At 62.9% G+C, this 56,921-nt stretch carries 50 protein-coding genes and 1 pseudogene (2 of these 51 only partly in view); 29 read left to right on the forward strand and 22 right to left on the reverse strand.

Features of this window, described 5'->3' with window-relative positions:
* Both J1N02_RS01970 and J1N02_RS01975 read right to left on the reverse strand, forming a co-directional pair.
* A protein-coding gene (locus J1N02_RS01970) for an SfnB family sulfur acquisition oxidoreductase (protein ID WP_092357640.1) crosses the window boundary here: on the reverse strand, positions 1–698 show its 5' portion. Its footprint begins 499 nt before the window's first position; 698 of the gene's 1,197 nt are visible here — the first part of the coding sequence; the start codon lies at positions 696–698; its stop codon lies off the left edge, out of view.
* Positions 699–852: 154 nt separating this feature from the next.
* Positions 853–1,416 (reverse strand): helix-turn-helix domain-containing protein, encoded by a 564-nt coding sequence (locus tag J1N02_RS01975; RefSeq protein ID WP_027606295.1) that lies wholly within the window; start codon positions 1,414–1,416, stop codon positions 853–855.
* Positions 1,417–1,508: 92 nt separating this feature from the next.
* Between J1N02_RS01975 and J1N02_RS01980 the strand changes: the two genes are divergently transcribed.
* From J1N02_RS01980 to J1N02_RS02010, 7 genes are all read left to right on the forward strand, one after another.
* Positions 1,509–2,438, forward strand: a complete 930-nt coding sequence (locus J1N02_RS01980) for a DMT family transporter (protein WP_027606294.1) — start codon at positions 1,509–1,511, stop codon at positions 2,436–2,438.
* Positions 2,439–2,562: 124 nt separating this feature from the next.
* Entirely contained in the window at positions 2,563–5,484 is a 2,922-nt protein-coding gene (locus tag J1N02_RS01985) for a monovalent cation/H+ antiporter subunit A (RefSeq protein WP_421147100.1), read from the forward strand.
* Positions 5,484–5,828, forward strand: a complete 345-nt coding sequence (locus J1N02_RS01990) for a Na+/H+ antiporter subunit C (protein ID WP_003192163.1) — start codon at positions 5,484–5,486, stop codon at positions 5,826–5,828. Before J1N02_RS01985 ends, J1N02_RS01990 begins: the two co-directional genes overlap by 1 nt.
* Entirely contained in the window at positions 5,825–7,507 is a 1,683-nt protein-coding gene (locus tag J1N02_RS01995; RefSeq protein WP_027606292.1) for a monovalent cation/H+ antiporter subunit D, read from the forward strand. The genes J1N02_RS01990 and J1N02_RS01995 overlap by 4 nt, the downstream gene beginning before the upstream one ends.
* Complete coding sequence (locus J1N02_RS02000; protein ID WP_108572659.1) at positions 7,504–7,992, forward strand: Na+/H+ antiporter subunit E; 489 nt, start codon at positions 7,504–7,506, stop codon at positions 7,990–7,992. The genes J1N02_RS01995 and J1N02_RS02000 overlap by 4 nt, the downstream gene beginning before the upstream one ends.
* Entirely contained in the window at positions 7,989–8,267 is a 279-nt protein-coding gene (locus J1N02_RS02005) for a K+/H+ antiporter subunit F (RefSeq protein ID WP_169898940.1), read from the forward strand. Before J1N02_RS02000 ends, J1N02_RS02005 begins: the two co-directional genes overlap by 4 nt.
* Positions 8,264–8,602 (forward strand): Na+/H+ antiporter subunit G, encoded by a 339-nt coding sequence (locus J1N02_RS02010; RefSeq protein WP_315421211.1) that lies wholly within the window; start codon positions 8,264–8,266, stop codon positions 8,600–8,602. The genes J1N02_RS02005 and J1N02_RS02010 overlap by 4 nt, the downstream gene beginning before the upstream one ends.
* Positions 8,603–8,991: 389 nt before the next feature.
* On the opposite strand, the gene cysS is transcribed toward J1N02_RS02010, so the two are convergent.
* On the reverse strand, positions 8,992–10,380 hold the full coding sequence (gene cysS / locus J1N02_RS02015; RefSeq protein WP_223015075.1) for a cysteine--tRNA ligase: 1,389 nt from the start codon (positions 10,378–10,380) through the stop codon (positions 8,992–8,994).
* 20 nt (positions 10,381–10,400) lie between these two features.
* Entirely contained in the window at positions 10,401–12,101 is a 1,701-nt protein-coding gene (locus tag J1N02_RS02020; RefSeq protein ID WP_027606288.1) for a glutamine--tRNA ligase/YqeY domain fusion protein, read from the reverse strand.
* 249 nt (positions 12,102–12,350) lie between these two features.
* On the opposite strand from J1N02_RS02020, the gene J1N02_RS02025 reads away from it, so the two are divergent.
* Together J1N02_RS02025 and lpxH are read left to right on the forward strand one after the other, a co-directional pair.
* Positions 12,351–12,854 (forward strand): peptidylprolyl isomerase, encoded by a 504-nt coding sequence (locus J1N02_RS02025; RefSeq protein ID WP_027606287.1) that lies wholly within the window; start codon positions 12,351–12,353, stop codon positions 12,852–12,854.
* Positions 12,851–13,600 (forward strand): UDP-2,3-diacylglucosamine diphosphatase, encoded by a 750-nt coding sequence (gene lpxH, locus J1N02_RS02030; protein WP_027606286.1) that lies wholly within the window; start codon positions 12,851–12,853, stop codon positions 13,598–13,600. The genes J1N02_RS02025 and lpxH overlap by 4 nt, the downstream gene beginning before the upstream one ends.
* 154 nt (positions 13,601–13,754) lie before the next feature.
* On the opposite strand, the gene J1N02_RS02035 is transcribed toward lpxH, so the two are convergent.
* The 7 genes and pseudogenes from J1N02_RS02035 to J1N02_RS02065 all read right to left on the reverse strand — a co-directional run bounded on the left by J1N02_RS02035 (position 13,755) and on the right by J1N02_RS02065 (position 24,141).
* Positions 13,755–15,284 (reverse strand): DHA2 family efflux MFS transporter permease subunit, encoded by a 1,530-nt coding sequence (locus J1N02_RS02035; RefSeq protein WP_027606285.1) that lies wholly within the window; start codon positions 15,282–15,284, stop codon positions 13,755–13,757.
* Positions 15,284–16,483: an efflux RND transporter periplasmic adaptor subunit gene (locus J1N02_RS02040; protein ID WP_065927031.1), complete on the reverse strand. Its 1,200-nt coding sequence runs from the start codon at positions 16,481–16,483 to the stop codon at positions 15,284–15,286. Before J1N02_RS02040 ends, J1N02_RS02035 begins: the two co-directional genes overlap by 1 nt.
* Positions 16,484–16,498: 15 nt before the next feature.
* Entirely contained in the window at positions 16,499–17,950 is a 1,452-nt protein-coding gene (locus J1N02_RS02045) for an efflux transporter outer membrane subunit (RefSeq protein WP_027606283.1), read from the reverse strand.
* Complete coding sequence (locus J1N02_RS02050; protein WP_421147118.1) at positions 17,947–18,372, reverse strand: MarR family winged helix-turn-helix transcriptional regulator; 426 nt, start codon at positions 18,370–18,372, stop codon at positions 17,947–17,949. The genes J1N02_RS02045 and J1N02_RS02050 overlap by 4 nt, the downstream gene beginning before the upstream one ends.
* Positions 18,358–21,705: pseudogene (locus J1N02_RS02055) on the reverse strand (translocation/assembly module TamB domain-containing protein); the annotation flags it as partial. The gene J1N02_RS02050 and the pseudogene J1N02_RS02055, both read right to left, overlap by 15 nt.
* On the reverse strand, positions 21,705–23,432 hold the full coding sequence (locus J1N02_RS02060) for an autotransporter assembly complex protein TamA (RefSeq protein WP_027606280.1): 1,728 nt from the start codon (positions 23,430–23,432) through the stop codon (positions 21,705–21,707). The pseudogene J1N02_RS02055 and the gene J1N02_RS02060, both read right to left, overlap by 1 nt.
* Before the next feature lie 64 nt (positions 23,433–23,496).
* The gene (locus tag J1N02_RS02065) at positions 23,497–24,141 is read right to left on the reverse strand and encodes a GNAT family N-acetyltransferase (RefSeq protein WP_421147101.1); all 645 of its coding nucleotides are present in this window, start codon (positions 24,139–24,141) and stop codon (positions 23,497–23,499) included.
* 168 nt (positions 24,142–24,309) lie between these two features.
* Here J1N02_RS02065 and xthA point away from each other — a divergent pair, with 168 nt between their 5' ends.
* Both xthA and J1N02_RS02075 read left to right on the forward strand, forming a co-directional pair.
* Positions 24,310–25,122, forward strand: coding sequence for an exodeoxyribonuclease III (gene xthA / locus J1N02_RS02070; protein WP_027606278.1), 813 nt, complete (start codon positions 24,310–24,312; stop codon positions 25,120–25,122).
* Between the two features lie 149 nt (positions 25,123–25,271).
* Positions 25,272–26,606 (forward strand): substrate-binding domain-containing protein, encoded by a 1,335-nt coding sequence (locus tag J1N02_RS02075; RefSeq protein ID WP_421147102.1) that lies wholly within the window; start codon positions 25,272–25,274, stop codon positions 26,604–26,606.
* Between the two features lie 122 nt (positions 26,607–26,728).
* On the opposite strand, the gene J1N02_RS02080 is transcribed toward J1N02_RS02075, so the two are convergent.
* Positions 26,729–27,958 (reverse strand): acyl-CoA dehydrogenase, encoded by a 1,230-nt coding sequence (locus tag J1N02_RS02080; RefSeq protein WP_421147103.1) that lies wholly within the window; start codon positions 27,956–27,958, stop codon positions 26,729–26,731.
* A 151-nt stretch (positions 27,959–28,109) separates the two neighbouring features.
* Here J1N02_RS02080 and J1N02_RS02085 point away from each other — a divergent pair, with 151 nt between their 5' ends.
* The 3 genes from J1N02_RS02085 (at position 28,110) to J1N02_RS02095 (ending at position 30,468) form a co-directional block, all read left to right on the forward strand.
* Positions 28,110–29,045 (forward strand): LysR family transcriptional regulator, encoded by a 936-nt coding sequence (locus J1N02_RS02085; protein WP_027606275.1) that lies wholly within the window; start codon positions 28,110–28,112, stop codon positions 29,043–29,045.
* 114 nt (positions 29,046–29,159) lie between these two features.
* A complete protein-coding gene (locus J1N02_RS02090) occupies positions 29,160–29,552 on the forward strand; it encodes a MerR family transcriptional regulator (protein WP_027606274.1) in 393 nt (130 codons plus the stop codon).
* Between the two features lie 16 nt (positions 29,553–29,568).
* Entirely contained in the window at positions 29,569–30,468 is a 900-nt protein-coding gene (locus J1N02_RS02095; RefSeq protein WP_027606273.1) for a hydroxymethylglutaryl-CoA lyase, read from the forward strand.
* Positions 30,469–31,010: 542 nt separating this feature from the next.
* On the opposite strand, the gene J1N02_RS02100 is transcribed toward J1N02_RS02095, so the two are convergent.
* Positions 31,011–32,648, reverse strand: coding sequence for an AMP-binding protein (locus J1N02_RS02100; protein WP_108572651.1), 1,638 nt, complete (start codon positions 32,646–32,648; stop codon positions 31,011–31,013).
* Between the two features lie 150 nt (positions 32,649–32,798).
* Between J1N02_RS02100 and J1N02_RS02105 the strand changes: the two genes are divergently transcribed.
* The 4 genes from J1N02_RS02105 to J1N02_RS02120 are packed head-to-tail and all read left to right on the forward strand — an operon-like array spanning position 32,799 to position 38,324.
* Positions 32,799–33,962, forward strand: a complete 1,164-nt coding sequence (locus tag J1N02_RS02105; RefSeq protein ID WP_027606271.1) for an isovaleryl-CoA dehydrogenase — start codon at positions 32,799–32,801, stop codon at positions 33,960–33,962.
* A gap of 11 nt (positions 33,963–33,973) precedes the next feature.
* Positions 33,974–35,581, forward strand: coding sequence for a carboxyl transferase domain-containing protein (locus tag J1N02_RS02110; protein WP_108572649.1), 1,608 nt, complete (start codon positions 33,974–33,976; stop codon positions 35,579–35,581).
* A 14-nt stretch (positions 35,582–35,595) separates the two neighbouring features.
* Positions 35,596–36,402 (forward strand): gamma-carboxygeranoyl-CoA hydratase, encoded by an 807-nt coding sequence (locus J1N02_RS02115; RefSeq protein ID WP_027606269.1) that lies wholly within the window; start codon positions 35,596–35,598, stop codon positions 36,400–36,402.
* Positions 36,399–38,324: an acetyl/propionyl/methylcrotonyl-CoA carboxylase subunit alpha gene (locus J1N02_RS02120; RefSeq protein WP_098479152.1), complete on the forward strand. Its 1,926-nt coding sequence runs from the start codon at positions 36,399–36,401 to the stop codon at positions 38,322–38,324. Before J1N02_RS02115 ends, J1N02_RS02120 begins: the two co-directional genes overlap by 4 nt.
* Here the strand turns inward: J1N02_RS02120 and J1N02_RS02125 are convergent.
* Positions 38,321–38,956, reverse strand: coding sequence for a LexA family protein (locus tag J1N02_RS02125; RefSeq protein WP_027606267.1), 636 nt, complete (start codon positions 38,954–38,956; stop codon positions 38,321–38,323). The two genes, J1N02_RS02120 and J1N02_RS02125, sit on opposite strands and share 4 nt — an antisense overlap.
* A gap of 131 nt (positions 38,957–39,087) precedes the next feature.
* Between J1N02_RS02125 and J1N02_RS02130 the strand changes: the two genes are divergently transcribed.
* Both J1N02_RS02130 and J1N02_RS02135 read left to right on the forward strand, forming a co-directional pair.
* The gene (locus J1N02_RS02130; protein WP_027606266.1) at positions 39,088–39,438 is read left to right on the forward strand and encodes a DUF6124 family protein; all 351 of its coding nucleotides are present in this window, start codon (positions 39,088–39,090) and stop codon (positions 39,436–39,438) included.
* A gap of 464 nt (positions 39,439–39,902) precedes the next feature.
* On the forward strand, positions 39,903–41,054 hold the full coding sequence (locus tag J1N02_RS02135; protein WP_027606265.1) for a M14 family metallopeptidase: 1,152 nt from the start codon (positions 39,903–39,905) through the stop codon (positions 41,052–41,054).
* A gap of 18 nt (positions 41,055–41,072) precedes the next feature.
* On the opposite strand, the gene J1N02_RS02140 is transcribed toward J1N02_RS02135, so the two are convergent.
* Both J1N02_RS02140 and J1N02_RS02145 read right to left on the reverse strand, forming a co-directional pair.
* Complete coding sequence (locus J1N02_RS02140; protein ID WP_421147104.1) at positions 41,073–41,612, reverse strand: cytochrome b; 540 nt, start codon at positions 41,610–41,612, stop codon at positions 41,073–41,075.
* Positions 41,609–42,691: a catalase family peroxidase gene (locus tag J1N02_RS02145; protein WP_421147105.1), complete on the reverse strand. Its 1,083-nt coding sequence runs from the start codon at positions 42,689–42,691 to the stop codon at positions 41,609–41,611. Before J1N02_RS02145 ends, J1N02_RS02140 begins: the two co-directional genes overlap by 4 nt.
* 169 nt (positions 42,692–42,860) lie before the next feature.
* Here J1N02_RS02145 and J1N02_RS02150 point away from each other — a divergent pair, with 169 nt between their 5' ends.
* The 4 genes from J1N02_RS02150 (at position 42,861) to J1N02_RS02165 (ending at position 46,602) form a co-directional block, all read left to right on the forward strand.
* Positions 42,861–43,367: an RNA polymerase sigma factor gene (locus J1N02_RS02150; RefSeq protein ID WP_027606262.1), complete on the forward strand. Its 507-nt coding sequence runs from the start codon at positions 42,861–42,863 to the stop codon at positions 43,365–43,367.
* Positions 43,364–44,101 carry an anti-sigma factor family protein gene (locus J1N02_RS02155; RefSeq protein WP_098479148.1) on the forward strand — a complete coding sequence of 246 codons (738 nt, stop codon included), beginning with the start codon at positions 43,364–43,366 and terminating at the stop codon, positions 44,099–44,101. The genes J1N02_RS02150 and J1N02_RS02155 overlap by 4 nt, the downstream gene beginning before the upstream one ends.
* Positions 44,102–44,163: 62 nt before the next feature.
* The gene (gene zapE, locus J1N02_RS02160; protein WP_092357670.1) at positions 44,164–45,258 is read left to right on the forward strand and encodes a cell division protein ZapE; all 1,095 of its coding nucleotides are present in this window, start codon (positions 44,164–44,166) and stop codon (positions 45,256–45,258) included.
* 39 nt (positions 45,259–45,297) lie between these two features.
* Positions 45,298–46,602 carry a protein kinase gene (locus J1N02_RS02165; RefSeq protein ID WP_421147106.1) on the forward strand — a complete coding sequence of 435 codons (1,305 nt, stop codon included), beginning with the start codon at positions 45,298–45,300 and terminating at the stop codon, positions 46,600–46,602.
* A 76-nt stretch (positions 46,603–46,678) separates the two neighbouring features.
* Here the strand turns inward: J1N02_RS02165 and J1N02_RS02170 are convergent, their stop codons facing one another.
* Entirely contained in the window at positions 46,679–47,386 is a 708-nt protein-coding gene (locus J1N02_RS02170) for a YebC/PmpR family DNA-binding transcriptional regulator (protein WP_027606258.1), read from the reverse strand.
* A 98-nt stretch (positions 47,387–47,484) separates the two neighbouring features.
* Positions 47,485–48,342 (reverse strand): LysR substrate-binding domain-containing protein, encoded by an 858-nt coding sequence (locus tag J1N02_RS02175; protein ID WP_169898963.1) that lies wholly within the window; start codon positions 48,340–48,342, stop codon positions 47,485–47,487.
* A 112-nt stretch (positions 48,343–48,454) separates the two neighbouring features.
* Between J1N02_RS02175 and J1N02_RS02180 the strand changes: the two genes are divergently transcribed.
* The 3 genes from J1N02_RS02180 (at position 48,455) to J1N02_RS02190 (ending at position 51,090) form a co-directional block, all read left to right on the forward strand.
* Positions 48,455–49,564 carry a 2-aminoethylphosphonate--pyruvate transaminase gene (locus J1N02_RS02180; RefSeq protein ID WP_421147107.1) on the forward strand — a complete coding sequence of 370 codons (1,110 nt, stop codon included), beginning with the start codon at positions 48,455–48,457 and terminating at the stop codon, positions 49,562–49,564.
* Positions 49,565–49,591: 27 nt separating this feature from the next.
* Complete coding sequence (gene phnX, locus J1N02_RS02185; protein WP_108572642.1) at positions 49,592–50,419, forward strand: phosphonoacetaldehyde hydrolase; 828 nt, start codon at positions 49,592–49,594, stop codon at positions 50,417–50,419.
* A 113-nt stretch (positions 50,420–50,532) separates the two neighbouring features.
* Positions 50,533–51,090, forward strand: coding sequence for a cytochrome b (locus J1N02_RS02190; RefSeq protein ID WP_092357678.1), 558 nt, complete (start codon positions 50,533–50,535; stop codon positions 51,088–51,090).
* Here J1N02_RS02190 and J1N02_RS02195 read toward each other — a convergent pair.
* Both J1N02_RS02195 and J1N02_RS02200 read right to left on the reverse strand, forming a co-directional pair.
* Positions 51,080–51,970, reverse strand: coding sequence for a 1-aminocyclopropane-1-carboxylate deaminase/D-cysteine desulfhydrase (locus J1N02_RS02195; RefSeq protein ID WP_027606253.1), 891 nt, complete (start codon positions 51,968–51,970; stop codon positions 51,080–51,082). The genes J1N02_RS02190 and J1N02_RS02195 overlap by 11 nt on opposite strands.
* Before the next feature lie 57 nt (positions 51,971–52,027).
* Positions 52,028–54,067: an FAD-dependent oxidoreductase gene (locus tag J1N02_RS02200; RefSeq protein ID WP_421147108.1), complete on the reverse strand. Its 2,040-nt coding sequence runs from the start codon at positions 54,065–54,067 to the stop codon at positions 52,028–52,030.
* Positions 54,068–54,278: 211 nt separating this feature from the next.
* Here J1N02_RS02200 and J1N02_RS02205 point away from each other — a divergent pair, with 211 nt between their 5' ends.
* Both J1N02_RS02205 and J1N02_RS02210 read left to right on the forward strand, forming a co-directional pair.
* Positions 54,279–55,409, forward strand: a complete 1,131-nt coding sequence (locus J1N02_RS02205) for a carbon-nitrogen hydrolase family protein (protein WP_027606251.1) — start codon at positions 54,279–54,281, stop codon at positions 55,407–55,409.
* Positions 55,410–55,413: 4 nt separating this feature from the next.
* Positions 55,414–56,448, forward strand: coding sequence for an AraC family transcriptional regulator (locus J1N02_RS02210; protein WP_027606250.1), 1,035 nt, complete (start codon positions 55,414–55,416; stop codon positions 56,446–56,448).
* Between the two features lie 8 nt (positions 56,449–56,456).
* On the opposite strand, the gene J1N02_RS02215 is transcribed toward J1N02_RS02210, so the two are convergent.
* Entirely contained in the window at positions 56,457–56,714 is a 258-nt protein-coding gene (locus J1N02_RS02215) for a hypothetical protein (protein WP_133822091.1), read from the reverse strand.
* Between the two features lie 76 nt (positions 56,715–56,790).
* Positions 56,791–56,921, reverse strand: partial view of a MarR family winged helix-turn-helix transcriptional regulator gene (locus J1N02_RS02220; RefSeq protein WP_027606249.1) — the end only. 346 nt of this gene lie beyond the right edge of the window; the window shows 131 of its 477 coding nt (coding positions 347–477); its start codon lies beyond the right edge, outside the window; it ends in the stop codon at positions 56,791–56,793.

The following is a 56,921-nucleotide window of genomic DNA, read 5'->3' on the forward strand; positions in this document are numbered from 1 at the left end:
GTGGGCTGGTCAAACGCCAGGTGGGCGGGAATCACCGCGCTCAAGGGCACGCTCACGCCGTCGAGGGTCACGCCGCCGCTGGCGGTGGTGCGCTGGCCGAAACCGTCCCAGTTGTCGATCACGGTCAGGCCTGGCGCATCGCGCTCGACGAGGCCGATGAACGCCTGGCCCTTTTCGTTATTACCCACGGTGGGCACGATATGGGCGAACAGCGCGCCGGTGCAGTAGAACTTCTCGCCGTTGATCTGCGCGGTGTCGCCGTGGAAGCGAATCTGCGTGTCGAAGGTGCCGGCGTTTTTGCTCTTGGCCTCGGAGAAGGCGTTACCAAAGCGATAACCCGCCAGGACTTTGCCAAAGTAGTGGCGTTTTTGTTCCTCGGTGGCGGTTTGCAGCAGGATGTCCACCACGCCCAGGTGGTTCTGCGGGATTTGCCCCAATGACGGGTCGGCGGCGGAGATCAACTTGATCACCTCGGCCACCGTCACATAGGACACCCCGGCGCCGCCATAGGCCTTGGGAACGGTGATGCCCCACAGGCCACTGGCGGAAAACTCGTCCAGTTCGGCCACCGGCAGGCGCCGCTCGCGGTCGCGCGCGCTGGCGTCGACGGCAAAGCGTTCGGCCAGGCGCTTGGCGACCTCGATGGCCTCCGCGTCCGAGCGGATGATATGGGCAGGTTGTTGAGGGTGGGCAGACATGGGCCGACTCCAGGCTCCGAGGGGATACTGGAGTGTTTGCAGGAGTCGTGCCTGAATTTAATCGTCAGTAAAATCAGCCGGTTGCCGCGTAAACAGGCGTACAACCGCAGTTTCAAACCAGCAAAGTGTGCATCCACTGTTGGCTGGCAAACAGTTAGATCACCACATTGCGCACAAAGCGCACGGCGACCTGGCCGTCATTGCGATAGGCATGGGGCTGGTGGCTGGCGAACATGAAGAATTCGCCGGCACCGATGGTATTTTCCTGCTCGCCGACCACCAACGTCAGGCTGCCCTCGAAGACGAACAGTTGCTCGCTCCAGCCCTCCAGGTCGGGGTCCGGACAATAGCGATCACCGGGTTCAAGACGCCACTCCCATAACTCGACCTCGCGCCGCGCCGTGGCCTTGGCCAGCAACACCGCCTTGCTGCCGTCGATTTCCCCCGCCCAGGCCAGTTCGTTGATGCGGCTGTGATCGCGCACATCCGGCGCCTGGATCAGGTCGCTGAACGCCACATCCAACGCTTCGGCCACACGGTCGAGGGTGGACAGGCTGACGTTCTTTTCCCCGGCCTCGATGGCCACCAGCATGCGCCGGCTGACCCCGGACTTTTCCGAGAGCGCAGTCTGGCTCAGGTCGGCGGCGTGGCGCAGGCGACGAACGTTCTGGCTGACATGCTGCAGGACCGAGGCCCGTTGTGGATTTTCTTTGTGCACTATATTGCTCAATGGGTGGGTGTGCGCAGTATACTGCCCAGCGTGCGGCGCATTGTGCGGTCCGTGCCTTTCCCTTGCAAGACCGAGCCGCCATGACCACGCCGAACTCCCCCTCGCGTTTCCACCGTTTCAGCAAAGCCGAGTGCATCCTGGTGTTTATCACCATGATCTGGGGCGGCACGTTTTTGCTGGTGCAGCATGCCATGACTGTCAGCGGGCCGATGTTTTTCGTGGGCCTGCGCTTTGCGGCGGCGGCGATTGTGGTCGGGTTCTTTTCCTTGCGTACCTTGCGCGACCTGACGTTGTTCGAATTGAAGGCGGGCGTGTTCATCGGCGTGGCGATCATGTTCGGCTACGGCCTGCAGACCATTGGCCTGCAGACGATCCTGAGCAGCCAGTCGGCGTTCATTACCGCGCTGTATGTGCCGTTCGTGCCGCTGCTGCAATGGCTGGTGCTGGGCCGGCGCCCGGGGTTGATGCCAAGCATCGGCATCATGCTGGCGTTTGCCGGGTTGATGTTGTTGACCGGTCCCGCCGGGGCTTCGCTGAATTTCAGCCCCGGGGAAATCGCCACCCTGATCGGTGCCGTGGCGATAGCGGCGGAAATCATCCTGATCAGTGCGTTCGCCGGGCAAGTGGACGTACGCCGGGTGACGGTGGTGCAACTGGCGACGGCGTCGCTGCTGTCGTTTTTGATGGTGGTGCCGATGGGCGAGGCACTGCCGGGGTTCTCCTGGCTGCTGCTGTTCAGCGCCGTGGGCCTGGGCCTGACCAGTGCGGTGATCCAGGTCGCCATGAATTGGGCGCAGCAAAGCGTTTCGCCGACACGGGCCACATTGATCTATGCCGGTGAGCCGGTGTGGGCCGGGGTAGTCGGGCGGATCGCCGGCGAGCGATTCCCGCCGATTGCCATGCTGGGGGCGGCGTTGATTGTGGTGGCGGTGATTGTGAGTGAGATCAAGACAAAAGGGCAAAAGGCCATCGAGTTGCAGGATGAGCGGGAACAGGAGCAACAGGGCTAGGGTCCGAAACAATGCCAAACGGGAGTTTTCGACCTACTTTGTAGGATCCTGCCACATGTTGCCGTTTGGTGATCGACAAAGCGGCACGTATGATGCATCCCAAACTCCCGCAGATTAGAAGCCTATGTCCCTGATAGTTCTACTGCTTCTGCCTTTTATCGGCAGCTGTCTGGCGGCCTTGCTGCCGCACAATGCACGTAACACCGAATCCCTGCTGGCTGGCCTTGTGGCCCTGGTCGGAACCGTTCAAGTCGCCCTGCTCTACCCCCAGATCGCCCACGGTGGCGTGATCCGCGAAGAACTCATGTGGTTGCCCAGCCTTGGGCTGAACTTCGTACTGCGCATGGATGGGTTCGCCTGGTTGTTCTCGATGCTGGTACTCGGCATCGGCGCGCTGGTGTCGCTGTATGCGCGCTACTACATGTCGCCGGACGATCCGGTGCCGCGTTTCTTCGCGTTTTTCCTGGCCTTCATGGGCGCCATGCTCGGGCTGGTGATTTCCGGCAACCTGATCCAGATCGTGTTCTTCTGGGAACTGACCAGCCTGTTCTCGTTCCTGTTGATCGGCTACTGGCACCACCGCGCCGATGCGCGTCGTGGTGCGTACATGGCCTTGATGGTCACCGGCGCGGGCGGCTTGTGCCTGCTGGCGGGCGTGATGCTGCTGGGACATATCGTCGGCAGCTATGACCTGGACCAGGTGCTGGCCGCCGGCGAGCAGATCCGCGCGCATTCGCTGTACCCGGTGATGCTCGCGCTGGTGCTGATCGGCGCCCTGAGCAAAAGCGCGCAGTTTCCGTTCCATTTCTGGCTGCCCCACGCCATGGCTGCACCGACCCCGGTGTCTGCCTATCTGCACTCGGCGACGATGGTGAAGGCCGGCGTGTTCCTGCTGGCCCGCCTGTGGCCGTCGCTGTCCGGCAGCGAAGAATGGTTCTGGATCGTCGGCGGTGCCGGCGCCCTGACCCTCCTCCTCGGCGCTTACTGCGCCATGTTCCAGAATGATCTCAAAGGCCTTTTAGCCTATTCCACCATCAGCCACCTCGGGCTGATCACCCTGCTGCTGGGCCTCAACAGCCCGCTGGCCGCCGTCGCCGCGGTGTTCCATATCCTCAACCACGCCACCTTCAAGGCCTCGCTGTTCATGGCGGCGGGCATCATCGACCACGAAAGCGGCACGCGGGACATCCGCAAGCTCAGTGGCCTGGTGCGCCTGATCCCGTTTACCGCGACCCTGGCGATGGTGGCCAGCGCATCCATGGCCGGCGTACCGTTGCTCAACGGTTTCCTGTCCAAAGAGATGTTCTTCGCTGAAACCGTGTTTATCTCATCGACCCAATGGGTGGAAATCGCCCTGCCCCTGATCGCGACCATCGCCGGTACGTTCAGCGTGGCCTACGCCCTGCGCTTTACCGTGGATGTGTTCTTCGGCCCGCCCGCCACCGATCTGCCCCACACGCCTCACGAACCCCCGCGCTGGATGCGTGCCCCGGTTGAGCTGCTGGTATTCACCTGCCTGCTGGTGGGCATCTTCCCGGCCCAGGTGGTCGGTTCGATCCTCGCCGCTGCGGCGCTGCCGGTGGTCGGCGGCGTGCTGCCGGAATACAGCCTGGCGATCTGGCATGGCTGGAATGCTCCGATGATCATGAGCCTGGTGGCCATGTCCGGTGGCGTGGTGCTCTACCTGCTGCTACGCAAACAACTGAAGCGCGGGCGTTTCAAGTACCCGCCGGTCATCAGCTACTTCAACGGCAAGCGCGGCTTCGAGCGCAGCCTGGTGGTGATGATGCGCGGCGTGCGCAGGATCGAGAAACGCATCAGCACCAAGCGCCTGCAGCCCCAATTGTTCCTGTTGGTGATCGTCGCGGTGATCGGCGCCATGATCCCGATGCTCAACAGCGGCCTCAGCTGGGGCGACCGCCCGAAGATCCCGGGCTCCATCGTGTTCGTCACCCTGTGGCTGCTGGCGATTGCCTGTGCCCTGGGCGCCGCCTGGCAAGCCAAGTACCACCGGCTCGCGGCCCTGACCATGGTCAGCGTGTGCGGCCTGATGACCTGCGTCACCTTCGTGTGGTTCTCGGCGCCGGACCTGGCGCTGACCCAGTTGGTGGTGGAAGTGGTCACCACCGTACTGATCCTGCTCGGCCTGCGCTGGCTGCCACGGCGGATCGAAGAAGTCTCGCCACTGCCCAGTTCGCTGCGCAAGGCGCGCATCCGTCGTCTGCGCGACTTCCTGCTCTCCACCGTGGTAGGCGGCGGCATGGCGCTGCTGTCCTATGCGATGCTGACGCGCCAGACGCCCAACGATATTTCCTCGTTCTACTTGAGCCGCGCCCTGCCCGAGGGCGGTGGCAGCAATGTGGTGAACGTGATGCTGGTGGACTTCCGGGGCTTCGATACCCTCGGCGAAATCACCGTGCTCGGCGCCGTGGCGCTGACCGTGTACGCCCTGCTGCGTCGTTTCCGCCCGTCCAAGGAAAGCATGGAGCTGCCGCCACAGCAGCGTCAACTGGCGCCGGACGTGGCCACCGACCTGGTCAACCCGCGCCAGGCCAGCGACACCGCCCTGGGCTTCATGATGGTGCCGGCGGTGCTGGTGCGCCTGCTGCTGCCGATTGCACTGGTGGTGTCGTTCTACCTGTTCATGCGCGGCCACAACCAACCGGGCGGCGGGTTTGTCGCCGGCCTGGTGATGTCGGTGGCGTTTATCCTGCAGTACATGGTTGCCGGTACCCAGTGGGTCGAGGCGCAGATGAGCCTGCGGCCGATGCGCTGGATGGGCTTCGGCCTGTTCTCGGCGACGCTGACCGGGATCGGCGCGTTGTTTGTCGGCTACCCGTTCCTCACCACCCATACCTGGCATTTCAGCCTGCCGCTGCTGGGCGATATTCATGTTGCCAGCGCGTTGTTCTTCGATGTGGGCGTATACGCCATGGTCGTCGGCTCGACGCTGCTGATGCTCACCGCCCTCGGCCACCAGTCGGTGCGTGCGCATAAACCGAGCAACCAGGCCAAAGTAGTCGCCGCCACCGAAGGAGCCGCCTGATGGAAGAAGTCATCGCAATTGCCATTGGGGTCCTGGCGGCCTCCGGCGTCTGGTTGATCCTGCGGCCACGGACGTTCCAGGTGGTGATGGGCCTGTGCCTGTTGTCGTACGGGGTCAACCTGTTCATTTTCAGCATGGGCAGCCTGTTTATCGGCAAGGAGCCGATCATCAAGGACGGCGTGCCCCAGGACTTGCTCAATTACACCGATCCCCTGCCCCAGGCCCTGGTGCTTACGGCGATCGTGATCAGCTTCGCCATGACCGCGTTGTTCCTGGTGGTGCTGCTGGCGTCACGGGGCCTGACCGGCACTGACCATGTGGACGGCCGGGAGCCCAAGGAATGAATTGGGTCAACCAACTGATCGTCGCCCCCATCCTGCTGCCGTTGCTCACCGCCGCGCTGATGCTGATGCTCGGCGAAAAACGCCGCCCGCTGAAGGCCAGGATCAACCTGTTCTCCAGCGTCATTGGCCTGGGCATCGCGATCCTGCTGTTGTACTGGACGCAAAAAGGCGGCCCCGGCTCGATTGGCGTGTACCTGCCGGGCAACTGGCAGGTGCCGTTCGGCATCGTGCTGGTGGTCGACCAGCTCTCGGCGCTGATGCTGGTGCTCACCGGGATCATCGGCGTGAGCGCGCTGCTGTTCGCCATGGCCCGTTGGGACCGTGCCGGTACCAGTTTCCATGCGCTGTTCCAGATCCAGATGATGGGCCTGTACGGCGCGTTCCTCACGGCGGACCTGTTCAACCTGTTCGTGTTCTTCGAGGTGCTGCTGGCGGCGTCCTACGGCTTGATGCTGCACGGCTCGGGCCGGGCGCGGGTGTCGTCGGGGCTGCATTACATCGCGATCAACCTGTTGGCGTCGTCGCTGTTCCTGATCGGCGCGGCGATGATCTACGGCGTGACCGGCACGCTGAATTTCGCCGACCTGGCGCTGAAAATCCCGCTGGTTCCCGAGGCGGATCGCGGCCTGCTGCATGCCGGTGCGGCGATCCTCGCCACCGCATTCCTGGCCAAGGCCGGCATGTGGCCGCTGAACTTCTGGCTGGCCCCCGCCTATTCCTCAGCCAGCGCGCCGGTGGCGGCGATGTTCGCGATCATGACCAAGGTCGGCGTGTACACCGTGCTGCGCCTGTGGACCCTGTTGTTCTCCGGCCAGGCCGGCGCATCGGCGTTGTTTGGCGGCGACTGGCTGGTGTACGGCGGCATGGCCACGATCATCTGCGCGGCGCTGGCGATGGTGGCGGCGCAGCGGCTGGAGCGCATGGCCAGCTTGAGCATCCTGGTCTCGGCCGGGATCCTGCTGTCGGCCGTTGGTTTCGCCCAGCCAAGCCTGACCGCCGGGGCGCTGTTCTATCTGGTCAGCTCCACCCTGGCGTTGAGTGCGCTGTTCCTGCTGGCCGAATTGATCGAGCGTTCGCGCTCGGCCAACGACCTGCCGCTGGATGAAGAGATTGACGCACTGCCCAAGGCCATGGAATCCCTGCATCCGCGTCCTGGCGTGAACCTGGATGACGAGCAGAAAGCCGTGGTCGGCCAGGTGATTCCCTGGACCATGGCGTTCCTGGGCTTGAGCTTTGTCGCCTGCGCCCTGCTGATCATCGGCATGCCGCCGCTGTCCGGGTTTATCGGCAAGCTCAGTTTGTTGAGTGCGCTGGTTAACCCGTTGGGCCTGGGTGTCAGTGTGGATGAACCCATTCGTCCCGCGGCCTGGGGGTTGGTGGCGCTGTTGATCCTCTCGGGCCTTGCCTCGCTGATCGCCTTCGCCCGCCTGGGTATCCAGCGCTTCTGGACCCCGGAAGAGCGCCCGTCGCCCTTGCTGCGCCGCTATGAGTGCGTGCCGATCTTCTTCCTGCTGGGCCTGAGCATCCTGCTGACCTTCAAGGCCGAGCCGCTGATGCGCTACACCCAGGCCACTGCCCAGAGCCTGAACAACCCGGAACACTACGTGATGGCGGTGATGGCCACGCGTCCGGTCCCCAGCCCCGAAGCCAAGACCGCCGCGCTGGAGGTTCAACCATGAAGCGCCTGTTGCCTGCCCCATGGTTGTCCCTCGCGTTGTGGTTGCTGTGGCTGGTGCTGAACCTGTCCGTCAGCCCCGGCAACCTGCTGCTGGGCGCGCTGCTGGGCTTTCTCGCGCCGCTGCTGATGGCGCCGCTGCGCCCGCTGCCGATCCGCATCCGCCGCCCTGGCGTGATCATCCGCCTGTTTTTCCTGGTCGGCCGCGATGTGATCGTCTCCAACCTGCAAGTGGCCTGGGGCGTGCTGATGTGCGGCTCCCGCCCACCGCGTTCGCGCTTCGTCAAAATCCCCCTGGACCTGCGCGACGCCAACGGCCTCGCCGCCCTGTCGATGATCACCACCGTGGTCCCCGGCACCATCTGGTCGGAACTGGCCCTGGACCGCAGCATCCTGCTGCTGCACGTATTCGACCTGGAGGATGAAGCGCCGTTTATCGAGCACTTCAAGACCACCTACGAGCGGCCCCTGATGGAGATCTTCGAATGAGCGCCCTGCTCTCCAATGCGATCCTGTTCAGCCTGTTCCTGTTCTCCCTGGCCATGGTGCTGACCCTGATCCGCCTGTTCATAGGCCCGTCGGCCCAGGACCGGGTCCTGGCGCTGGACTACCTGTACATCCTGGCGATGCTGATGATGCTGGTGCTGGGTATTCGCTATGCCAGTGACACCTACTTTGAAGCGGCACTGCTGATTGCGCTGTTCGGCTTCGTGGGCTCGTTTGCCCTGGCCAAATTCCTGCTGCGTGGGGAGGTGATTGAATGATGCCGTTATGGATGGAAATCGTCGTCGCGGTGCTGCTGGTGTTGAGCAGCGTGTTTGCGTTGATCGGCGCGCTTGGCTTGCTGCGCATGAAAGACTTCTTCCAGCGCATGCACCCGCCGGCGCTGGCCTCGACATTGGGCGCCTGGTGTGTGGCGCTGGCGTCGATTATCTATTTTTCGGTGCTCAAGTCCGGGCCGGTGCTGCACGGGTGGCTGATTCCGATTTTGTTGGCGATCACCGTACCGGTGACCACGCTGCTGCTGGCCCGTACGGCGCTGTTTCGCAAGCGCATGGCCGGTGATGATGTACCGGCCGAGGTCAGCAGCCGCCGCTGAGCGCTGAGGCGAACACGGTTAAAAATGTGGGAGATGTCGAGCTTTAGCGAGGCTTCGATGGCGGCGGCACAGTTGGTAGAGGTGTTGGCTGAAACACCGCTATCGGGAGCAAGCCCCCTCCCACATTTGATTGCGGTTGACAGGTAGAAAGCAGCCCGGCTGTAGATCTCAAGGATACCGCCAATCCCCTGTGGGAGATGTCGAGCTTTAGCGAGGCTTCGAAGGCGGCGGCACTGTTGACAGGTATGTTGGCTGACCCACCGCCATCGGGAGCAAGTCGAATCGTCGCGCCGCCCCTCCCACACGGGATCGGGTGAGCCGCTCACTAAAACAGTGTGCAAAAAAACGCCCCGAACCAGTCGGGGCGTTTTTCATCCAGCGTTTGCCAATCAGGCCTGATCAGCCAACCGCCAGGTAGTCCCGCCCTTGCCGTCTTCCAACACCACACCCATCGCGGTCAGTTGGTCACGGATACGGTCGGACTCCGCCCAGTCCTTGTTGGCACGCGCCGCCAGACGCGCCTGGATCAGCGCATCCACTTCAGCCGCATCCACACGCCCTTCAGCGCCGGCCTGCAGGAAGTCATCGGCTTCCATCTGCAGCACGCCCAGGACGCTCGCCAGCTCTTTCAAGCGCGCCGCCAGACCTGCCGCTGCGTCGAGATCACTCTCACGCAAACGGTTGATCTCGCGCACCATCTCGAACAGCACGGCGCAGGCTTCCGGTGTGCCGAAGTCGTCGTTCATCACTTCGGTGAAGCGTGCCACGAACGCTTCGCCGCCGGCCGGCGCCACGGATGGCAGGCCTTTCAACGCGTGGTAGAACCGCTCCAGGGCGCCCTTGGCGTCCTTGAGGTTGTCTTCCGAATAGTTGATGGCGCTGCGGTAGTGGCTGGACACCAGCAGGTAACGCACCACTTCCGGGTGGTACTTTTCCAGCACGTCGCGGATGGTAAAGAAGTTGTTCAAGGACTTGGACATCTTCTCGCCATTGATGCGGATCATGCCGCAGTGCATCCAGGCGTTGGCGTAGGTCTTGCCGGTGGCGGCTTCGCTCTGGGCGATTTCGTTTTCGTGGTGCGGGAACTCGAGGTCGCTGCCGCCGCCATGAATGTCGAAGGTCTCGCCCAGGCAGCAGGTGGACATCACCGAGCATTCGATGTGCCAGCCCGGACGCCCGGCGCCCCATGGCGATTCCCAGCTCGGCTCGCCGGGCTTGGTGCCTTTCCACAGCACGAAGTCGAGCGGATCCTGCTTGGCTTCGTCGACTTCGATGCGCGCGCCGATGCGCAGGTCTTCGATTTTCTTGCGCGACAGCTTGCCGTAGCCCATGAACTTGGCGACGCGGTAGTACACGTCACCGTTGCCAGGAGCGTAGGCGTAACCCTTGTCGATCAAGGTCTGGATCATGGCGTGCATGCCGGGGATGTGGTCCGTGGCACGCGGTTCCATGTCCGGCTTGAGGATGTTGAGGCGCGCCTCGTCCTCGTGCATGGCGGCGATCATGCGCTCGGTCAGCGCGTCGAACGACTCGCCGTTCTCGTTGGCGCGGTTGATGATCTTGTCGTCGATGTCGGTGATGTTGCGCACATAGGTCAAGTCATAGCCGCTGAAACGCAACCAGCGGGTCACCAGGTCGAAGGCAACCATGCTGCGGCCGTGACCGATGTGGCAGTAGTCGTACACGGTCATCCCGCACACGTACATGCGCACCTTGTTGCCATCCAGCGGCTTGAAGACTTCTTTGGTCTTGCTGAGTGTGTTGTAGATCGTTAGCACGACAGTTCCTTAAGACAGAATCACTGGCCCCACGAATCACGCAAGGTCACGGTACGGTTGAATACCGGCTGACCAGGTTTCGAGTCCTTGATATCCGCGCAGAAGTAGCCTTCGCGCTCGAACTGGAAACGGTCTTCCGGCTGTGCGTCGCCCAAAGAGGGTTCGGCACGACAACCGGTGAGCACTTGCAGGGAGTCAGGGTTGATGTTGTCGAGGAAACTGGCGCTGTCTTCGGCCTTTTCAGGATTCGGCGAACGGAACAGGCGATCGTACAGGCGCACTTCGCACTCGATGCTGGCAGCGGCCGGCACCCAGTGGATCACGCCCTTGACCTTGCGGCCTTCCGGGTTCTTGCCCAGGGTTTCCGGGTCATAGGAGCAACGCAGTTCGACGATGTTGCCCTCGGCGTCCTTGATCGCTTCGTCGGCGCGGATCACGTAGCTGCCGCGCAGGCGCACTTCGCCGTTCGGCTCCAGGCGCTTGTAGCCTTTTGGCGGTTCTTCCATGAAGTCATCGCGGTCGATGTAGATTTCACGGGCGAACGGCAGCTTGCGCACGCCGAGTGCTTCGTTCTGCGGATGACGCGGCAGTTCGAGGTGGTCGACCTTGTCTTGCGGGTAGTTGGTGATCACGACTTTCAACGGACGCAGCACGCACATGGCCCGTGGCGCATTCGCGTCGAGGTCCTGGCGGATGCTGAACTCGAGCATGCCGTAGTCGACCACACCGTCGGAGCGGTTGGTGCCGACCATCTCGCAGAAGTTGCGGATCGACGCCGGGGTGTAGCCACGGCGGCGGAAGCCCGACAGGGTCGACATGCGTGGGTCGTCCCAGCCATTGACGTGCTTTTCATCCACCAGTTGCTTGAGCTTGCGCTTGCTGGTGATGGTGTAGTTGAGGTTCAGGCGGCTGAATTCGTACTGACGCGGGTGCGCCGGGACCGGCAGGCTGTCGAGAAACCATTCGTACAGCGGGCGATGGCTCTCGAACTCCAGGGTGCAGATGGAGTGGGTGATGCCTTCGATGGCGTCCGACTGACCGTGGGTGAAGTCGTAGTTCGGGTAGATGCACCACTTGTCGCCGGTCTGGTGGTGATGGGCGTGGCGGATGCGGTACATGATCGGGTCGCGCAGGTTCATGTTCGGCGAGGCCATGTCGATCTTGGCGCGCAGCACGCGGGCGCCGTCCGGGAACTCACCGGCGCGCATGCGGGCGAACCAGTCGAGGTTCTCTTCTACGGAGCGGTCGCGGAACGGGCTGTTCTTGCCCGGTTCGGTCAGGGTGCCACGGTATTCCTTGGCCTGCTCGGGGGTCAGGTCGTCGACGTAGGCCTTGCCGGCCTTGATCAGCTCGACGGCCCAGTCGAACAGCTGGTCGAAGTATTTGGAGGCATAGCGCACTTCACCGGACCATTCGAAGCCCAGCCACTTGATGTCGCTTTCGATGGCGTCGATGTATTCCTGGTCTTCCTTGGCCGGGTTGGTGTCGTCGAAACGCAGGTGCGTGACGCCACCGAACTCCTGGGCCAGGCCGAAGTTCACACAGATCGACTTGGCGTGACCGATGTGCAGGTAGCCGTTGGGCTCTGGCGGGAAGCGGGTGACGATCTGCGTGTGCTTGCCCGAATCCAGGTCCGCCTGGATGATCGGGCGCAGGAAGTTGACCGGGACGGCAGGTCCGGCCTTGGAATTCGAGGTAGGGTCGACAGTGGGCTTGCTCATAGGATCCTTGAACAGACAGGTTCGTGGCCGGTTGGGGCCAGATAAAACAAAGGCGATATCATAGCTGATGCTGTCAAGACACTGACAGGTCACGACCAAAAACTGCTGCTTTAATTAACCAGGCGGTAAAAAACCACCTCGAAATTCCTGCCGGGCACGCTAAACTGCGCGCCTTGGCCGCCGTTTAGCCAGACAGGTAAGGCGCCCCAGGCGTCCAAACCCACGAATTCCCTGAAAAGAGTAGTGAACATGACTCAAGTCAAACTGACCACCAACCACGGTGACATCGTCATCGAGCTGAACGCCGAGAAAGCGCCGATCACCGTCGCCAACTTCATCGAGTACGTTAAGGCCGGCCACTACGAAAACACGGTGTTCCACCGTGTCATCGGTAACTTCATGGTCCAGGGCGGCGGTTTCGAGCCTGGCATGAAAGAAAAGAAAGACAAGCGCCCAAGCATCCAGAACGAAGCGGACAACGGCCTTTCCAACGACAAGTACACCGTCGCCATGGCCCGTACCATGGAGCCGCATTCGGCCTCCGCGCAGTTCTTCATCAACGTGGCCGACAATACCTTCCTGAACCACAGCGGCAAGAACGTACAGGGCTGGGGCTACGCCGTGTTCGGTAAAGTCACCGAAGGCCAGGACGTTGTCGACAAGATCAAAGGCGTGTCGACCACCTCCAAGGCCGGTCACCAGGACGTTCCGGTCGAAGACGTGATCGTCGAGAAAGCCGAGATCGTTGAGTGATATTACTGATTTCAGATTTGCATCTGGAAGAGGAGCGCCCGGACATTACCCGGGCGTTTCTGGATCTGCTCCACAACCGCGCCCGTGGCGCCCAGGCGTTGTACATTCTGGGGGACTTCTTTGAAGCCTGGATTGGCGACGATGGGATGACGCCCTTCCAGCGTTCGATCTGCGAGGCTCTGCGCGAGCTGAGCGACAGCGGTACCCCGATTTTTATCATGCATGGCAACCGCGACTTCCTGCTCGGCAAGGCGTTCTGCAAAGCGGCAGGCGCCACCTTGCTCAAGGACCCGAGTGTCGTGCAGCTCGCAGGCGAACCCGTGCTGTTGATGCACGGCGACAGCCTCTGCACCCGCGACCTTGGCTACATGAAGCTGCGGCGCATCCTGCGTAATCCCATCGTGCTGTTTATCCTGCGTCACCTGCCGTTGCGCACCCGCCACCGGCTGGCGCGCAAGCTGCGCAGTGAAAGCCGTGCGCAAACGCGCATGAAGGCCAACGACATTGTCGATGTCACGCCCGAGGAAGTGCCGCGGGTGATGCAGCAGTTCGGCGTGCGCACCCTGGTCCACGGCCATACGCATCGCCCGGCGATCCATAAACTGCAGATTGGCGACCAGGCGGCCAAGCGCATTGTGCTGGGGGATTGGGACAAGCAGGGCTGGGCGTTGCAGGCGGACGAGCAAGGCTTTCAGTTGGCGGCGTTTGACTTCGTCAATCCGCAGCTGGCGTTGCCTGGCGCCTGATCCTCGAATCCCCCTGATCCAATGTGAACAGAGATCAAAATGTGGGAGGGGGCTTGCCCCCGATTAGGGCGGGTCAGTAAAAGATGTTCAACTGACACTCCCTCATCGGGGGCAAGCCCCCTCCCACAATTGATTGCATTTCAGTCTTTGCCAATCAGTGGCCGGACGCTTCCGGCCCTGCCTTGGCGCCAAACGGCGGTTTGGCCAGCCACACCAGCAACATCAACCCCATGAACATCCACCCCAGCAACGTGAAGTAATCCACGGTGGACATCATGTACGCCTGGCTGGTGAGGATCTGGTCCAGTTGCGCGTAGGCCTTGTGCCCTGCCCCACCGAGCGCCTGCAGCGCGTCGCGGGTGGCCGAGTCATAGGTGGTCATGTTCTCGCTCATGTACGCATGGTGCTGGTCCGCCCGGCGGATCCAGATCCAGGTGGTCAGCGAGGCCGCAAAGCTGCCGCCCAGGGTCCGCAGAAAGGTCGCAAGACCGGCGCCGTCGGCAATCTGGTGCGGTGGCAGGTCGGACATCAGGATGCTCAAGGTCGGCATGAAGAACAGCGCCACGCCGATGCCCATGAACAACTGCACCAGGGCAATGTGGGTGAAGTCCACCTCATTGGTGAAGCCCGCGCGCATAAAGCAGCTCAAGCCGATCGCCAGGAACGCCAGGCCCGCCAGCAGGCGCAGGTCGAACTTGTGCGCGTACTTGCCCACGAACGGTGACATCAGCACCGGCAGGATGCCGATCGGCGCCACCGCCAGGCCGGCCCAGGTGGCGGTGTAGCCCATCTGGGTTTGCAGCCACTGCGGCAGGATCAGGTTGATGCCGAAGAAGCCCGCGTAGCCGAGGATCAACACAATCGTGCCGATGCGAAAGTTACGGTAGGCAAACAGCCGCAGGTTGACCACCGGGTGCTTGTCGGTCATTTCCCAGATGATGAACACCGCCAGGGCAATCACCGAAATCGCCGCGCCCACAATGATGAAGTTGGATTCGAACCAGTCCAGGTCGTTGCCCTTGTCGAGGATGATCTGCAACGCGCCGACGCCCACGATCAGGCTCAACAGCCCGACGTAATCCATCGGCTGGTAGCTGGTGGTCACCGGGCGCTTCTTCAATTGCGCACGCACCACCATCACCGCAAAGATGCCGATGGGGACGTTGATAAAGAAGATCCACGGCCAGCTGTAGCTGTCAGTGATCCAGCCACCGAGGATCGGCCCTGCAATCGGCGCCACCACCGTGACCATCGCCAGCAACGCCAGGGCCATGCCACGCCTCGCCGGCGGGTAGACCGCGATCAGCAGGGTCTGGGTCATCGGGTACAACGGCCCGGCCACCAGGCCTTGCAGCACCCGAAAGCCGATCAGTTCGGGCATCGAAGTGGAAATACCACAGAGGAACGAGGCCAGCACAAACAGCATGGTGGCCCACAGGAACAGCTTCACTTCGCCAAACCGCCGGCTCAACCAACCGGTCAGCGGCAAGGCGATGGCGTTGCTCACCGCAAACGAGGTGATCACCCAGGTGCCCTGCTCCGAACTCACGCCGAGGTTGCCGGAAATGGTCGGCAAGGCCACGTTGGCGATGGTGGTGTCGAGCACCTGCATAAAGGTCGCCAGCGACAGGCCAATGGTGGCCATCAACAGGCTGGGCGGCGTGAAGGAGGCGTTATTGCTCATCAGCGCTGCACAGCCTTGGGCGCGGCGATGCTGTTGGCATGGATCAACTCGGTGATCATGGCGTCAGCCTCGGCCAATTGGCGGTCGTACACGTTGGTGGTGAAGGTCGCCTTCTGCGGCGCCTGTTGCGCCAGCACCGGGCCGCTCTGGTCATGCAGGTCGACATTGACGACAGTGCTCAGGCCGACCCGCAGCGGGTGCTTGGCCAGTTCTTCGGCATTGATGTGGATGCGTACCGGCACCCGTTGCACGATCTTGATCCAGTTACCGGTGGCGTTCTGCGCCGGCAGCAGGGCAAACGCACTGCCGGTGCCGGCGCCAAGGCTATCCACGGTGCCGCTGAATTTCACGTCGCTGCCGTAGATGTCCGACTCGATGTCCACCGGCTGGCCAATGCGCATGTCGCGCAGTTGGGTTTCCTTGAAGTTGGCGTCGATCCACAGCTGGTTCAGCGGGATCACCGCCATCAACGCCGTACCCGGCTGCACGCGCTGGCCCAGTTGCACGGTGCGCTTGGCCACGTAGCCGGTGACCGGCGCGATCAAGGTGCTGCGCGCATTGGCCAGGTAGGCCTGGCGCAGTTGCGCGGCGGCGGCCTGCACGTCCGGGTGGGACGAGATCACGGTGTCATCCACCAGCGCATTGCTGGTCTTGAGTTGCTGCTCAAGGTTGGTCAGCGCGTTTTTCGCGGCGGTCAGGCTGTCACGGGCGTGGGACAGTTCTTCCTGGGAAATCGCGCCGCCCTGGGCCAGGGTCTTGCGGCGGTTGAAATTGTCCTGGGCGGTTTGCACATCGGCTTTCTGTGCGTTGACCTGGGCTTTCATGCCATCGACGTTGCTGTACAAGCCACGCACCTGGCGCACGGTGCGGGCCAGGTTGGCCTGGGCACTTTGCAGGCCGACAGCGGCGTCGTTGGGGTCGAAGTTGATCAGCACCTGGCCTTCGTGGACCAGGTCGCCATCGTCGGCGCCGATACTGACCACGGTGCCGGTGACCAGCGGGGTGATTTCCACCACGTTACCGTTCACATAGGCGTCGTCGGTGCTCTCGTTGAAGCGCCCGTAGAATTCATACCAGCCCCATACGCCCACGACGCCGAGGATGACGATCAGCGCGAGGCCGATCAGCATGACCTTGCGTTTGCGTGGGTTGTTGTCTTTGGGTTGTTCTGTAGCGTTGGTGTTTTCGGCAGTGGCCATGACAAATACCTCAAATTATTCCGTGCGGGTGGCTGGGGTGGTCGACGCCACGTTGTCGGCGCTGTATCCGCCACCCAGGGCCTGCATCAATTGAATCGACAGATCGATTTGCCCGGCATTCAGGGTCGCCAGCTGACGCTGGGCCTGCAGCAATTGCTGCTCGATGCTGAGCACGTCCAGGTAGTTACCGACCCCTGAGCCGTAGCGCTGGACCACGGTGTCGTAGGACTGCTGGGCAATGTCCGTGGCGTGTTGCTGGGCCTGGATCTGCCGACCGGTTTCGCGCAGTTGCGAAAGGGTGTTGCCGATATCGCCCAAGGCCTGCACCAGGGTCTTGTTGTACTGGGCCACGGCCAGGTCGTAGTCGGCATCGCGCGCATCGAGGTCGGCGCGCAGGCGGCCGCCATCGAAGATCGGCAACGAGATCGTCGGCGCAATGTTGAAGAAGCGGCTGGCCGAGCCGAACATCGCATCCCCCAGCAACGACTCGGCCCCGGCGCTCGCGCTGAGGTTGAGGTTCGGGTAGAAGCGCGTCTTGCTGGCGGCGATGTCCTTGCTCGCAGCCTCGACTCGCCAGCGCGCGGCGATCAGGTCCGGGCGGCGGCCCAGCAGCTCGGCGGGCAACACCGAAGGCACGGCGACAGCGGCGGGCTTGAGCACATTCGGACGGGCCAGTTCGCCGCCTCGGTCCGGGCCTTTGCCGAGCAATACGGCGAGGGCGATCTTGGCGCTCTGCAGTTGCTTGTCGGCATCGATCAATTGCGACTGGGAGCTGGCTTCCAGGCTTTCGGTCTGCTGGTACTGGTACTGGCTGTCGATGCCCGCAGCGAGGCGGCGCTTGCTCAGGTCGAGCATTTGCCGGGTGCGCTTGAGGTCATCGCCGGCCAGGTCGCGCACGATGTGCGCCTGGCCCAGGTCGCTGTAGGCCTTGGCCACATCGGCAGCGAGGGTCAGGCGCGCGGCCTGTTGGTCGACTTCGGCGGCGCGGGCCTGGCCCAGCGCGGCTTCCCAGGCGGCGCGCTGGCCACCCCAGAGGTCGAAGTTGTAATTGAAGCTGGCGCCGATATTACGCACGGTCGAGTAGGCATCGCCCTCGCCGCGCGGGTCCTGGTCCTTGGCCAGGCGTGAACGGCTCACGCCGGCGCTGGCATCCAGGGTCGGCATGCGTGCGGCATTCGCGGCATAGGCGGCGGCTTCGGCCTGATGGGCACGGGCGCTGGCGACTTGCATGTCGGGGCTGTTTTGCAGGGCTTCCTGGATCAGGCCGTCGAGCTGCGGGTCGCCGAGGTTTTTCCACCAGTCGGCGCTGGGCCAGGCGGCACTCGACAGGGTCACCCCGCTCAGGGATTTACCGGTCTGCAAGGTATTGGCGTCGAGGCGCCGGCCCTGGGTGTCGAGGCCGCTGTAGTTGGCGCAACCGGCCATGCTCATGGCCACGAGCACCAGGCAAAGGGCACGTGTGTTCATGCTTTACCTACCCGCTGCAGGGTGATGGGATCACCGGCAGCTATCAGAATTTTCTTGAGAATCCGTTCCAGGGTTTCCAGCTCGCCAGCCTCAAGTACGCCCGCCAGTTGGTTCAACGCCTGGGCGCCTATGTGCGGCAGCATGTCTGCCAGGCGCTGGCCGTCGGCAGTCAGCACCAACTGGACCTGGCGGCGGTCCTGCTCGGAGCGTTTGCGGTCCAGCAGGCCTTTCTGCTCGAGGCGGTCGAGCATGCGGGTCATCGAACCGCTGTCCAGGGACAGGTTGCGGCACAGCTCGGCCGGGGTGTCGACGCCGAACTGGGCCATGATGATCAGCACCTTGAACTGCGCGGCCGTGATGCCGTGGGGTTCCATGTGGGTGTCGATGATGCGGTCCTTGAGGAGCGCCGCACGGCCCAGCAACAGGTAGGACAGCGCCTGTTCCTGGCTCATGGCCGGTTCCGAGAAGATCTGCGTGGTGGGCTGCTCGGCGCTGCCGCTGAGGCGGATACCGGCGACGACATCGTCGGTCTTGCGGATCGCTTCGATATCCAGGTACGGCTGGTCGAGCGGCCCGGCGAACAGCAGGCGTGCGCGGCGCACATCCAGGCGCTGGCCATAGGCGCGGTAGCGACCGTCGTTGAGCCACAACTCGCCACGGGTATCCATGTTGTCGCCGATGTGCACATGGCCCTGCACCTTGGCGGTGAGGCCGAAGCCCGAGAAGTTGAGCTGGTCTTCGCCCACCGCCACGTCGATATCCATGGCCATGGCCATCGGTGGCTTGCCCTCTTCGGTCTGGCTGCCGACGATCACGGTGTCATCCGAGACCTTGACGGTGGACGGCGGCAGTTCGCGCACGGTGATGTCACCGCGGGGGATCCGCACCTTGCCGGCAATCGCCAGTTTGTCGTTCTTCAGGCTGATCTTCAGGTCCGGGGCCACTTCGAGCACCGCATAGGGCTCCACCGTGACCGGCAGTTGCGAGCCTTGCAGGCTGAGGTCCACCACCAGGGCCTGGCCCCAGTCGACCTGGCCCTTGAGGCTGCCCTGCCCGGCCTTGCCACTGCGCCATGCGCCATTCAATTGCACACTTTCACCGGCAATCAGCGCCTGCACGTTCAGGCCTTCAAGGCTGATGGGCAGCTCTGGCCCGGAGACTTCACCGCCCACCAGGTTGACGTTGCCGTTGACCTGCGGCGCCAGCAGGCCACCGGCGATCCGGCCGCTGCCGTTGAGCTTGCCGCTGAGTTTCTCGACCATCGGCACAAACGGCCGCGCCACGGCGAGATCCAGACCGGTCAGGCTGAAATTGCCGCTGATCGGCTTGTTTTTCGGCAATGGGTTGATCTGCGCCTGCAACAGCAACTCGCCGAGCTTGCCGCCACGGAAGTTCAACTGGGTGTCGATACGCTTGGGGTTGAGGGTGGTTTCCAGCGTGAGGGTGTCGTAGGGGAAATCCAGCCACTGCTCCTTGTCCTTGACCCGCAGGGTGCCGCCGCTGGCATCCACCGCGACCACGCCTTTGGGGCCGCTGTCGGGCAGGTCCAGTTGGACGTCGGCGTTGAGCTTGCCCTGCCAGGCGAAGTCCTTGGGCAGAAACGCCGCCAGGCTGTCGATGGGGAATTGCTTGAGGTGGTAGCGCAATTTGGGTTCCGGCATCAGGCGCTGGTCTTCACCGCACAGGCTGGCCGCACCGGAGACCCAGCAGTGGGCCGCAAAGGTCAACTTGCCGTCGGCCATGCGCTCGATTTTTGCCGGCGCCTGCAGCCTCCAGTCCTGGCCACCCGCCTGCACATCGCCACTGGCCAGGCGACCGCGCCAGTTGCCCTGGTCGAGGTTGCCATCCAGGGCCAGGGCCAGTTTGACCAAGGGGCCGGCCAGGTCGAGTTGGACCTTCTGGCTCCTGATATCGCCCTGAGCGCTGGCGGTGAGCATGCCCACCTGGGTGTCACCACTTTGAATGCCGCTGCCCTTGAGGTCGATTTTCCCGCGCTGGGCACTGTCCAGGGTCGCGTCCAGGCTCAGGCTTTGCAGGCGATTATCGGCGAACGCCAGTTGCTGGCCCTTGAGGTCGAGTTGGCCTTGGGGCGCCTTGAGGCTGCCGGCCACGTCGAGTCGGCCATTGACCTGCCCACGCAATTGCGGCCACAGCTGGGCCAGGCGCGCCAGCTTGATATCGATCTGCCCGGCCAGGCGTTGCTGCAGGCTGCCGCTGCCGTTGATGCGGTTGTCGCCCAGGCGGACATCCAGGTTGGCCAGGGTCCATTGCTCGCCCGCGCCCTCGGCCTTGGCCGCCAGCACGGCGGTTTGCCCACGCAGGCGGCCCTTGAGGTCGAGGTCGGCGTTGAGCTTGAGCTGCTCGTTTTTGAATTCACCTTTGCTGCGCAAGGGGCCAGCCAGCGTGCCCGGCAATTCCGCCACCCAGTACGCCGGGTTCAGCGCCGACAGGTCCAACGCGGTATCCCACGCAATACCATCGGCAAATTGCAGGTTCAAATGCCCTTCGGCCTTGCCTTGGCCGGCAGTCAGCTTCAGCTCAGGCAGGAAGATTTGCGTGAGGTCGCCACTGAACGGCGTGACCAGATTGAATTTGCCCGCCGGGCCGTCCAGGTCGGCCTTGAGGTTGCCGAGGTAGTTGCCGTCTTTGTAGGAAACCTCACCGTTGAAGGTGCGCAACACCACCTGTGGCTCGTCGATCAGCGGGTAGAGGCGATGCCAGGGAAAGTCCAGCCAGTCGATCTTGGCCTCGGCGCTGAAGCCTTGTTGCCAGTCCAACTGCGCCGTGAGCTTGAGGCTTTGTTTGTCGCCGGCATTCAGGTCCAGGCCGGCGATCTGCGCGCCCTTGGCGTCGACCTTGCCTTGCAGCAGCAGGTCCACCGGGCCTTTTTCCGCCGGCAGTATGGCCTTGCCCAGCAGTTGGTAGCCGCTGCCCAGGTCGCCCTTGGCGGTGAGGTCCAGTTGATTGAGCTGCAGGGTGTCGGGCAGATCGGCGCTGGGTTTGAAGCCATCGGCGGTGATATGCACCTGGGCCGGGAGGTTGTCCACCAGGGGTTGCAGCTCGCCCTTGACTTTGGCCGGCAGGTAGCCGCTGCTGTCGGCGTCGAGCCTGAGGGTCTTGAGCAGGTCGCCCTCGACCTTGAGCGCCACCGTCCACGGCGCGCCGCCGGGGGCGTAGGGCAGGCTCAGGTTGCCGCTGGCGGTCAGCGGCCAGTCGCCGCTGGGTTGCAACAGGCCGTTCAGGTCCAGCACCAGGCCGTCCCGTTGCAGGTGCACCGCGTCAATCTGCATGCCGGCGGCGGTCCAGTGCGCGGCCAGTTGCAGGCCCTTGAGTTGTTCGCTGCCGTTAAGCAGCAGGCTGCCGACACGAACGTCGCCCAACTGAATGGAAACGGGCAGCTTCAGGTCCGGCAATTGAATCGGCCCACTGCTCTCTTCAGTGCTCGGCGCAACGTCCAGGCGGACTTGCTCCACATCCAGGCGATTGATGCACAGGGTCATGCGCAACAGGCACGCCGGCGACCAGTCAAACGTCGGCGCATCGAGTTCGACGCGACTGCCGTCCTGCGCCCACAGCAGATGATCGGCGCGCCACTGGCCGCCCAGACGGCCGTGGAAATTCTCTACGCTCAAACCCGGTACACGCCCCAGCGCCCAGCGACTGCCCGCCTGGGTGCCGAGGACCGCCCACAGGGCCAGCAACAGCACGACAAGGGTGGCCAACACGGCCAGCCCCGCTATTTTCACACCACGCATCACAGCTCAGGCCCCATGGAAAAGTGCAATCGAACGCCGCCCGGGTCTTCCAGGGCGTGGGCCAGGTCCAGGCGGATCGGCCCGACCGGCGAGACCCAGCGGATGCCGACACCCACACCAGTCTTCAAGCTGGGCAACTCCAGGGAGTTGAACGAGTTGCCCTGGTCGATAAAGGTCGCAATCCGCCATTTTTCGGCGATGGAATATTGATACTCGGCACTCAGGGCCACCATGTAGCGGCCGCCGATACGGTCGCCCCGGTCATTCTCCGGCGACAGGGTCTGGTACTCGTAGCCGCGCACGCTCTGGTCGCCACCGGCGAAGAACCGCAGCGACGGCGGCACCGACTTGTAGCCATTAGTGGCACTGCCGCCGACCTGGGCCCGCGCCAGGAAGCGGTGGTTGTCCCACAGGGTGGTCAGGCCCTTGACCATGGCCGTGCCGTACAACAGGTTGGTGTCGGAGCCCAGTCCCTCCTTCGCCACCTTGCTGTCGAATTGCAGGCGGTAGCCGTTATGAGGGTCGATGCGGTTATCGCTGCGCAGGTAGGAATAACTCACACCCGGCATCACCAGGTTACTGAGGCCCGAGTCATTGCCCAGGCGGTATTCTTCGCGCTGGTATTTGAGCGAGATCACCCGGGTCCAGCCACTGGGCAACTTGCTGTGCCATTCGGGCCCTAGGGTGAGCAATTTACTCAAGGTGTCGGTGTTGGCGATTTCTTCATTCTGGTAACCGCCGGCGAAACGCAGTTTATCGGTGAGCGGCGGGTCCAGCGGGATGTCGTACCACAACCCGACGTTCTGCCGTGGCGCCGACAACTCGGCTTCCCAGCCATAGCTGTGGCCCTGGGGATTGACCCAGTGGCGTGTCCAGTTGGCCTTGCCGCGCGGGCCGACGTCGGTGGAGAAGCCCAGGCCCAGGCCCATGGTGCGTGGCTTGCGGGTCTCCAGGTTGACGGCCACCGGGATCACGTCATTGGCCGAAGCCGCGGGTGCGGCGTCGACGCGCACGCCTTCGAAAAAGCCGCTGGCTTGCAGGTTCTGGTTGAGTTCGGCGATCAGTTCGGAATCGTAGGGGGCGCCACTTTTAAACGGCACCATGCGTTGCAGCAGCTCTTCGTCAAACGGCGTATCGCCGGCAAAGCTGACCTTGCCCAAGGTGTAGCGCGGGCCGCTGTCATAGATGAGTTCGATATCGGCGACACCGGCCTGGGGGTCTACCGAGAGTTTCTGGTGAGTGAAGCGCCCGCTGAAAAAGCCGTAGCGCGAGGCCTGGTTCTGGATCAGACGCTTGGCGTCTTCGTAGTGGCCGTGGTTGAGCACGGCGCCGGATTTGAGGTCGTCGCTGGCGGGCACGCGAAAGGCCTTGAGGTCCGCGGCCGGGCCGTCGACCCGAATGGTCACGTTGCGCAGATGCACCGGTTCGCCGGGGTCGATGGTGAGGATCAGGCGCGGGTTCTTGCCGCCCTTCACATCGCTTTCGATCCGGGGCTGATAGAAACCTAAAGCCTGGGCGGCTTTGCGCGCCTGCTCTTCGGCCCCACGGCTGAACCGCAGCAAGGCGTCTTCGTCACGCTCGCCCACCCCGCCGATATAGCCTTCGATGTTGGCTTTCAACGCGTCGTTTTTTGGCTTGATCCGCACGTCCAATTCGCTTTGCGCGAATGCGCCGCAGCTTGTGAACAGCAGAACCAAGCCGCTGGTAAATCTTCCTGGAAACTTCATAGGCGCGGATGCTACACGAGCTGGGGAGAAACTTAGAACTCAGAGGATTCTGAAAAATTCTGCGCTAAGCCGTTGCAGCATGTAACACCTGCGGATTGGGGTGGAAAAATACGTGCTCCAGAATCGGTCCTACCGCCACTTCGCCGATCTCCTCATAGCCCTGGCGTTTGTAGAACTCCAGATAGCGCGAATTCCCCGTGTCCAACACCACACCGGACGAGTGCGGGTCTTCCGCGCACCAATTGTGTACCGCCTCCAGCAGCTGTTCACCGTAGTGCTTGCCCTGGAATTGCGGATGAATGCCCAGCAGCGGCAACACATGCACCGATTCGTTGGGCAGGCAGGCCATCACCGCATAGTGGTAGTCCAGGTAGCGCCGGGTGCCGCGCACGCCGGTGCTCAGCCACATGCGCAATTGCCAGGCCCAGCTTTCGGTAATCCCCAGGCGCCGCTGCGGGGGCGCGATCAGCGCGATGCCGATCAGGCGGTCGTTGACGAACAGGCCGATGGCGGGAAGTTTCTGGAAGAAATGCTGCTTGACCAGTTCGCGCACGGTGGCACGTACCCGCTGTTCATAACCTGCGCGTTCCGCCTCGAAGATGTAGGCAAACGTCGGCTCATGCCGATAGGTCTGGTACAGCAGCGAGCGTGCTTCGCGGGAGTAGCCGCTGTTGAGCAGGCGAACTTCGCCAATGGCAGTGTCAGTCATACAGTCAATCTCCCTGGGCGCCACTCAATAGATGGCGTTCTTATGGGTACGAACCTACGCAGCACCAGTCGTTCCCAGACATTAGCAGTGCATCTGTCCTACCGCCACGCTGGCCCCCGTCCGACTTGTCCGCTAGCATCGCCCTTTTGCCAGACTGGACCGCCGACCATGAAAATCGTCTCCTTCAATATCAACGGGCTGCGCGCCCGCCCTCATCAGCTGGCGGCACTGATTGAAAAACACCAACCCGACGTCATCGGCCTGCAGGAAACCAAGGTCCACGACGACCAGTTCCCCCTGGCCGAAGTGCAGGCCCTGGGCTATCACGTGTACTACCACGGGCAAAAAGGCCACTACGGTGTAGCGCTGCTCTCGCGCAAAGAAGCCTTGAGCGTGCACAAGGGCTTTGCCAGCGATGAAGAAGACGCCCAGCGCCGTTTTATCTGGGGCACCTTCGCCGATGAAAACGGCCAGCCGGTGACCATCATGAACGGCTATTTCCCACAAGGTGAAAGCCGCGACCACCCGACCAAGTTCCCCGCCAAGCAGCGCTTCTACGCAGATTTGCAGCACCTGCTGGAAAGCCAGTTCAGCAACGACCAGGCCCTGGTGGTGATGGGCGATGTGAACATTTCCCCGGAGGACTGCGACATCGGCATCGGCGCCGACAACGCCAAGCGCTGGCTGAAAACCGGCAAGTGCAGCTTCCTGCCCGAAGAGCGCGAGTGGATGGCGCGCCTGAAGAACTGGGGCCTTGTGGACAGTTTCCGCCACCTCAACCCCGAGGTGGCCGACCGTTTCAGCTGGTTCGACTACCGCAGCCGTGGGTTCGAGGATGAGCCCAAGCGTGGGCTGCGCATTGACGTGATCATGGCCTCCAATGGCTTGTTGCCACGAGTCAAGGATGCCGGGGTGGATTACGACCTGCGGGGCTTGGAGAAACCGTCTGACCATGCGCCGATCTGGCTCGAACTCAGCTGATCCCCCTGACTGTACTCGGGCCAAATGTGGGAGGGGGCTTGCCCCCGATCGCGGTGTATCAGTAACAGATAAGCTGACTGTCAGTCACATTATTGAAATCCAAGTGACTTAATCTCGCGGCACTCCCTTTGGCTTGAGAAGGTGCCGGCATGATGCTGCGCGTTCTGTTCCTGTTGTGTAGCGCGTTGTCCCTCTGCGTCGTGGCTGCCCCCCTCCCCGTTCCCGACCAAGGCCCGGCTTTGCGCATCCAGGGTTCCAACACCATTGGCGCGGCGCTGGGGCCCGCGCTGGTCAAGGGGTTGATGGAGCATCAGGGCCTGCAGGCGGTGCACAGCGAACCGGCCGAGGGCGCCAATGAACAGCGCGTGATCGGCAAGACGCGCCAGGGCAGGACGGTGACCGTCGAGGTGGCGGCCCATGGTTCCAGCACGGGGTTTGCCGCGCTGAAAAACGCCAGCGCCGACCTGGCCGCCTCGTCCCGGCCAATAAAAGACAGCGAACTGGTGGACCTCGAAGCGCTCGGCGACCTGAAAAGCCCCGAGGCCGAACAGGTGATCGCCATCGACGGCCTGGCCATTATCCTCAACCCGCGCAACCCGCTGAATACGTTGAACACCGAGCAACTGGCGCAGATTTTCAACGGCGAAATCAACACCTGGGAAGCATTGGGCGGTATCGGCGGAACCATTCATCTGTACGCTCGGGATGACCAATCCGGCACCTATGACACCTTCAAGGACCTGGTGCTGCGCCTGCGCGGCAAGCCCCTGGCCGCGTCCGCCAAGCGCTTCGAGTCCAGCGAAGCGTTGTCCGATGCGGTGAGCCGGGATCCCCAGGGCATCGGTTTTATCGGCTTGCCTTACGTGCGCCAGGCCAAGGCGGTGGCGATTGTCGATGGCGACTCGCAACCGATGTTGCCGTTGAACAGCCTGATTGCCACCGAGGATTACCCGCTGTCTCGCCGGCTGTTCTTCTACCTGCCGCCCTCCTCCAGCAACCCGTGGGCCAAGGCCCTGGTGGACTTTGCCCAGAGCAGCAAAGGCCAGGCGATTGTGGCGGCCAATGGGTTTATTGCGCAGCAGGTGCAGGCGATGACGGTGGAGCCGCGCCCTTCGATGCCCGACGACTACCAGGCGATTGCCCGTGACGCCCAGCGTTTGAGCGTGAATTTTCGCTTCGAGGAAGGCAGCGCCAGCCTGGACAACAAGGCGCGCCAGGACGTGCAGCGCGTCGTGGCCTATATAAAGCGCCACCACCAACTCGACAAGCAGGTAACGCTGGTGGGATTCGGCGATGCCAAGAATGACCCGCAACGGGCCGCGCTGCTCTCGAAGCTGCGGGCGATGGCGGTGCGCCGGGAGTTGGTCAAGAATGGCGTGGTATTGCGCGATATTCGCGGCTTTGGCGCACAGATGCCGGTGGCGGCGAATACGGCGGATGAGGGGCGGATCAAGAATCGGCGCGTGGAGGTTTGGGTTTACTGAGGGCTGCTGGATCTTCAGGGCCTGATCCGGCCTCATCGGGGGCAAGCCCCCTCCCACATTTTGATTTGGGAATACATTCAAAGTGTGGGAGGAGGCTTGCCCCCGATTCAGGCGACGCGGTGTCACTGCCCGCCGCGCATCAACTCCTTAGGCACATACTTGCCGATCTCGAACTTGCCGATGGCCGCGCGGTGCACTTCGTCCGGGCCGTCGGCCAGGCGCAGGGTGCGTTGCATGGCGTACATGTAGGCCAGCGGGAAGTCGTTGGAGACGCCGGCGCCGCCGTGGATCTGGATCGCGCGGTCGATCACCTTCAACGCCACGTTCGGCGCCACCACCTTGATCTGGGCGATTTCACTTTTCGCCACTTTATTGCCCACGGTGTCCATCATGTACGCCGCTTTCAAGGTCAGCAGGCGCGCCATGTCGATTTCCATGCGTGAGTCGGCGATCTTGTCGATATTGCCGCCCAGGCGCGCCAAAGGCTTGCCGAACGCGGTGCGGCTGACGGAGCGTTTGCACATCAGTTCCAGCGCGCGCTCGGCCATGCCGATGGAGCGCATGCAGTGGTGGATACGGCCTGGGCCAAGGCGGCCTTGGGCAATCTCGAAGCCTCGGCCTTCACCCAGCAGTACGTTTTCGTAAGGCACGCGGACATTGTCGAACAGCACTTCGGCGTGGCCGTGGGGCGCGTCGTCGTAGCCGAACACCGGCAGCGGGCGTACGATTTTTACCCCAGGGGCGTCCACCGGCACCAGGATCATCGAGTGCTGCTGGTGGCGCGGTGCATCCGGGTTGCTCAGGCCCATGAAGATCAGGATCTTGCAGCGCGGGTCGCAGGCGCCGGAGGTCCACCATTTCTTGCCGTTGATCACCCACTCGTCGCCCTGGCGCTCGGCGCGGGCGGCCATGTTGGTGGCGTCCGAGGACGCCACATCGGGCTCGGTCATGGCGAAGGCCGAACGGATCTCACCGCGCAGCAGCGGTTCGAGCCAGCGTTGTTTCTGCTCTTCGTTGGCGTAGCGCACCAGCACTTCCATGTTGCCGGTGTCGGGGGCGGAGCAGTTGAACGGCTCCGGGCCCAGCAGCGAGCGGCCCATGATCTCGGCCAGGGGGGCGTATTCAAGGTTGGTCAGGCCGGCGCCCAGTTCGGACTCGGGCAGGAACAGGTTCCACAGGCCTTCGGCTTTCGCCCGGGCCTTCAGCTCTTCCATGATGGCGGTGGGCTGCCAGCGGTCGCCTTCGCTGACCTGGCGTTCGAACACCGGCTCGTCCGGGTAAACGTAAGCGTCCATGAACGCTGTAACACGTTCACGCAGTTCCTGAACCTTGGGCGAATAGGCGAAATCCATGAGCAGCTCCCTTCTTTGAGAGGTTGTTTAGGTCATGCAATCGATGCTAGAACAGCGTTGATAATTTACCTAGCCTATTCTCGGCGTGTATTAACATTCATCACCGATATATGATCGACGTATGGCCAACTAACAATAAGAGCGCAACGAAATGAATCTGAGCAAGGTCGACCTCAACCTCTTTATCGTCTTCGACGCGATCTACACCGAAGCCAACCTGACCCGCGCCGGGCAGATTGTCGGCATCACCCAGCCGGCGGTGTCCAACGCCCTGGCGCGCCTGCGCGAGACGTTCAACGACCCGCTGTTCGTGCGCACCGCCCAAGGCATGGTGCCCACGCCGATGGCGCAGAACATCATCGGCCCGGTGCGCAATGCGCTGTCGTTGCTGCGGGTGTCGGTGCAGGAAAGCCGCATCTTCAACCCGCAGCAGGCGGCCAAGACCTACCGCATCAGCATGACCGACCTCACCGAAGCGGTGATTCTGCCGCTGCTGTTCCAACGCCTGCGCCGCCTGGCGCCCACCGTGGTGATCGAGAGTTTCCTGTCCAAACGCCGCGAGACCACCAAGGAACTGGCGGCCGGGCGCCTGGATTTTGCCGTGGACGCGCCGCTCAACACCGACCCGCAGGTACGCCACGTCAAGCTGATGGAAGACCGCTACGTGTGCGCCATGCGCAAGGGCCATCCCATGGCGGGCAAGGACAAGTTCACCCTGGATGACTACCTGTCGCTGACCCATATCCATATCTCCAGCCGCCGCAACGGCTTGGGCCACGTCGACCTGGCCCTGGGCAAGATGGGCATCCAGCGCAAGATCGCACTGCGCTCCCAACATTACCTGATGGCCTCGCAAGTGTTGCAGCAGACCGACATGGTCATGACCGTGCCCGAACGTTTCGCCCGCCGCCATGAACTGCATTGGTTCAACCTGCCGGTCAATGACGTGCCACCGGTGGAAACCCACCTGTACTGGCACGAAAGCACCGACCAGGACCCGGCCAACCGCTGGATGCGCGAGCAGATGATCGAGTTGTGCCAGCAAGTCACCGCCCATGAGAAGAAGCTGGATAAGCAACAGGCCTGAGGCTGAAGAGCGCCCCCTGTGGCAGGGGGCTTGCCCCGATGGGCTGCGCAGCGCCCCTTGACGTTTACGTCAACCTGCCATTAGCTTAGCGCCAAGACCTTCTTGAGCGCCCCCATGAGCACGACCTACAGCATCTCCGACCTCGCCCGTGAGCTCGACATCACCACCCGCGCCATTCGTTTCTATGAGGAACAAGGCCTGCTGGCCCCGGAACGCCGGGGCCAGGAGCGCATTTATTCGGCGCGGGACAAGGTCAGCCTCAAGCTGATCCTGCGGGGCAAGCGCATCGGTTTTTCCCTGGCCGAGTGCCGTGAGCTGATCGAACTCTACGACCCCACCGGCGGCAACCAGATCCAACTCAACAGCATGCTGGCCAAGATCGCCGAGCGCCGTGAGCAGTTGGAACAGCAACTGCTGGATATCGAACAAATGAAGCTGGAGCTGGACACCGCCGAAGAGCGTTGCACCCAGGCCCTGGCGCAAACCATGGGCCAGGTTGGCCATTGATCAGAAGGTAGCTGCCATGTCCCTCCCCTCCCATGTGCGCCTGGTGGAAGTCGGCCCGCGCGACGGCTTGCAGAACGAAGCCCAGCCCATCAGCGTGGCCGACAAGGTCCGATTGGTGGATGCCCTCAGCGCGGCGGGCCTGAGCTATATCGAAGTCGGCAGTTTTGTCTCGCCCAAGTGGGTGCCGCAAATGGCCGGTTCCGCCGACGTGTTCGCGCAGATCCAGCGCAAGCCCGGCGTAACCTACGGTGCGCTGGCGCCAAACCTGCGTGGTTTCGAGGACGCGCTGGCGGCGGGCGTGAAGGAAGTGGCGGTGTTTGCCGCAGCCTCCGAGGCGTTTTCCCAGCGCAATATCAACTGTTCCATCAGCGAAAGCCTGGAGCGTTTTGCGCCGATCATGGCGGCGGCCAGGCAGCACGGCATCAGCGTGCGCGGCTATGTGTCCTGTGTGCTGGGTTGCCCTTACGAAGGTGAGATTGCGCCGGAACAGGTGGCGGCGGTCGCGCGGGAGCTGTATGCCATGGGCTGCTACGAGGTGTCCCTGGGCGACACCATCGGCACCGGCACGGCGGGCACCACGCGGCGGCTGTTCGAGGTGGTCGGCGCGCAGGTGCCACGGGACAAACTGGCAGGCCACTTCCATGACACCTATGGCCAGGCCATCGCCAATATCTATGCCGGCCTGCTGGAAGGCATCACGGTATTCGACAGCTCTATTGCAGGCCTCGGCGGCTGCCCCTATGCCAAGGGCGCCAGCGGTAACGTCGCCACCGAAGATGTGCTGTACCTGCTCAATGGCCTCGGGATCGACACCGGCATCGACCTGGATGCATTGATTCGCGCGGGCCTGCACATCAGCCATGTCCTCGGCCGCCCCACGGGCTCGCGCGTAGCCAAGGCGCGGACAGCCGGTTGAGTAGCGTAGCCGTGACAATGTGTTACCGCACGGCTACACATCGAGTAACACGGGAACATATTTTGTCGTATTTTCTGTAGGTCAAGGCCTACTAAAAAATTAACTTATTGATTTTAAAGGGATTTAAAAAGTTGGCACGCCTTCTGCTATCTCTATGGCATAACAAGAATAAAAAGCGCCAAACCTAATAAAAATAAGACGAAACGACTCTGACATAACAAAAACAACACGGCAGAGACGCAGCTAACAGATTTTTTTGGAGAAGATGTGCTTCGCAGGGTACGGCATGCCGAAACCCGCAACCGGTTAGAGAAAAATAAAACTACCTCAGGTAGCTACCCACTGGTTGGATCGTTAACGAAGAAGCAGGTCAGCGCTCAAAAAAATACGTTTGCTCTTGACCCCGGATGGGGGTCGCCAAAAACAGCGGTAAAGGGTAACGGTTGCCAAAAACAACAATAGACCGCCCCTCAATAATAAAAAAAGAGCACGCAACGACAAATTAAAGGGGACCTTCGGGTCCCCTTTGTGCTTTCTGGCCTTTAACCCTGCCCTGCCCCCAGCTCTTCGATCGAGATCTCGCGCATGCGGAATTTCTGGATCTTGCCCGTCACCGTCATCGGAAACTCCTCCACGAACTTGAAGTACCGGGGCGTCTTGAAATGCGCGATGCGGCCCTTGCACCAGGCCTGCAGTTCCAGTTCGCTGGCCACATGACCGGGATGTAGCTTGACCCAGGCCACGATCTCCTCGCCGTAGCGCTCGTCCGGAATGCCGATGACCTGCACATCGGCCACCGCCGGGTGGGTGAAGAAAAACTCTTCCACCTCGCGCGGGTACACGTTTTCGCCACCGCGAATGATCATGTCCTTGTTGCGCCCGGCGATGCACACATAGCCGTGGGCATCCATGGTGGCCAGGTCGCCGGTGTGCATCCAGCCCGCAGCGTCGATGGCCTCGCGGGTGCCGTCGGGGTTGTTCCAGTAGCCGAGCATCACGCTGTAGCCACGGGTGCAGAGTTCGCCGACCTGGCCACGGGGCAGCGTGTTACCGGCTTCATCGATGATCTTGCTTTCCAGTTGCGGCTGGGTGCGGCCGACGGTGGTCACGCGGCGCTCCAGATCGTCATCCGCGCCGGTTTGCAGGGATACGGGGCTGGTCTCGGTCATGCCGTAGGCAATCTGCACCTCGCCCATGTGCAATTCGCCGATGACCCGGCGCATCACCTCGATGGGGCACGTGGCGCCGGCCATGATGCCGGTGCGCAGGGTGGACAGCTCGAACTCGCCCCGGCGTGGGTGATCGAGCAGGGCAATAAACATGGTGGGCACGCCGTACAGGCCGGTGGCACGTTCTTCGGCGACGGCGGTGAGGGTCAGCAGCGGATCGAAGCCGTCATTCGGGTAGATCATGGTGGTGCCATGGGTGATGCAGCCCAGGTTGCCCATCACCATGCCGAAGCAGTGGTACAGCGGCACCGGGATCACCAGGCGGTCCTGCGCGGTGAGGCCCAGGCTTTCGCCGACCATATAGCCGTTATTGAGGATGTTGTGATGACTGAGGGTGGCGCCCTTGGGGAAACCGGTGGTACCGGAGGTGTACTGGATATTGACGGCTTGATCGAAGTGCAGGCTGGCCTGGCGGCTGTGCAGCTGCTCGGGCGGCAGGCCCGCACCGAGGGCCGCCAGTTCCGACCAGGGCAGGAAGCCCGGGGGCGGGCTGGGGTCGAGGCTGATCATGCCGCGCAGCTCAGGCTGCAATGCCTGCAACATCGCGTGGTAGTCGGAGGTCTTGAACGCGCCGGCGCACACCAGCCACTCGCAGCCGGACTGCTTGAGCACGTAGTCCAGTTCACTGCTGCGGTACGCCGGGTTGATATTGACCAGGATCACGCCAATCTTGGCGCTGGCGATCTGGCTGATGCACCACTCGGCGCAATTGGGCGCCCAGATACCCAGGCGGTCGCCGGTCTGCATACCCAAGGCCAGGAACGCGCGAGCGTGCACCTCGACGGTCTCGGCCAGTTGCCGCCAGGTGTAGCGACGCTGCTGATGGCGTACCACAAGGGCCTCGCCATCGGGGTGCTGCGCCACGGTGTGATCGAAGGCCTGGCCAATGGTCATGGCCAGCAAGGCCTTGTCCTGGGAGCCACGGCTGTAGCTCGGATGCAGTTGATCCATAACGACCCCTGTTGTCTTTTTTGTAGGTTGACGTAAACGTAAACTACGATTGACAGCACCGTAACGCAAGCTTACGTTAACGTAAAGGTGAGCGCCCTTCCCTGGCGCGCCATCCACACAACAACAAAGCTCACATTAAGGTGCCTGTCCATGAGTTACCCGTCCCTGAACTTCGCCCTCGGTGAAACCATCGACATGCTGCGCGACCAGGTGCAGTCCTTCGTGGCCAAGGAAATCGCGCCCCGTGCGGCACAGATCGACATCGACAACCTGTTCCCCGCCGACCTGTGGCGCAAGTTCGGGGACATGGGCCTGCTGGGCATCACCGTACCGGAAGAATACGGCGGCGCCGGCCTGGGCTACCTGGCCCACGTGGTGAGCATGGAAGAAATCAGCCGTGGCTCGGCCTCGGTGGCGTTGTCCTACGGCGCCCACTCCAACCTGTGCGTGAACCAGATCAACCGCAACGGTACTCACGAACAGAAACTCAAGTACCTGCCCAAACTGATCAGCGGCGAACACGTCGGCGCCCTGGCCATGAGCGAACCCAACGCCGGGTCCGACGTGGTCTCGATGAAACTGCGCGCCGACAAACACGGCGACCACTATGTGCTCAACGGCAGCAAGACCTGGATCACCAACGGCCCCGACGCCAGCACCTATGTGATCTACGCCAAGACCGACCTGGAAAGGGGCCCCCACGGCATCACCGCGTTTATCGTCGAGCGCGACTGGAAAGGCTTCAGCCGCAGCAACAAGTTCGACAAGCTCGGCATGCGTGGTTCCAACACCTGCGAACTGTTCTTCGATGACGTGCAAGTGCCGGAGGAAAACATCCTCGGCGTGCTCAACGGCGGCGTGAAAGTGCTGATGAGCGGCCTCGATTACGAGCGCGTGGTGTTGTCCGGCGGCCCCACCGGGATCATGCAGGCGTGCATGGACCTGATCGTGCCCTACATCCACGATCGCAAGCAGTTCGGTCAAAGCATCGGCGAGTTCCAGCTGATCCAGGGCAAGGTCGCCGACATGTACACCCAGCTCAACGCCAGCCGCGCCTACCTCTACGCGGTGGCCCAGGCCTGCGAACGCGGCGAAACCACGCGCAAGGACGCGGCCGGGGTGATCCTGTACAGCGCCGAACGCGCCACGCAAATGGCCCTCGACGCGATCCAGATCCTCGGCGGCAATGGCTATATCAATGAATTCCCCGCCGGGCGCCTGCTGAGAGACGCCAAGCTGTATGAAATCGGCGCCGGCACCAGTGAGATTCGGCGGATGCTGATCGGTCGCGAACTCTTCAACGAAACCCGCTGAAGGAGCGTCCCATGGCCACCTTGCACACCCAGCTCAACCCACGCTCAGCGGAGTTCGCCAGCAACAGCGCGGCGATGCGCCAACAGGTCGACGCCCTGCACACTCTGCTCGCCCACGTGCAGCAAGGCGGCGGCGCCAAGGCCCAGGAGCGTCACACCTCACGCGGCAAACTGCTGCCGCGCGAGCGCATCAATCGCCTGCTGGACCCGGGCTCGCCGTTCCTTGAACTCAGCCAACTGGCCGCCCATCAGGTGTATGGCGAAGACGTGCCGGCCGCCGGGGTGATTGCCGGCATCGGCAGCGTGGAAGGCGTCGAATGCATGATCGTCGCCAACGACGCCACGGTCAAAGGCGGCTCCTACTACCCACTCACGGTGAAAAAACACCTGCGCGCCCAGACCATCGCCGAACAGAACCGCCTGCCGTGCATCTACCTGGTGGATTCCGGCGGCGCCAACCTGCCGCGCCAGGATGAAGTGTTTCCCGACCGCGAGCACTTCGGGCGGATCTTCTTCAACCAGGCCAACATGAGTGCCCAGGGCATCCCGCAGATCGCCGTGGTGATGGGCTCGTGCACCGCCGGTGGCGCCTACGTGCCGGCCATGGCCGACGAAGCGATCATGGTGCGTAACCAAGCGACGATCTTCCTGGCCGGCCCGCCATTGGTGAAGGCGGCTACCGGTGAAGTGGTCAGCGCCGAAGACCTCGGCGGTGCCGACGTGCACTGCAGGATATCCGGCGTGGCCGACCACTATGCCGACAGTGATGAACACGCCCTGGCCCTGGCCCGCCGCAGCGTGGCCAACCTCAATTGGCGCAAGCAAGGCCAATTGCTGCAACGCACGCCCGTGGCGCCGTTGTACAGCAGCGAAGAGCTCTACGGCGTGATCCCGGCCGATGCCAAGCAGCCGTTCGATGTGCGCGAAGTGATCGCACGGCTGGTGGATGGCTCGGTGTTCGATGAGTTCAAGGCGCTGTTCGGCACCACCCTGGTGTGCGGCTTCGCGCATGTGCACGGCTACCCGATCGCGATCCTGGCGAACAACGGGATTCTGTTCGCCGAGGCCGCGCAAAAAGGCGCGCACTTTATCGAGCTGGCCTGCCAACGCGGGATTCCCCTGCTGTTCCTGCAGAACATCACCGGGTTTATGGTCGGCCAGAAATACGAAGCCGGTGGCATCGCCAAGCACGGCGCCAAGCTGGTGACTGCAGTGGCGTGCGCCAAGGTGCCGAAATTCACGGTGATCATCGGCGGCAGCTTCGGCGCCGGCAACTACGGCATGTGTGGCCGCGCCTATGACCCGCGCTTTTTGTGGATGTGGCCCAACGCACGCATCGGCGTGATGGGTGCCGAACAGGCTGCGGGCGTGCTGGTGCAGGTCAAGCGTGAACAGGCTGAACGGGCAGGCGTCGGCTTCAGCGCTGAAGAGGAAGCGGCGATCAAGCAGCCGATCCTCGACCAGTACGAAACCCAGGGTCACCCCTATTACTCCAGCGCACGCCTGTGGGACGACGGCGTCATCGACCCGATGCAGACCCGCGATGTGCTGGCCCTGGCCTTGTCCGCCGCGCTGAATGCCCCCATCGAGCCGAGCCGCTTCGGCGTGTTCCGCATGTAAATGGAGCCGTACCCATGAGCGATTTCAATACCCTCGAACTGATCACCGACAGCCGTGGCTTTGCCACGCTGTGGCTCAGCCGAGAAGCCAAGAACAACGCGTTCAACGCCGAGATGATCCGCGAACTGATCATCGCCCTCGACCATGTGCAAGGTGATGCATCCCTGCGTTTCCTGGTCCTGCGGGGGCGCGGCAGGCACTTCAGCGCCGGTGCCGACCTGGCGTGGATGCAGCAGTCGGCCGAACTGGATTACCACACCAACCTGGACGACGCCCGCGAACTGGCGGAGCTGATGTACAACCTGGCCAAGCTGAAAATCCCCACCCTGGCGGTGGTGCAAGGCGCGGCCTACGGCGGCGCGCTGGGCCTGATCAGTTGCTGCGACATGGCCATCGGCGCCGATGACGCGCAGTTCTGCCTGTCGGAAGTCCGCATCGGCCTGGCCCCGGCCGTGATCAGCCCGTTCGTGGTGCAAGCCATCGGCGAGCGGGCGGCGCGGCGCTATGCCCTGACCGCCGAGCGCTTTGGCGGCCAGCGTGCCCGGGAAATCGGCCTGCTGGCGGAAAGCTACCCGATTGGCGAACTGGACCAACAGGTGGAACAGTGGATCACCCACCTGCTGCATAACAGCCCGGCGGCGATGCGCGCCAGCAAGGACCTGCTGCGCGAAGTCGGTAACGGCGCGCTCACCCCCGCCCTGCGCCGCTATTGCGAAAATGCCATTGCACGCATCCGTGTCAGCGCCGAAGGCCAGGAAGGTTTGCGCGCTTTTTTGCAAAAACGCCCGCCCAGCTGGCAGCCCCAGGAGCCGCGTTCATGAGCACGCTGACCACCCTGCTGGTGGCCAACCGCGGCGAGATTGCCTGCCGGGTGATGCGCACCGCCAAGGCCATGGGCCTGACCACCGTGGCGGTGCACAGCGCCGTCGACCGTGATGCGCGACACAGCCGCGAGGCGGATATTCGCGTCGACCTGGGGGGCAGCAAAGCCACCGAGAGCTACCTGCAAATCGACAAATTGATCGCCGCCGCCCAGGCCAGCGGTGCCCAGGCCATTCACCCAGGCTACGGTTTCCTGTCGGAAAACGCCGGGTTTGCCCGTGCGATCGAGGCGGCGGGGCTGATCTTCCTCGGGCCGCCCGCCTCGGCCATCGACGCCATGGGCAGTAAGTCCGCCGCCAAGGCCCTGATGGAAACCGCCGGCGTGCCCCTGGTGCCGGGGTATCACGGCACGGAACAGGACCTGGAAACCTTCCGCGACGCCTGTGAGCGCATCGGCTATCCGGTGCTGCTCAAGGCCACGGCCGGGGGCGGCGGCAAGGGCATGAAGGTGGTGGAGGATGTCAGCCAGCTCGCCGACGCCCTGGCCTCGGCCCAGCGTGAGGCGCTGTCGTCCTTCGGCAATGGGCAGATGCTGGTGGAGAAATACCTGCTCAAGCCACGCCACGTAGAGATCCAGGTATTTGCCGATCAGCACGGGCATTGCCTGTACCTCAATGAGCGGGACTGCTCGATCCAACGCCGCCACCAAAAGGTCGTCGAGGAAGCCCCGGCACCGGGGCTGAGCGTTGCACAGCGCAAGGCCATGGGCGAAGCGGCGGTGCGTGCGGCCCAGGCCATCGGTTATGTCGGCGCGGGCACGGTGGAGTTCTTGCTGGATGCGCGCGGCGAGTTTTTCTTCATGGAGATGAACACGCGGCTGCAGGTGGAACACCCGGTCACCGAAGCGATTACCGGCCTGGACCTGGTGGCCTGGCAGATTCGCGTCGCCCAGGGCGAGGCGCTGCCGATCACCCAGGAGCAGGTGCCGCTGATCGGCCATGCGATTGAAGTGCGCTTGTACGCCGAAGACCCGGCCAATGACTTCCTGCCCGCCACCGGGCACCTGGCGCTGTATCGCGAGTCCGCGCCGGGCCCGGGGCGCCGCGTGGACAGTGGTGTCGCGCAAGGAGACGACGTGTCGCCGTTCTACGACCCGATGCTCGGCAAGCTGATTGCCTGGGGTGAAGACCGTGAGCAGGCACGCCTGCGCTTGCTGAGCATGCTCGACGAGTTTGCCGTGGGTGGGCTGAAGACCAACCTGGGCTTCCTGCGGCGCATTATTGGTCATCCGGCATTTGCGGCGGCCGAGTTGGATACCGGATTTATTCCGCGCTACCAGGACGAACTTCTGCCGGTGGCCGGGACGTTGAGCGATGAATTCTGGCAGGCCGCAGGTTCTGCCTTCATGCAGAGCTTGCCCCCAGGTGACGGGCCATGGGCGGACACCCGTGGATTCCGTGCAGGACTGCCCGCCGAGGTCTCGCTGCACTTGAGCTGCAATGGCCAGGACCGCCTGGTGACACTGGCCGCCATCGCCGCGACATTGCAGGGCGAACAGTTAGTGATCGAACACCAGGGCGTCCGTCGTTCACATCTGGCAGTGCGCAACGAGCACAGGGTTTTCCTGCGTTGGGACGGCGAGATGCAGGGCGTGAGCCTGTTCGATCCGATTGCTGCTGTCGAGGCCAGCCAGTCGCACCAGGGCGGCCTCACGGCACCGATGAACGGCAGCATCGTGCGGGTGCTGGTGGACGTCGGCCAAACGGTCGAGGCCGGCACCCAGTTGGTGGTGCTCGAAGCGATGAAGATGGAGCACAGTATCCGCGCGCCCCAGGCCGGGGTAGTCAAGGCGCTGTTCTGCCAGGAGGGCGAAATGGTTGCCGAGGGGTGTGCGTTGGTGGAGCTCGAAACGGCGGACTAGAACTTCACCGTGGCCTGCACGACGACGCCGAGGATGCGGCAATCAACGGTGAACAGCAGTTTCGGGTAGGTGGGGTTGAGCGGCACCAGGTAGAGCTGGCCGCTCTCTTCCAGCAACTGCCGGAAGGTCGCCTGGGTACTGCCGGCCCGTTGGGCGACTACCAATTTGCCGGGTTCGGCGGCGATGGCCGGATCCACCAGGATCATCATCCCTGCTGCGATGCTCGGGCCGCTGAGTGCGGTCATGGCGTCGCTCGTCACCGGCAGCCAGTAGGCGTCGCCCCGGGCGTGGTAATCCGTCAGTTCGAAGCGCGCGGCACCATAGGCCGGGCGCTCTTCGCGGATTTCGCCCAGGCCTTTCCACTCGCTGACCGGGTAGCGAAAATACGCCGTGTACTGTCTTGCCGGGTCTACGACCTCGTCGGCCTTCTCACGCAGCTCCTGCACCACTTCCAGGTCGCCCAGCCCCAACTCTGCCAGCACCCGGTTCATATCCGCCAGGCTCGGCACGCGGCGCTTGTTGAGCCAGTGGCCAACGCCCCCCTGGGACATGCCCAAGCGTTCAGCCAACTCACCCTGGGTGACCTTGCGGTCTTTCATGTTGGCCTTGACCAACGCTATCCATTTATCCATGGCCGCCGACAATACGTCAGCCAGTTTCCAGGGCAATAAACAGTTTGTAGTAATCCATAAAACGACATAAATACGATACGTACTATCATCGGGCATAAGGTTTTCGACACCCACCCAGAGTACCGCCCCTTATGACGACGAGCCCGTATCCCCTGCCTGAAACACCCGAAAACGATGACGTGCAAGGCCTGCGCAGCAGCGGTGCTGCCCAGCGTGCCTTGGACTTCTACTTGAAAGAAAATATGTCAGCACCCGTCCCGGATGACAGCTTTTTCGCCATCAAGCCCGGCATCAGCCAGGAGGAAGCCCTGGTGCACGCCTCGGACCTGTTGCGCAGTGCCGCCGCCACGGCCTACGAATCAGCGAGCAGCCATCAGGGCAACCAGCGCGACCTGGCGTTTTCAGTGGTGTATTTGATTGATATGGCAAAGGCGATGGTCGAGCGGTCGTTGCGGGCACCGGAGGTTCGGGCGAACGGATAACAGCCGCGAAGGAAAAATATTTCTATCCCACGGATAAAAACATTTGACTTGCAAATGATAATGATTATTATTGGACCCAGCTGATCGCGAGATCAGTCGATAGACCAAGGGACCTTAGGTCGGACTCTTGGAATATCTCCTCATCAGGCTAATCACGGTTTTTGACCCGGCTCTTTGGCCGGGTCTTTTTTTTGCCAGTTTCCCTGGCATGGCTTCAGGCTAATGAAGACTGTGTGTTGCTTGATGGCGCGCATGGTAGCAAAAGACCATCGCCAAAAGAAAGCCAGTCCAGTGCTCCAGCGCACATCTCTGCGAAATAGCGCTTGAGAATCAATCTCATAGATTCTAAGCTGCGGCGGCGTCACGGACGACGCCCCCCTCCCCCGCAACAATTTTGCATCCAGGCTTTACCAGACTCCTGTGTAATATAGCCGCCACAACACTCATATTCAGGCAACCAGACTATGACCGTGGCCTTGACCTCCATCAAGATCAGCACCGACTTCGACAGTGGCAATATCCAGGTGCTCGACGCCAGCGACGCCTACCAGTTGCTGCTGGCCATCCAGCCCGATACCCGCAGCCACCATTACCAATGGTTCCACTTCAAAGCCGAAGGCATGCACGTGGGTCACACCCATAATTTTCGCCTGAGCAACGCCGGTGGTTCTTCGTATAAGCACGCCTGGAGCGGCTACAACGCTGTCGCGTCTTATGATCACGTCAACTGGTTCCGAGTCCCTACCCGCTTCGACGGCGAGATCCTGCACATCAGCCTCGAAACCCGTGAGAAACATGCCTGGTTGGCCTACTTCGAGCCCTACAGCCGCGAACGCCACGACTGGCTGATCGACCAGGCCCTGAAGTACGCCGGCACCCAACTGCTGGCCACCGGCAAAAGTGTCGAGGGCCGCGATATCCAACTGTTGCGACGTGGCAAAGGCGGCGAAGGCCGGCGCAATGTCTGGATCATTGCCCAGCAGCACCCCGGCGAGCACATGGCCGAATGGTTCATGGAGGGCATCATCGAACGCCTGCAACAGGATGGCGATGCCGAGATGAAAAAGCTCCTGGCCGTTGCCGACCTGTACCTGGTGCCGAACATGAACCCCGACGGCGCCTTCCACGGTCACCTGCGCACCAACGCCATGGGCCAGGACCTCAATCGCGCCTGGCAAAGCGCCAGCCAGGAGATCAGCCCGGAAGTCCTGTTCGTGCAACAGCAAATGCAGCAATACGGTGTCGACCTGTTCCTCGACATCCACGGCGACGAAGAAATCCCCTACGTGTTTACCGCTGCCTGCGAAGGCAACCCCGGCTACACCCCGCGTATCGAAGCGCTGGAAAAACGCTTCCGCAGCCATTTGAGTTCGCTGACCCGTGACTTCCAAACCACCCACGGCTACACCCGCGACTTGCCGGGCGAAGCCAATATGACCCTGGCCTGCAATGCCGTCGGCGAGCAGTACGACTGCCTGTCCCTGACCCTGGAAATGCCGTTCAAGGACAACGACGACGCCCCCAATCCGAAAACCGGTTGGTCGGGCGAACGTTCCAAACAGCTGGCCAAGGACGTCTTGAGCAGCGTGGCCGATATCGTCACGGTCCTGCGCTAACGCCCCTGGCCCCCGGCATCAGTCCTTGGTGCCGGTCATGCTCTGCAGCACACCATCGCGCCGAATCAACCCATGGAACAGCGCCGCCGCCAGGTGCAGCAGTACCGTCAGGAACAGCAGGTAGGCCAGATACCCATGGGCCTTGCGCAATAGCGCAAACAGCGGTGCATCCGCCGCCACCAGCGCCGGCAACTGCACCGAACTGCTGAGCATCACCGGGTCGCCCGCCGCCGAAATCATCGCCCAGCCCAGCAGCGGCAACACCAGCATCAACCCATACAAGACCAGATGGGACGCCTTGGCTGCCAGCACCTGCCACAGCGGCAAGTCAGACGGCAACGGCGGCTGGCGGGTGGAGAAGCGCACCGCCAGGCGCACGATCACCAGCACCAGGATCGCGATCCCCAGCGGCTTGTGCAGGTGGATCAACCACTCATGCCGCTCCGACACTGACGCCGCCAGGCCTGCGCCGATAAACAACATGGCGATGACCATCAGCGCCATCAACCAGTGCAGCAGGCGCGCCAGGGGCGCAAAAACCCGTGGTTGGGCATTCATGGCTTCGACTCCGCTGGGGCAGTGTGCAAGGGGCTGACTTCACCGGCACGGCGCAGGTACGAACTGGCATACGCCGCCGAACGTGCAGCCAGCAGCGGATCATTGGAGGCTTCGATGCCGCTGGGCAAAATCAACGGATCGAAATTAATGTCGCGACAATCGCCGTCGGCCTGGGGCTGGCTGCTTTGCAGCACCAGGGTGCCGGCATTCAACACCTTGTGCTCACCGCTCCAGGGTTTGCTCGCGTCCTCCAGCGGCTCGCCGGGGTTGGCCAGGGTCATGTTCAATTGCCAACGCAACGGCCCTGAGGCCAGGCGTTGCACCAGGTCTTTCTCCAGAAAGTCGGCGCCCGCTGGTGCGGTCTCCCCCGCTGCATCCTGAATCTGGGGCACTACGCCCCAGCGCACGGCCTGGCGCTTGCCCTCGGCACTCACCAGGTAAAACGCGTTGATACCGTTATAGGTTTCGGTCGCATAACTGGCCGATGGCCTGGCCGTCTTGACCCACGCCAGGAATGGCGCCGCCTCAGGGTGTGCGGCAAAAAACGCCGACATATTCGCCGGGTTCGGTTTGCCGGTGGCCGGGTCCGGCGCGCCGGCCTTGAGCATCTGGTAGAACGCCTCGGGCGTGCCCACCGGGAACACCGGCATGCTGTTCATGCCGGTGCGCCATTGCTGGCCATTAGCCAGACTGAACTGCACGGCAAAGCTGCGGATCGGCACACTGCTGTCCGGCGCATAGGGGTTGCCGCTGGGCAAGGCGAAGCGGCCGATCAACGGCGTCCTGGCCGCGCTGAACACCTCGGCGCGGGAGTAGACGCGCGCCTCGGCACTGCTTTCGAAATACCCGGCCACGCACACGCCCTTGGCATGGTTACGCCGGAATCCCGGGTGCACGCCATTGTTGGTTTCCAGGGCATCGACCAGGGTTTTCGGACGCAGGCGTTGTGGGTCGAGGCTGCCGTTGACGTAGGCAAATGCCCCGGCCATAACTGCAACCACGGCGCCAATACCCGCAAGTCGTGCGATCAGGCTCGCCGTGCTTAACGGGGGACGTGGCGGTGATGAGTGATCTACCATGAACAGACTCCAGGGCCTGAAGGCCTTTGGGGGTAACCATAAGGTCGGAGCATTAAGACGAACGCCGATCCACTCTATTCCCAGGCCCTGGATTTATTTTCCACGGCAGGGAATAACCGTTCACGCCGGACGTCTCTCTAGTCCCAGCGTAGTGACCAGCCAGACACCCATGCATGAACTCGACGAACCGTTACGTGAACTCATCCCCAGGCTGCGGCGTTTCGCTGTGTCCCTGACCCGTAACGCCAGCAGTGCCGACGACCTGGTGCAGGCGACCCTGGAGCGGGCGATCACCCGTTGGGCCGACAAGCGCATCGAGGGCGACCTGCGCGCCTGGCTGTTCTCGATCCTCTACCGGCAGTTCCTCGATGCCCACCGCCGCACCCGGCGCTATGCACGCATGCTGGAATTCTTTACCGGCCGCGATGACGCGCAGCCGTCGGTGGAACGCACCGTCATCGCCCAGGCGACCCTGCAAGCCTTCGACCAACTCAACACCGAACAACGCGCGCTGCTGTTGTGGGTGTCGGTGGAGGGCTTGAGCTACAAGGAAGTCGCGCAAATACTCGAGGTGCCGATCGGCACCGTGATGTCGCGCCTGTCCCGGGCGCGCCAAGCGTTGCGTCAACTCAGCGATGGCGACATCGCCAGCCCTTCCCTGCGGATACTCAAATGATCAGCCTGCCCCCCAGCGAACGCGACCTGCATGCCTACGTCGATCACCAACTCCTGGACAGTGATCGCCGTGTGCTCGAAACCTACCTGGCCGCCCACCCCGAGGTCGCGGCCCAAGTGCAGGCGTGGCAGCAGGACGCGCAATTGCTGCGCGCGTCCTTGAGCGGCGCCCTGCAACAACCGGCCAACCCGGCGCTGGACCCGGCACTGATTCGCCAGCGCCTCAAGCACCAGACGCGCCGCCGCTTTGCCACCGCCGCAGTGCTGCTGATGGCCGTCAGCCTCGGTGGCCTCGGCGGCTGGCAGGCCCGTGAAGCCACGCAACCGCCGCTGCTGCCGATGGCCGATGCGATGCAAGCGTTCCGCCTGTTTGCCCAGGAGGGCATCATGCCCGCCGACTACAACGGCCAGGACCGCGGCACGATGCAGGCGTGGCTCGACCGCTACTTCAATCAAGCCCATCGCCTGCCGGACTTGAGCCAGGCGGGCTTCACGCCCGTCAGCGGACGACTGCTCACCACCGATCAAGGCGCCGCCGCCATGGTGCTGTACCAGGACGCACAAGGTCGGCGCATCAGCTTCTACATCCGCCCACCGGGCCCGGACAACGGTTTCCTGCCCCGTGGCGAGCGCACGGCGGATGGACTGCAAGCGCAATACTGGTCCGGCGGCGGCTACAACTATGCGGTGGTCAGCCCGGCCGGCCAGCCGACGCCACCCCTGCAGCCGTTCTAGATTGGTCAAATCGCCATCGGCGCCCTAAAGTAAGCGACCACCGCATTACAGAGTGACTCGCATTGGCCGTGCTCCCCCTTATCCGTCGTTTGCTCGGTAAAAAAACCGACACACTGGACGACACGCCCATCCAGACGTTCTTTCAGGACAAAGCCCGGCAACAGGGTTACACCCTCAGTGCTGGTCAAGCCCAGGCCATCACCGCGATGGCGCGCCAGACCCGGCACCTGCTCGCCAGCCAGCCGACCCGCAGCCTGTACCTGCACGGCCCGGTGGGGCGCGGCAAAAGCTGGCTGCTGGACGGTTTCTTCCAGGCGCTGCCCATCGCCGAGAAACAACGGGTGCATTTCCATGAGTTTTTCGCCCGACTGCACCGCGGTATGTTCACGCACCAGGCGACGGACGATGCCTTGGCCATGACCCTGGACGAGTTGCTCGACGGCTGCCGTGTGCTGTGTTTCGACGAGTTCCACGTGCACGACATCGGCGATGCCATGCTGATTACCCGGCTGTTCAAGGCCCTGTTCCAGCGTGGCGTGTGGGTGCTGGTCACCTCCAACTATCCACCCGAAGGGCTGTTGCCCAACCCGCTGTACCACGAGCGTTTCAAGCCGGTGATCGACTTGATTGCCGCGCGTATGGACGTGCTGGAAGTCAGTTCGCCCGAGGACTTTCGCAGCCTGCCCCAGGCCCATGCCGTGCAGCGCTTTACCACCGGCTGTTACCTGTGGCCTGGCACGCAGGCCCAGCGTGCGGCGCTCGGCCTGCCTGTCAGCGGCGGCCCGACGCAGACGCTGACGGTGGGCAACCGCACATTGATCTGCCGCCAGCATCATGCACGCACCATCGTATTCACCTTCAACGACCTGTGCGAACAGCTGACGGCGGTGATGGACTACCTGTTGCTGTGCGAGGCGTTCGATCACTGGGTCATCGACGGACTGCCCCGCCTGGCAGACTGCCCGATCGCCGTGCAGCAACGTTTTATCAACCTGGTGGACGTGCTTTACGACAAGGACAAGCACCTGATCCTGATCGGCGAACAACCGCTGGCACAGGCCATGAGCGGCCAGGCCATCGACCTGGCGCGCACCGCCAGCCGCCTGAACCAATTGCAACAGGCCGACCCGCAACGGGCGTGCGACCCGGTATCATGAGCGCCTTTTACGCCCCCTTGCCGAGTGACCGCGCCGTTCATGAATACCCTCGCCCAACTCAAGGCCGGCCACTTGGCCGGCATTACGCGCCTGGACCTGTCCTGCGGGCTCACCGAATTTCCTGAGGAAATCTTCGGGCTGGCCGACTCCCTGGAAATCCTCAACCTCAGCGGCAATGCCCTGAGCCGCCTGCCCGACGACCTGCACCGCCTGCCGCACCTGCGCGTGCTGTTCTGCTCGGACAACGCCTTTACCGAACTGCCGGAATGCCTGGGCCGGTGCGCCAAATTGAGCATGATCGGCTTCAAGGCCAACCAGATCAGCCACGTGCCCGCCGCCGCGCTGCCGCCGTTGCTGCGCTGGCTGATCCTCACCGACAACCGCATCAGCCAGTTACCCAGCGAGTTGGGCGAGCGGCCGCTGCTGCAGAAACTGATGCTCGCCGGGAACCAACTGACGCAGTTGCCGCAGAGCCTGGCCAACTGTAGCAACCTGGAGCTGATCCGCATTGCCTCCAACCGCCTCACGCGCCTGCCCGAGTGGCTGTTGACGCTGCCGAGCCTGACGTGGCTGGCCTATGCGGGCAACCCGGTGGAAATGGCCGTGGATGTAGCGGTGGACGACGCGACAGCGGCTATTCCCTGGACGGAACTGGAACTGGCCGAGGTGCTGGGCGAAGGTGCCTCGGGGGTGATTCGCAAGGCCCTGTGGACACCCATGGCCAAGCCCGTCGCCGTCAAGCTGTACAAAGGCACGATCACCAGCGACGGCTCGCCGCTGCACGAAATGCAGGCCTGCATCGCCGCCGGGTTGCACCCTAACCTGATCAAGGTGCAAGGCCGCGTGGTGGGTGCCCCCGAGGACCAGGCCGCATTGGTCATGGACCTGATCGACCCGAGCTACCGCAACCTCGCCGCCCTGCCGAGCCTGGCCTCCTGCACCCGCGATGTCTACGCCCCCGCCACCCGCTTCAGCCTCGACACAGCCTTGCGCATGGCCCGGGGCATCGCCTCCGTGGCGGCGCATCTGCACCGGCACGGCATCACCCATGGCGACCTGTACGGGCACAATATCCTGTGGAATGAAGCGGGCGATTGTTTGCTCGGGGACTTTGGCGCGGCGTCGTTCCATGCCAAGGCAGACACGTTGGAAACACGAGCCTTGCAACGCATTGAAGTGCGCGCGTTCGGGGTGCTGCTGGGGGAATTGCTGGAGCGGGTTGAGGCGGGGTTGTCTGACGAGGTGCTGTTGGATTTGCAGAAAAGCTGTTGCCAGCCCGACGTGTTGGCACGGCCGAGCTTCGAAGAAATCAACGCCATGCTGCAATCCATCCAACACCACTAAACAAATGTGGGAGGGGCGGTGCGACGACTCGACTGGCCCCCTCCCACATTTGGATCGCGTTTCTTCAGTTGATAAATCAGCCCGCCAGGCCGACGAACATATCCTGCACATCATCATGGTTGTCCAAACCTTCGAGGAAGGCTTCGACTTCAGCCATCTGCTCATCGGTCAAACCACTCACCGGGTTCTTCGAGATGTAGCCCAGCTTGGCCGACAGCACGGTGAACCCCTGTTCCGGCAGGGCTTTTTGCACGGCGTCCAGGTCAGTGGTCTCGGTGATGAACAGGGTGGTGCCTTCTTCTTCGCCGTCTTCAAAGTCCTGCGCACCGGCTTCGATCGCGGCCATTTCCGCATCGGCATCCGGGGTGTCCGGCGAGGCTTCGATCAGGCCGACATGGTTGAAATCCCAGGCCACGGAGCCGGAAGCACCCAGCTGCCCCTTGCGGAACGCCACGCGGATTTCCGCCACGGTGCGGTTGATGTTGTCGGTCACACACTCGACGATCAACGGCACCTGGTGCGGGGCGAACCCTTCGTAGGTCACGCGGTGGTATTGCACGGTTTCACCGAGCAGACCGGCGCCCTTCTTGATCGCGCGTTCCAGGGTTTCCTTGGGCATCGAGGCCTTTTTGGCCTGTTCCACCACCAGACGCAGGTGGGCGTTGGTCGCGGTGTCAGCACCGTTGCGGGCGGCGATGGTGATTTCTTTCACCAGCTTGCCGAAGATCTTGCCCTTGGCATTGGATGCCGCTTCTTTATGTTTGACTTTCCACTGTGCGCCCATGACTCACTCTCTTCTATACATCGCGCCGAAACGTCTACTGGCCGGCGCTTTGGGGGCAGAGTTTATAGCGCAAGAACGCATCGTTCCACCAAAAACCCTCAGGGCGCCAACTCGAAAACCGCCTGAATCAGGCGCAACGAGCGGCGCCGCTCCATGCAACCGAGCAGGTGCCGGTTGACCAGCCCCTCGCCCTCAATCGGCACCGCCTGCACCCGTGGGTCGGGGCTGACTTCCATGGACGAGACCACGCCCACCCCCAACTCAGCGGCGACGGCTTCGGTCACCGCCTCGCGGCTGTCCAGTTCCAGCAACACCTTGGGCTGCACATTCGCGGCCATGCAGGCCTCATCGAAGGTACGCCGGGTGATCGAGCTGGGCTCGCGCAGCACCATGATCACATCGTTGAGTTGCTCAAGGCGGATACCCTCGGGTTGCTGCGCCCACGGGTGACTGGCCGGCACCAATGCGCACATCCGCGACTCGCTCAACGGTTGCAGGTGCAGACCGTTGCGCGGTTCCACTTCGGTGAGCACCGCCACATCCGCATGCTCGGACAACAGCGCGGCCAGGGTTTCCTGGGCATTGCCCAGGCGCAGGTTGACGGTAATCCCGGGGTAGCGCGCGCGCAGGCTGGCAATCATCGGCATCACCAGGTGCGGGCCGTCCGCCGCGACTTCCAGGCGCCCGCTCAGCAGTTGGCGGTTGGCCTCCAGCATCGTCTGGGCTTCGTCCACCAGGCCAAAGATCGCCCGTGTGATCGCCGCCAGCCGCGCGCCCTCTTCGGTCAACTCCACCCGCCGCGCGGTGCGGCGCAGCAACGGAATCTGGTAGTGCTCCTCCAAGGCCTTGATATGCCCGGTCACCGCCGGCTGGCTGATGAACAGCCGCGCGGCAGCACGGGTAAAACTGCCCTCACGGGCCACGGCGTCGAACGCGCGCAGTTGGAACAGGTTCATCATTATCGGCCTCACTGATAGCTCGCATAACAACAAACAATTTGATTGATGACAAGCCAAACTGCAATTTAGGCGCCGTAGCTTCAACCCCGATGCCTTGCGAGGACTTGAGATGACCACTGCCGCGCCGATCCTGCTGACCCCCGGCCCCCTGACCACATCGAACCGCACCCGCCGGGCCATGATGGTGGACTGGGGTTCATGGGATGACCGCTTCAACCAACTCACCGCCAGCGTCTGCGAACAATTGCTGGCGATCCTCTACGGCGAAGGCAGCCACCATTGCGTGCCGTTGCAAGGCAGCGGCACCTTTGCGGTCGAGGCGGCCATCGGCACCCTGGTACCGCGTGACGGCAAGGTGCTGGTGCTGATCAACGGCGCCTACGGCAAGCGCCTGGCCAGGATCTGCGAAGTGCTCGGCCGTGATTTCAGCACCTTTGAAACCGCCGAGGACGAGCCTGCTACCGCCGCCGATGTGGACCGCCTGCTGGCGGCAGACAGCGCCATCACCCACGTTGCGTTGATCCATTGCGAAACCAGCACCGGCATCCTCAACCCGCTGCCGCAGATCGCCCAGGTCGTCAAACACCACGGCAAGCGCCTGATCATCGACGCCATGAGCTCCTTCGGCGCCCTGCCGATCGATGCCCGCGAGGTGCCGTTCGACGCACTGATCGCCGCCTCCGGCAAGTGCCTGGAAGGCGTGCCGGGCATGGGCTTCGTCTTCGCGAACAAACAGACGCTGGCCGCCGCCCAGGGCAACTGCCATTCCCTGGCGATGGACCTGTTCGACCAGCACAGCTACATGGCCAAGACCGGACAATGGCGCTTTACCCCGCCGACCCATGTGGTCGCCGCCCTGCACGAAGCGCTGCTGCAATACCAGGAAGAAGGCGGCCTGCCCGCGCGCCACCGACGCTATGCCGACAACTGCCAGGCCTTGCTCGACGGCATGGCCGCACTGGGCCTGCGCAGCTTCCTGCCCGCGGCGATCCAGGCCCCGATCATCGTGACCTTTCATGCCCCGACAGACCCGCGCTACCAGTTCAAGGATTTCTACGAACGGGTCAAGGCCAAGGGTTTCATTCTGTACCCCGGCAAATTGACCCAGGTGGAGACGTTCCGCGTGGGCTGCATCGGCCATGTCGATACGCAAGGGATGCGCGCAGCGGTCAAGGCGATCGCCGAGGTGCTGGAAGAAATGGAAGTGTCGGACATCTGATTGCCCCTTACCCACAGGATCTGAACCATGAACTATCAAAACCCCAACACCCTCCAGGCCGTCATCCTCGACTGGGCCGGCACCGTGGTCGACTTCGGCTCTTTCGCCCCCACGCAGATTTTTGTCGAGGCCTTCGCCGAATTCGATGTGCAGGTTTCCATCGAAGAAGCCCGTGGCCCGATGGGCATGGGCAAGTGGGACCATATCCGCACTTTGTGCGACCAGCCGCAAGTCGCCGAGCGCTACCGCCAGGCATTCGGCCGCACGCCCACCGATGACGACGTGACCGCCATCTACCAGCGCTTCATGCCGTTGCAGATCGAGAAAATCGCCGAGCACTCGGCGCTGATCCCCGGTGCCCTCGACACCATCGGCCAGCTGCGCGGGCAAGGTATCAAAATCGGCTCCTGCTCGGGCTATCCCAAGCAAGTCATGGACAAAGTGGTCGCCCTGGCCGCCACCAACGGCTACGTCGCCGACCACGTGGTCGCCACCGACGAAGTGCCCAACGGCCGCCCATGGCCAGCCCAGGCACTCGCCAACGTGATCGCCCTGGGCATCGACGATGTGGCGGCGTGCGTCAAGGTCGACGACACCGTGCCGGGGATCCTCGAAGGCCGTCGCGCCGGGATGTGGACCGTGGCCCTGACCTGCTCCGGCAACGCCCTGGGCCTGACCTACGCGCAGTTTCGCGCCCTCGACAGTGCCACGTTGGCCAGCGAACGCACGCGTATCGAAGCGATGTTCGAAGGCTCGCGCCCCCACTACCTGATCGACACCATTACCGACCTGCCGGCCGTCATCGCCGACATCAACCAGCGCCTGGCCCGCGGTGAAATGCCGCAAAGCGACTGATAGAGGTCAAGACAACGGCATCGCGTCGGGCAAACCGCGCAAAACAGGCTTACAGTAAAAGGACTTCGTCGCCAAAGAACGAAGGTTCGCCCTGATGAGTGAGGAACCCAGCGATGCCGTGGAAAAATTCCGATACGCGCTACAGCACCATGTCGATTGCGCTGCACTGGTTGATGGTGGTGCTGCTGGCGGTGGTCTACGCCTGCATTGAGTTACGCGGCCAGTTCCCCAAAGGCAGCGGTGCACGGACGTTGATCGTCGAGATGCACTTCATGTTCGGCCTCACCGTGTTTGTGCTGGTGTGGCTGCGCCTGTTCGCGCGCAGCCTGGGGGTTGCACCCAAGATCGTCCCCGCCCCGCCACAATGGCAAAGCCTGCTGGCCACGCTGATGCACTTCGCGCTGTACGCCTTGATGATCGGCATGCCGATTGCCGGTTGGCTGATCGTCAGTGCCGAGGGGCATTCGGTGATGTTCTATGGGATCGAGTTGCCGCCGCTGATTGCTGAAAACAAGGCGCTGGCCAAGCAGATCGAGGGCTGGCATGTGCTGTTCGGCAAGATCGGTTACTGGCTGATCGGCCTGCATGCGTTGGCGGGGATCTTTCATCATTATGTGATGCGCGATAACACGGCGTTGCGGATGATGCCGGGTAAGCGCGCTAGGCTGTAAACCCTCGGCGGCCCTGCAAGCCACCGGTATGCACGAAGATCAGGCGAGTGCCGGGCACGAAACGCCCGGCCTCGATCTGCTGCTTCAACGCCAGCAACGCCTTGCCGGTATAGAGCGGCTCCAGCGGTACACCGCAGGCCTGTTCAGTGCTCTCGATAAACTCGAGCAATAGCGGATCAACCTTCCCAAAGCCACCCCGGCTGGCGTCCAGCAATTCATAACCGCCCTGCACGAGGGCACTCACGTTCTGCGCCACGCCATGATCATCCGGTACCGCCATTGCGCCATACACCGGATGCGCGCCCGCCTCCGCCAGCGCCAACCCCGCCAACGTCGTACCGGTGCCCGCCGCCAGCCACCAGGCGTCGTAATCGGCCCAGCCCACGGTGCTCAATTGCCGGCGTGCCTGCTCGACCAAGACCCCGCAACCCAATGCCCCGGCCATCCCGCCTCCGCCTTCGGGCACGGGGTAAAGATCGGGATAGCGCTCGCGCCACGGCAGCCAGAAACCCGGCTCATGGCGCGCGCGATAACCGCCGTAGCCCAGCCAATGCAGGTGCATGCCACAGGCTTTCAGGTCGAGGACGGTGGGGGTGTCCTGGGGATGGCCACGCAGCAGGCCGACAGTGGCGAAACCAAAACGCTTGCCCGCCGCTGCCAGCGCGTGAAGATGGTTGGAGTACGCCCCGCCAAGGCTGATGACGCCGCTGGCACCGGCCTGTCGTGCCTGGGCCAGATGTTTGGTGAGCTTGAACCACTTGTTGCCGCTGATCAGCGGGTCGATGCGGTCCAGGCGCAGCACGGCCAGTTCGACGCCGTTCAACCAATCGAGCCGCATGGCTTCAAGGGGCGTGTGGGGAAGCCAGTCAAAGGGACCCATCGGGCGGCATCTGCATGGAAAAAGGGGCGGTAGTCTAACACCACCCCTTGCGTCGTCTTACAGCTCGGCGGCGAGGCGCGAGCCTTGGTTGATCGCGCGCTTGGCATCCAGCTCGGCCGCCACATCGGCGCCGCCGATCAGGTGCACGTTCTGCCCTGCGGCGACCAGGCCGTCCTGCAGTTCGCGCAGCGGGTCTTGCCCGGCGCAGATGACGATATTGTCCACGGCCAGCAGCTGCGGCTCACCCTCGGCGCCGATGCGGATATGCAGGCCGTCATCGTCGATCTTCAGGTACTCGACGCTGTTAAGCATCTGCACGCGCTTGTTCTTCAAGCCGGTACGGTGGATCCAGCCGGTGGTCTTGCCCAGGCCGTCGCCGACCTTGGAAGCCTTGCGTTGCAACAGGAACACGTCACGGGCCGGGGCATGGGGCTGAGGCTTGATCCCGGCCACGCCGCCACGGGCTTGCAACTGGGTGTCGATGCCCCATTCCTTCCAGAACGCTTCGCGGTCGAGGCTGGTGGACACGCCCTGGTGCACAAGGAATTCCGACACGTCAAAACCAATGCCGCCGGCGCCGATCACCGCGACGCGCTTGCCCACCGGCTTGCGCTCGAGGATCACGTCCAGGTAGCTCAGCACCTTGGGGTTTTCAATCCCCGCAATCGCCGGCGTGCGTGGCGCAATGCCCGTGGCCAGGATGATCTCGTCGTAACCGCCCGCCACCAGCTGCGCGGTGTCGACCCGGGTGTTGAGACACAGCTCGACGTGGGTGGTCTGCAACTTGCGATTGAAGTAGCGCAGGGTCTCGAAAAACTCTTCCTTGCCCGGTACGCGCTTGGCGATATTGAATTGGCCGCCGATCTCACTGGCCGAATCGAACAAGGTCACCTGGTGGCCACGCTCAGCCGCCACGGTCGCGGCGGCCAGGCCTGCGGGGCCGGCGCCGACCACGGCGATTTTCTTGATCTGCTTGACCGGCAGGTAGTTGAGTTCGGTCTCGTAGCACGCGCGTGGGTTGACCAGGCAGGTGGTCAACTTGCCGCCAAAGGTGTGGTCCAGGCAGGCCTGGTTGCAGCCGATGCAGGTGTTGATTTCATCGGCGCGGCCGGCGGCGGCCTTGTTGACGAACTCGGGGTCGGCGAGGAACGGCCGCGCCATCGAGACTATGTCGGCATCGCCTTCGGCGAGGATCTGCTCGGCAATCTCCGGTGTGTTGATGCGGTTGGTGGTGATCAGCGGGATCTGCACCGCACCGCGCAATTTGGCCGTGACTTTGCTGAACGCGCCACGGGGTACTTTGGTGGCGATGGTCGGGATACGCGCTTCGTGCCAGCCGATACCAGTGTTGATGATGGTCGCGCCGGCCTGCTCGATGGCCTTGGCCAACTGCACGATTTCTTCCCAGGTGCTGCCGCCTTCCACCAGGTCGAGCATCGACAGGCGGAAGATAATGATGAAGTTCGGGCCAACGGCTTCGCGCACCCGGCGCACGATCTCCACCGCCAGGCGCATGCGGTTTTCGTAGCTGCCGCCCCAACGGTCGGTGCGGTGGTTGGTGTGGGCGGCGAGGAACTGGTTGATGAAGTAACCTTCGGAACCCATGATTTCCACGCCGTCGTACTCGGCGACCTGGGCCAGCAGCGAGCAGGTGACGAAATCCTGGATCTGCTTCTCGATGCCTTCCTCGTCCAGCTCCTTGGGCTTGAACGGGTTGATCGGCGCCTGGATCGCACTCGGCGCCACCTGTTTTGGGCTGTAGGCGTAACGGCCGGCGTGGAGGATCTGCATGCAGATCTTGCCGCCCGCCTCATGCACGGCCTGCGTGACGATCCTGTGCTTCTGCGCTTCCTCTTCGGTGGTGAGCTTGGCCGCGCCGGAATACACCCCGCCTTCATCATTCGGGCCAATGCCGCCAGTGACCATCAGGCCCACGCCGCCACGGGCGCGCTCGGCAAAGTAGGCCGCCATGCGTTCGAAACCACCGGGCTTTTCTTCCAGGCCCGTGTGCATCGAGCCCATCAGGGTGCGGTTGCGCAAGGTGGTAAAACCCAGGTCCAACGGGGCCAGCAGGTGCGGGTAGGCAGCAGCGGTCATGGTACAGCTCCACAACGGATCATCACGGGACGTGAGGGGCTCGAATGGCACCTCATCGGTTTATGTCCCACAGACTAAGAGGCGGTGGACGACGGCTCAATGACTGAAACTGACAAGTTATTGATCCAAATGCACAGCGCCCCTTGGCAAGCCGTTGCAGGGGCCCTACCCTAGTCGCGAACCCTGCACCCGGTCTGTTGTCTGTTGCCCCATGCGTAAACTTCTCGCTTTTACCGTCTCCATGGCCCTGGTTGCCGCCGTCGCCGCGTATCTGGTCTGGACCCAGGAGCGCCCTGTGGCGCATTACCTGTCGGACCTGCGCATCACCCTCGCCGTCAACGAAGGCCTGCCCGCCGATCGCGGCAACTTGCTGGGCATCCAGCCGGAGCTGTTTCCCGCCGATTACCAGAGCCTGGAACGCCTGCACCTGAAGCTCGCGGCCTATCTGCAAAAGGCCCGGGACCAGGGGTTGATCAACGAAAAAACCATCGTAGTGCTGCCTGAACATATCGGTACCTGGCTGATGTTGACCGGTGAAAAAAATGAGGTGTACCAGGCGCTGCACGTGAAGGATGCGATGAACTGGCTATCGGTCAGCAACCCGCTGCTGTTTGCCCGTGCCTGGATCAGCGCAACCGGCGATAACCGCACCGATGACGCCTACCTGCGTATGAAAGCCTCCGGCATGGCGCGGGACTACCAGGTGCTGTTCGGCGGCCTGGCCAAGGAGTTTGGCGTCACGCTGGTGGCCGGCTCCATCGCCCTGCCCAACCCCAGCGTCAGCCAGGGCCAACTGCAGGTCGGCCATGGCGCCTTGTACAACGCCAGCGTGGTGTTCGCGGCGGACGGCTTGCCCCTCGGCGATCCCCAGCGCCAGCTTTATCCGATCTACGATGAACGCGGCTTTATCGAACCCGGTGACGAAAACATCGTCAGCGTGGTCGACACCCCGGCCGGGCGCCTCGGCGTGTTGGTCGGCAGTGACAGCTGGTACCCGGACAACTATCGCAAGCTCAACGAGCAAGGTGCGCAATTGATTGCGGTGCCGGCCTTTGTGCTCGGTCGCGATACCTGGGATCGACCATGGCGCGGCTTCAAGAGCGTGTCCACGCCACCGGAAATCAGCCTCAAGCCTGAAGAGCTCAGCGAAGGTGAGGCCTGGCGACGCCTCACCCTGATCAGCCAACAACCCGTCAGCCAGGCAACCGCGGGCATGAGCGTATTCCTGCGTGGGCAGTTCTGGGACCTGGGCACGGCCGGGCACAGTTTTCTCAGCAGCAACGGGCAGATCAGCGCCGACGGCGACGCCCGTGGCGCGCGCCTGCTGAATATCTGGCTGTAGCCCCGTGAAGCCGGTGCGCCTGGGGGATCTGTCGGTGGGCTTCGTGCACACCCTGGCCGACGCGATCCACAGCCACGGCCTCGACCCGCAACCGCTGCTGCTGCAATACGGCCTCGACCCCGCGCGCCTCGCCGAAGCGGGTGCACGCTTGTCGATCCCGCGTTATATGCGCCTGGGCCATGGGGCCATCCAACTCACCGGCGACCCCGGCCTGGGCCTGCGCATGGGCCAGCTCAGCCGCCTGAGCCAGGCCGGGCTGGCCGGGGTCACCGCCGCCCAGGCGCCCAATGTGCGCGAGGCAGCGCGCACCCTGACCCGCTTCGAGGCGCTGTACGGCTCCAACTATCGCGGGCAATCGAGTTTCCACGAGGACGCCGAAGGCGCCTGGCTGCGGTTCTATTCCATCAGCCCCTATAACGCCTACAACCGCTTCGTGGTGGACTCGATCATCGCCGGCTGGCTGCAGCAACTCTCGAGCCTGGCCCAGCAAACGGTACAGGCGCAACGGATTGAAATCGAATTTGCAGCGCCGGACTACAGCGAACAGTACGCGCTGCTGGGCGATGGCCCGATCCAGTTCGGCGCCGACGCCAATCAACTGCGCCTGAGCCAGCAAACCCTGGCCCTGCGCAACCCGCAGCATTGTCCGAGTACCTGGCACCTGTTGCTGCAACTGTGTGAACGGGAACTGGAGCAGTTGACCCGCACCCGCAGCCTGCGCGAGCGCATTACCCGCTTGCTCGGGCCGATGCTCAATGGCGGCCGGGAACCCGACCTGGAAGAAGTGGCGGCGCGCTTGAAGCTGCCGACCTGGACACTGCGCCGCAAACTGGCCGAAGAAGGCACACAGTTTCGCGCGATTCTCAACGATACCCGCCGCGACCTGGCCATGACCTACATTCGCGATACGGAACTGGCATTCGGCGAAATCGCGTACTTGCTCGGTTTTGCCTCGGCCCAGGCGTTTCAACGGGCGTTCAGGCGATGGAACAACCAGACCCCAGGGGAATTTCGCCGCAGTCAGCGGCATTCCGCCTGAAGTCGGTCTTACAGCTCGGTGGCGTCATCGGCCGGATCCAGAGGATCCAGTTCAAAGGCCTGGTACTCCAGCAGTTCTTCCTGGTATTCGTCCATGGTGGGCTCCTTGTTTTGAATTAAAAGCGGCTGCAGATAAATGACCTGCACAGCCAGCCTAAAGTGCCGTGATGACGAAAAAATGTCGACGTCATGACGTTCCTGCACTCCAGGATTAAACGTAGCAGCGTTGTACGAATTTAGCACCGGGGTTTTGAGGCGCGATTGCAATCAGGGATGCACGGAAATGGACGGGAATGCATTCCAATGTGGGAGGGGGCTTGCCCCCTCCCACATGGGGTCTGCATCAAGTTTCAGACTTGCGTCGACCACGGGTTTGAACACCCGCCTCCACCGCCATCCCGGCGGTACGCTCCAACGCCTCGGCAAACGCCTGGCGCTGCTGCGGTTCGATCTGCGACAGGAACAACTCGTCCA

The organism is Pseudomonas sp. NFX5, from assembly GCF_049132125.1.
GTDB lineage: Bacteria > Pseudomonadota > Gammaproteobacteria > Pseudomonadales > Pseudomonadaceae > Aquipseudomonas > Aquipseudomonas marginalis.

Excerpts from the sequence above, each read along its gene's own strand:
- J1N02_RS01980 (WP_027606294.1), top strand. The coding sequence starts at position 1,509 with ATGACCACGCCGAACTCCCCCTCGCGTTTCCACCGTTTCAGCAAAGCC.
- J1N02_RS01985 (WP_421147100.1), top strand. The coding sequence starts at position 2,563 with ATGTCCCTGATAGTTCTACTGCTTCTGCCTTTTATCGGCAGCTGTCTG.
- J1N02_RS01990 (WP_003192163.1), top strand. The coding sequence starts at position 5,484 with ATGGAAGAAGTCATCGCAATTGCCATTGGGGTCCTGGCGGCCTCCGGC.
- J1N02_RS01995 (WP_027606292.1), top strand. The coding sequence starts at position 5,825 with ATGAATTGGGTCAACCAACTGATCGTCGCCCCCATCCTGCTGCCGTTG.
- J1N02_RS02000 (WP_108572659.1), top strand. The coding sequence starts at position 7,504 with ATGAAGCGCCTGTTGCCTGCCCCATGGTTGTCCCTCGCGTTGTGGTTG.
- J1N02_RS02005 (WP_169898940.1), top strand. The coding sequence starts at position 7,989 with ATGAGCGCCCTGCTCTCCAATGCGATCCTGTTCAGCCTGTTCCTGTTC.
- J1N02_RS02010 (WP_315421211.1), top strand. The coding sequence starts at position 8,264 with ATGATGCCGTTATGGATGGAAATCGTCGTCGCGGTGCTGCTGGTGTTG.
- J1N02_RS02020 (WP_027606288.1), bottom strand. The coding sequence starts at position 12,101 with ATGAGCAAGCCCACTGTCGACCCTACCTCGAATTCCAAGGCCGGACCT.
- J1N02_RS02025 (WP_027606287.1), top strand. The coding sequence starts at position 12,351 with ATGACTCAAGTCAAACTGACCACCAACCACGGTGACATCGTCATCGAG.
- J1N02_RS02035 (WP_027606285.1), bottom strand. The coding sequence starts at position 15,284 with ATGAGCAATAACGCCTCCTTCACGCCGCCCAGCCTGTTGATGGCCACC.
- J1N02_RS02040 (WP_065927031.1), bottom strand. The coding sequence starts at position 16,483 with ATGGCCACTGCCGAAAACACCAACGCTACAGAACAACCCAAAGACAAC.
- J1N02_RS02045 (WP_027606283.1), bottom strand. The coding sequence starts at position 17,950 with ATGAACACACGTGCCCTTTGCCTGGTGCTCGTGGCCATGAGCATGGCC.
- J1N02_RS02060 (WP_027606280.1), bottom strand. The coding sequence starts at position 23,432 with ATGAAGTTTCCAGGAAGATTTACCAGCGGCTTGGTTCTGCTGTTCACA.
- J1N02_RS02065 (WP_421147101.1), bottom strand. The coding sequence starts at position 24,141 with ATGACTGACACTGCCATTGGCGAAGTTCGCCTGCTCAACAGCGGCTAC.
- xthA (WP_027606278.1), top strand. The coding sequence starts at position 24,310 with ATGAAAATCGTCTCCTTCAATATCAACGGGCTGCGCGCCCGCCCTCAT.
- J1N02_RS02075 (WP_421147102.1), top strand. The coding sequence starts at position 25,272 with ATGATGCTGCGCGTTCTGTTCCTGTTGTGTAGCGCGTTGTCCCTCTGC.
- J1N02_RS02080 (WP_421147103.1), bottom strand. The coding sequence starts at position 27,958 with ATGGATTTCGCCTATTCGCCCAAGGTTCAGGAACTGCGTGAACGTGTT.
- J1N02_RS02085 (WP_027606275.1), top strand. The coding sequence starts at position 28,110 with ATGAATCTGAGCAAGGTCGACCTCAACCTCTTTATCGTCTTCGACGCG.
- J1N02_RS02090 (WP_027606274.1), top strand. The coding sequence starts at position 29,160 with ATGAGCACGACCTACAGCATCTCCGACCTCGCCCGTGAGCTCGACATC.
- J1N02_RS02095 (WP_027606273.1), top strand. The coding sequence starts at position 29,569 with ATGTCCCTCCCCTCCCATGTGCGCCTGGTGGAAGTCGGCCCGCGCGAC.
- J1N02_RS02100 (WP_108572651.1), bottom strand. The coding sequence starts at position 32,648 with ATGGATCAACTGCATCCGAGCTACAGCCGTGGCTCCCAGGACAAGGCC.
- J1N02_RS02105 (WP_027606271.1), top strand. The coding sequence starts at position 32,799 with ATGAGTTACCCGTCCCTGAACTTCGCCCTCGGTGAAACCATCGACATG.
- J1N02_RS02110 (WP_108572649.1), top strand. The coding sequence starts at position 33,974 with ATGGCCACCTTGCACACCCAGCTCAACCCACGCTCAGCGGAGTTCGCC.
- J1N02_RS02115 (WP_027606269.1), top strand. The coding sequence starts at position 35,596 with ATGAGCGATTTCAATACCCTCGAACTGATCACCGACAGCCGTGGCTTT.
- J1N02_RS02120 (WP_098479152.1), top strand. The coding sequence starts at position 36,399 with ATGAGCACGCTGACCACCCTGCTGGTGGCCAACCGCGGCGAGATTGCC.
- J1N02_RS02125 (WP_027606267.1), bottom strand. The coding sequence starts at position 38,956 with ATGGATAAATGGATAGCGTTGGTCAAGGCCAACATGAAAGACCGCAAG.
- J1N02_RS02130 (WP_027606266.1), top strand. The coding sequence starts at position 39,088 with ATGACGACGAGCCCGTATCCCCTGCCTGAAACACCCGAAAACGATGAC.
- J1N02_RS02135 (WP_027606265.1), top strand. The coding sequence starts at position 39,903 with ATGACCGTGGCCTTGACCTCCATCAAGATCAGCACCGACTTCGACAGT.
- J1N02_RS02140 (WP_421147104.1), bottom strand. The coding sequence starts at position 41,612 with ATGAATGCCCAACCACGGGTTTTTGCGCCCCTGGCGCGCCTGCTGCAC.
- J1N02_RS02145 (WP_421147105.1), bottom strand. The coding sequence starts at position 42,691 with ATGGTAGATCACTCATCACCGCCACGTCCCCCGTTAAGCACGGCGAGC.
- J1N02_RS02150 (WP_027606262.1), top strand. The coding sequence starts at position 42,861 with ATGCATGAACTCGACGAACCGTTACGTGAACTCATCCCCAGGCTGCGG.
- J1N02_RS02155 (WP_098479148.1), top strand. The coding sequence starts at position 43,364 with ATGATCAGCCTGCCCCCCAGCGAACGCGACCTGCATGCCTACGTCGAT.
- J1N02_RS02165 (WP_421147106.1), top strand. The coding sequence starts at position 45,298 with ATGAATACCCTCGCCCAACTCAAGGCCGGCCACTTGGCCGGCATTACG.
- J1N02_RS02170 (WP_027606258.1), bottom strand. The coding sequence starts at position 47,386 with ATGGGCGCACAGTGGAAAGTCAAACATAAAGAAGCGGCATCCAATGCC.
- J1N02_RS02175 (WP_169898963.1), bottom strand. The coding sequence starts at position 48,342 with ATGAACCTGTTCCAACTGCGCGCGTTCGACGCCGTGGCCCGTGAGGGC.
- J1N02_RS02180 (WP_421147107.1), top strand. The coding sequence starts at position 48,455 with ATGACCACTGCCGCGCCGATCCTGCTGACCCCCGGCCCCCTGACCACA.
- phnX (WP_108572642.1), top strand. The coding sequence starts at position 49,592 with ATGAACTATCAAAACCCCAACACCCTCCAGGCCGTCATCCTCGACTGG.
- J1N02_RS02190 (WP_092357678.1), top strand. The coding sequence starts at position 50,533 with ATGCCGTGGAAAAATTCCGATACGCGCTACAGCACCATGTCGATTGCG.
- J1N02_RS02195 (WP_027606253.1), bottom strand. The coding sequence starts at position 51,970 with ATGGGTCCCTTTGACTGGCTTCCCCACACGCCCCTTGAAGCCATGCGG.
- J1N02_RS02200 (WP_421147108.1), bottom strand. The coding sequence starts at position 54,067 with ATGACCGCTGCTGCCTACCCGCACCTGCTGGCCCCGTTGGACCTGGGT.
- J1N02_RS02205 (WP_027606251.1), top strand. The coding sequence starts at position 54,279 with ATGCGTAAACTTCTCGCTTTTACCGTCTCCATGGCCCTGGTTGCCGCC.